This is a genomic window from Paranoxybacillus vitaminiphilus (assembly GCF_003259935.1).
GTDB lineage: Bacteria > Bacillota > Bacilli > Bacillales > Anoxybacillaceae > Paranoxybacillus > Paranoxybacillus vitaminiphilus.
Window position 1 is genome coordinate 287,281 of the sequence record NZ_QLMH01000003.1, and the last position, 48,615, is coordinate 335,895.

Genomic DNA, 48,615 nt, shown 5'->3' on the forward strand with positions numbered 1-48,615 from the left:
GTAATGGTGCTGCCAGCGAAAGAAAAAGGAACGATTAATATTACCGGGATCGTTGAGGAAGAAAGTATTGGCAGCCGTGAAAAATCGATAAGAAGAAAAAGCATGGTTCGCGGTTCGCTTGAAAATGTTATTACTGTCTTGCGTTCAATGGGAGTACCGGCTGATCTTTATGATATTCATGTAAATTTTCCGGGCGGGATTCCAATCGACGGCCCGTCAGCGGGAATTGCGATGGCAACTGGGATTTATTCAGCCATCTATAATATTCCCGTAGACCGTACGGTTACGATGACAGGAGAAATTAGCATTCATGGTAATGTAAAACCGATTGGCGGTGTCCTTCCAAAAATTAAAGCATCCAAACAAGCAGGTGCGAAAAAGGTGATTATTCCTGCAGACAATATGCAATCTATTTTAAAAGAAATGGAAGGAATTGAAATTATCCCTGTTCGTCATTTACATGAAGTATTTGCTGTTGCCTTGGCTAAAAAGGATGAGCACGCTATCCCGGCGTCAGCTCCTATTTCTGAAAAAGAATCGATTTAAAGATGATGTTCGGCTTCGATCTGGGCCATTCCGTTTGATCGAAGTCGAACTTTGTTTGTATAAGAACCATTCTTAAAAGCTCGTTCTCTCTTTTATGCCGAGACCATCATTGAACAAGTAATACGATTTTACAAACGTTACAACGTGCTATACAATAGACGAATAGAAGTGAGATATGGAGGTGTTCATAATGGCTAGAAAGAAAGAGATCATCGTTCCCCTCCTGCCGTTAAGAGGTTTGCTCGTTTTTCCGACAATGGTGTTGCACCTTGATGTAGGGCGCGAGAAATCCGTTCAAGCCCTTGAAAAGGCAATGGTGGAAGATAATATTATTTTGTTAACATCGCAAAAAGATGTGTCAGTTGATGAGCCGGAAATAGATGAAATGTATCAAATGGGAACGTTAGCTCGCGTAAAACAGCTATTAAAGCTTCCAAATGGAACGTTTCGCGTGTTAGTTGAAGGAATAGCACGGGCGAAAATCGTTGAAATAACCGCTGAAGAACCTTGTTTTATCGTTAAAGTGCAAAAATTTGTAGACAAAGTGGCAAAAGATCTTGAAACTGAAGCATTAAAGAGAACAATGCTCGAATATTTCGAACAATACATACATCTTTCTAAAAAAATTTCCAATGATTTTTATGCGTCTGTTGTCGATATTGAAGAACCTGGGCGCATGGCGGATATTATCGCTTCTCATTTGCCGCTCAAACTGGAAGAAAAGCAAACCATATTGGAAACGGTCGATGTGAAAGAGCGCGTTAATAAAATTATTCAAATTCTTCATAATGAAAAAGAAGTATTGGAACTTGAGAAAAAAATTAGTATGCGCGTTAAACAATCGATGGAACGGACGCAAAAGGAGTATTATTTGCGTGAACAAATGAAGGCGATTCAAAAAGAGCTCGGTGAAAAAGATGGAAAAACAGGAGAAGTTGAACAACTCAAAGTAAAGATTGAAGCAGCAGGCATGCCAAATCATGTAAAAGCAACAGCGTTAAAAGAGCTGGAACGATATGAAAAAATCCCTGCCACTTCAGCGGAAAGCGCTGTGATTCGAAATTATCTTGACTGGCTTATCGCCCTTCCATGGACAAAGCAAACGGAAGATATTCTCGATATTAAACGGGCAGAAACGATTTTAAATGAAGAACATTACGGATTGGAAAAGGTAAAGGAGCGGGTGCTCGAATATTTAGCAGTACAACAGTTAACGAAATCGCTAAAAGGGCCGATTCTTTGTTTAGCAGGACCGCCGGGCGTGGGGAAAACATCGTTAGCACGTTCTATTGCGAAATCGCTTAACCGCCATTTTGTAAGAATCTCGTTAGGCGGTGTTCGCGATGAATCGGAAATCCGCGGTCACCGCCGCACATATGTTGGAGCGATGCCGGGAAGAATCATTCAAGGAATGAAAAAGGCTGGTACGATTAATCCGGTGTTTTTGCTTGATGAGATTGATAAAATGTCAAGCGATTTTCGCGGTGATCCAGCAGCGGCAATGTTGGAAGTATTAGATCCGGAACAAAATCATGCATTTAGTGACCATTACATCGAAGAACCGTACGATTTATCAAAAGTCATGTTTATTGCGACAGCGAATAACTTAGCAACGATTCCAGGGCCGTTATTAGATAGAATGGAAATCATCACGATCGCCGGGTATACGGAAGTAGAAAAGCTGCATATTGCTAAGCAGCATTTGCTTCCGAAACAATTGAAAGAGCATGGCCTGAAAAAAAGTTTGCTGCAAATCCGCGATGAAGCGATATTACATATTATTCGCTATTATACGCGGGAAGCCGGTGTTCGTGGATTGGAGCGGCAGCTTGCTACGATTTGCCGCAAAGCTGCGAGACTTCTTGTTTCTGAGGAGCGCAAACGCGTTGTCATTACAGAGAAAAATCTTAAGGAATTTTTAGGAAAACGCATGTATCGTTACGGACAGGCGGAGCTGGAAGACCAAGTCGGCGTAGCAACCGGGCTTGCCTATACGCCGTTTGGCGGGGATACGCTCTCGATTGAAGTATCTTTAGCTCCTGGAAAAGGCAAGCTTGTCTTAACAGGAAAGCTGGGTGATGTGATGAAAGAATCAGCGCAAGCGGCATTTAGCTATATTCGTTCAAAGGCGGCAGACTTAAACATTGATGAGGATTTTCATGAAAAATACGATATTCACATTCATGTTCCTGAAGGAGCAGTGCCAAAAGACGGACCTTCTGCGGGAATTACGATCGCAACGGCATTAATTTCCGCCTTAACGGGCCGTCCTGTCAGCCGCTATGTTGGCATGACCGGCGAAATTACGCTGCGCGGACGCGTTCTTCCGATCGGGGGGCTAAAAGAAAAAACATTGAGCGCCCATCGCGCCGGCTTAAAGAAAGTCATTTTACCAAAAGAAAACGAAAAAGATTTGGATGATATTCCTGATATTGTGAAAAAAGATTTGCAATTTGTCCTTGTTTCATATTTGGATGAAGTATTAGAACATGCATTGGTAGGGGAAAAACGATGAAAGTAACAAGTGCAGAAATTGTCATCAGCGCAGTGAAACCGGAACAATATCCTAATAATCATCTTCCTGAGTTTGCCTTAGCGGGCCGTTCAAATGTTGGGAAGTCTTCATTTATTAATAAAATGATTAATCGGAAAAACTTGGCGAGAACCTCTTCAAAGCCGGGAAAAACGCAAACGTTAAATTTCTTTCTTATCAATGAATCCTTTTATTTTGTCGATGTGCCTGGATATGGTTTTGCGAAAGTATCCAAAAAAGAACGTGAAGCATGGGGAAAAATGATAGAAACCTATTTAACGACACGCGAGCAGTTGCGCGCCGTCGTTCTTATCGTTGATTTGCGTCACGCACCAACAAAAGATGATGTGATGATGTATGAGTTTTTGAAGCATTATGAGATTCCAACGGTGATTATCGCGACAAAAGCGGATAAAATTCCAAGAGGAAAATGGCAAAAGCATGTAAAAGTCGTCCGTGAAACGTTAAACGTTGTTGAAGGCGACCCCGTCATCATCTTTTCATCGGAAACAGGACAAGGAAAAGACGAAGCATGGGCAGCTCTGCAGCAACGGATGTAAATAATAAAAAACACCAGTCTTGTATTTTAGATGAGGCTGGTGTTTCTATTTTATCAGGTGAACGTGACAGTATATTTTACCTTTTTTTTATAAATAATAAATATGTACCAACGATGATTAATCCAACAGGCCAGAATTTCCATAAAATAGAAATTCCGCTTTCAACGAAGTTAAACCATTGATTGATGCGGTTATAAAAAAGCAGGACGCATGAAAGAAGTAAAAAAAATAAGCCGTAAACAAATCCGGATTTTGTTTTTTGGGCATGGAGTAACATACCAATTGCAATAATCAATAAAAGCATTCCAATATTGTTTGGCCACACCTTAACATATTGCAGAAAATGAAAGTGGAGACCAAAACCAAACAAAATCGTTCCAGCGAAAATTTGTTGATATTCTTTGGCGTAATACGCTTGTCCAAGCAAAGCAAGACCGACAATCATCAATAATGTCGGCCAGCTTTGCAGGCTGCGCAGAAAGGGAAAATGAAGCTGTTCGCTGAGAAAATAAAGGCCAAATCCAATGAAAATAATGCCAGAGAAAATTCCTTGTTTTTTCATGGAAATCCTCCTCGTTCAAAATGCACTTGCCTTGATGAATGCGCGCTTTTTTGTTAAGGTACATATATGGGGATTAAAAAATCGGAGCCGAGCTAGACAATCAGAAAAGCGTAGGCGAGCGCCTAACGCCGTAAGGAAAATGTTCTTCCGACGAGAAATGCTTGCATTTCGACGGAGGAAGGTTATTTTCCACTAGCTGCGCCTGCGATTACTCGGCGCATGTCAGCGAAGATGTTGATTCAAGCAGTTGACACGTTGCGAGCCGAGCTAGACATCACCCACACTGTCTTCTAAAAGTTTACCATATAGTTTCAAATTGTGTTCACATTTTTTTCGCTAAATAAAGAAATAGACATGTTATAATAGAGAGAAGACGACAATGTACTCTTAGTTTTAGGGGGGTATGGGAAAGTGCATATTGTTGTTGTCGGCGTAAACTATAAAACGGCCCCTGTAGAAATTCGCGAAAAATTGACGTTTAGCGAAGCGGAACTAGCTGAAGCGATGAATATGTTAAAAGAGCAAAAGAGCATTCTCGAAAATGTCATTGTTTCTACGTGCAACCGTACGGAAATTTACGCCGTTGTCGACCAGTTGCATATTGGGCGCTACTATATAAAGTCGTTTTTAGCGGATTGGTTTCATCTTGATAAAGAAGTGTTTACTCCATATTTGAAAATATATGAAGATGAAGCGGCTGTCGAGCATTTATTTCGCGTCGCCTGCGGACTTGACTCGATGATTTTAGGAGAAACGCAAATTTTGGGGCAAGTTCGTTCAAGTTTTCTTCTTGCTCAAGAAGAAAATACAATCGGTACGATCTTTAAACAGTTGTTCAAGCAGGCGGTTACACTTGCCAAACGGGCTCATTCGGAAACGGAAATCGGCTCGAATGCTGTTTCTGTCAGCTATGCGGCCGTTGAGTTAGCCAAAAAGATTTTTGGTGATTTAAAATCAAAGCATGTGTTGATTTTAGGCGCCGGAAAAATGGGAGAATTAGCGGTACAAAACCTTTATGGAAGCGGCGTACAAAAAGTGACTGTCATCAACCGGACATTTGCGAAAGCAAAAGGTTTGGCAGAACGCTTTTCCGGACAGGCAAGGCCGTTTTCTGAGCTGCAATGTGCGCTTGTTGAGGCGGACATTTTAATCAGCTCTACCGGTGCGAAAAGTTATGTTATTACAAAAGAGATGATGAGCTGCGTTGAAAAAATGCGCAAAGGCCGTCCGCTTTTTATGGTCGATATCGCCGTTCCGCGCGATTTAGATCCGGCGTTGGCGGAATTGGAAAGCGTCTTTTTATATGATATTGACGACCTGCAAGGAATCGTTGAAGCGAATTTAGAGGAACGGAAAAAAGCAGCAGAACAAATTGAAATAATGATTGAAGCAGAGATTGTTGAGTTTCGTCACTGGCTCAACACGCTTGGGGTTGTGCCGGTCATTGCTGCTTTGCGTGAAAAAGCGCTGGCGATTCAAGCGGAGACGATGCAAAGTATTGAACGGAAGCTGCCGCATTTGTCAGAACGCGATCGGAAAGTATTAAATAAGCATACGAAAAGCATCATCAATCAACTGTTGCGCGACCCGATTTTGCGCGCGAAAGAGCTGGCGGCAGAGCCAAACGCAGAAGAGGCGCTTCAGCTGTTTATGAAAATTTTTAACATTGAAGAGGCAGTACAGGCGCAAAAAGAAAATGCTTATCGCATGAACGGTGATACAACAAGCAAACTATCGATCGAACCATCTCTGCAGTCTTAAGAGAGGAATTTAACGAATGTTAGAGATGAATATCACTAGATTATATGAGTTGTCGATTATTTTATATGCTTTGTCTGTGTTGCTATATTTTATAGATTTTCTTGACAATAACCGGAAGGCCAATCGTGTCGCCTTCTGGTTGCTTTCTATTGTTTGGGTTTTTCAAACCTTTTTTTTCGTTTTTCGAATTATTGAAACAGGAAGATTTCCAGTTCTTTCGATTTTTGAAGGGCTGTATTTTTATGCATGGGTGTTAATTACGTTATCGCTTATCATTAACCGCTTAATGCGCATCGATTTTCTCATTTTTTTTACGAACGTATTAGGCTTTTTGGTGTTAGCTATCCATACGTTCGCACCTGTGCAGCATCAATCTCCAGCTGTTGCGGAGCAGCTCGTTTCAGAGCTTTTAATGATTCATATTACAATGACCATTTTAGCATATGGCGCCTTTTCCCTTTCGTTTGTTTTTTCGCTGTTATATATCCTGCAATATAATTTGCTCAAACAGAAAAAATGGGGAAAAAGGCTTCTCAGAATAGAAGATTTAGCAAAGCTCGATCATATGTCCTATGTTTTAAATATTATCGGAATGCCTATGTTATTATTAGGGCTTATTCTTGGAGTAATTTGGGCTTATATAAAAATCGAGCAGTTTCATTGGTACGATGCAAAAGTGTTGGGCTCTTTCGCCGTTCTTGGCATTTACAGCTTTTATTTTTACAAACGAATTGTTAAGGAAGTTCAAGGAAAAGAAATTGCTCTTTTGAATATCGGCTCATTTTTATTTTTATTAATCAACTTCTTTTTATTCGGAAGTTTGTCGAGATTTCATTTTTGGTATTCATGATGGAGGAAAAAAATAATGCGGAGAATAATTGTCGGTTCGCGGCGGAGCAAGCTTGCATTGACACAAACAAATTGGGTGATCTCTAAGCTGAAAGAATTAGGAGCTCCGTTCGAATTTGAAGTGAAAGAAATCGTTACAAAAGGAGACCAAATTTTAAACGTTACATTGTCAAAAGTAGGCGGAAAAGGATTGTTTGTCAAAGAGATTGAGCAGGCGATGATCGAACGGGAAATTGATATGGCTGTACATAGTATGAAGGATATGCCTGCCGTATTGCCGGAAGGTCTCATCATTGGCTGTGTTCCGGTGCGCGAAGATCACCGTGACGTCATTATTTCGAAAAATCATCTCCCTTTTTCTGAACTGCCAAGCGGGGCGGTTGTCGGGACAAGCAGTTTAAGACGCTCCGCGCAATTGTTAGCGAAACGTTCCGATCTTGAAATAAAATGGATTCGCGGCAATATCGATACAAGGCTGGCGAAATTGCAAAACGAAGATTATGATGCGATTATTCTTGCCGCGGCTGGTTTGGCGCGGATGGGATGGACGAATGAAGTCGTTACGGAGTATTTATCGCCGGAGTTTTGTGTGCCGGCGGTTGGACAAGGAGCGCTTGCGGTCGAATGCCGGGAAGAAGATGTTGAATTATTAGAGTGGCTAAGGAAACTGAACGATGAACAGACGGAACGGGCCGTTACTGCAGAACGAGCTTTTCTTCATCAAATGGAAGGCGGCTGTCAAGTGCCGATTGCCGGCTATGCGTATATCAATGAAAACGATGCGATTGTATTAACCGCTTTAGTCGCGTCTCCTGACGGCAAAGAAATATATAAGGAGATCGTGACAGGAACGAATCCGAAAGAACTCGGGGCAAGGGCGGCTGAGCTGCTGGCAAAGCAGGGAGCAAAAGCATTAATTGACCGGGTCAAAGAGGAGTTAGAGCAGTAATGGTTGAGCGTCCGCTTTCTGGCAAAACGGTGCTTGTAACAAGGGGGAAAGAACAAGCGAAAGAGTTTTCTGAGCGGCTTATGCAAATGGGGGCTTCCCCGCTTGAAATTCCGCTTATTTCTTTTTCCTTGCCTCCAAACATTGAACCGATTAAGCAAATGCTCAAAGAAGTCAATCATTATGATTGGCTCATTTTTACAAGCAAAAATGGCGTCGATTTTTTCTTTCAGTTAATGGATGAAGCGTTTTTAAAAGAAAGGCTTCCGAAAATTGCTGTGGTCGGCAAAAAAACAGCGCAGGCGGTGAAAAAGAAAGGGCTGCAAGTTGCTGTTGTGCCGAAAGAATTTGTTGCCGAAGGGCTGATTGAGGCGCTAAAGCCGCTTATTAAGCCAAAGGAGCGCGTATTATTAGTAAAAGGAAACTTAGCCCGCCTGACTTTAAAACGGGCATTGGAAGAGATGGGAGCCGATATAACAGAGCTTATTGTTTATGAAACGAAGCTGAATGAAAGCGGAAAAGCACAATTGATTGAACTATTAATAAAGCAAAAAATCGATGTCATTACATTTACAAGCCCTTCGACGGTGAACAGCTTTATGCAAATGCTGGAAGGAATCGACTGGCGTCCGCTGCTTCAGCATTGTGCCGTTGCCTGCATCGGTCCCATTACGAAGCAAGCGGCTGAAGAAGCAGGGATAGAAGTACATATTTGTCCGGAAAACTATACGATTGATGATATGATAAAATCGATGGTTGTTTATTTTTCTGATAAGGAGGAATAAAAATGAAAGAGCTGCAATTTCGCCGTCACCGCCGTTTGCGGCAAACAGCCAATTTACGCGCCATGGTGCGCGAGACACATCTTCATGTAGAAGATCTTATTTATCCGATTTTCGTTGTTGAAGGCGAACAGGTAAAACAAGAAGTCGCTTCCATGCCGGGAGTTTATCAGCTTTCCCTTGACTATTTAAACGATGAAATCGCAGAGGCAGTAGAATTAGGCATTAAATCTGTTATCGTCTTCGGCGTGCCGAAAGAAAAAGATGAAGTCGGCTCGCAAGCCTATTGCGAGCATGGCATCGTGCAGCAAGCGATTCGCCAAATGAAAGCAAACTATCCAGAGCTTGTCGTTATTGCCGATACATGTTTATGTGAATATACAAGCCATGGTCATTGCGGTGTCGTTGAAAATGAGCAAGTGTTAAACGATCCGTCGCTTGAATTGCTTGTAAAAACAGCTGTCAGCCAAGCGAAAGCGGGCGCCGACATTATTGCCCCTTCTAATATGATGGACGGCTTTGTCGCGGCCATTCGCCAAGGATTGGACGAAGCCGGATTCGCGCATGTCCCAATCATGTCTTATGCAATCAAATATGCTTCCGCTTTTTACGGACCGTTCCGCGATGCAGCGAACAGTGCTCCGCAGTTTGGCGATCGCAAAACATATCAAATGGACCCGGCGAACCGTCTTGAAGCTTTTCGCGAAGCGGAATCTGATGTGCGCGAAGGCGCCGATTTCTTAATGGTTAAACCGGCGCTTGCTTATTTGGACATTATCCGCGACATGAAAAACCATTTCCACCTTCCGCTTGTCGCTTACAATGTGAGCGGAGAATATTCAATGATTAAGGCGGCGGCGCAAAACGGCTGGATTGACGAAAAAGCCATTGTGTTGGAAATGTTAACAGGAATGAAGCGGGCGGGCGCCGATCTTATTTTAACGTACTTTGCTAAAGACGTGGCTCGTTGGTTGAAGGAAAAATAAAGAGAGCGAAGGACGTTACGGTGTCTGAGCTGGACAATAAGAAACGTGCAAAAAGGGGTAGAAAAGATGCGTAGCTATGAAAAATCGAAGCAGGCGTATGCCGAAGCGGTAAAGCTATTACCAGGCGGCGTTAATAGCCCTGTCCGCGCATTTAAATCGGTGAAAATGGCGCCGATTTTTATGGCGCGCGGCAAAGGTTCAAAAATTTACGATATCGATGGCAATGAATATATTGATTATGTGCTCTCATGGGGACCGCTCATTCTTGGTCACGCCAATGACCGCGTTATTGAAGCGTTAAAAAAAGTGGCAGAAAACGGGACAAGCTTTGGCGCTCCAACGCTTATTGAAAACAAATTGGCAAAGCTTGTGATTGAGCGCGTTCCTTCCATTGAAATTATCCGGATGGTGAACTCGGGAACAGAAGCGACAATGAGCGCACTACGTTTGGCGCGCGGCTATACAGGGCGCAATAAAATTTTAAAATTTGAAGGGTGTTACCACGGACACGGAGACTCGCTGTTAATTAAAGCCGGTTCCGGTGTGGCAACGCTCGGTTTGCCTGATAGTCCCGGAGTGCCTGAATCAGTAGCACAGAACACCATTACCGTTCCTTATAACGACCTTGAAAGTGTAAAATATGCTTTTGAACAGTTCGGAGAAGATATTGCCGGAGTCATTGTCGAACCAGTAGCGGGCAATATGGGAGTGGTGCCGCCGCAACCAGGATTCTTAGAAGGATTGCGGGAAATTACGAAGCAATATGGTGCGCTCCTTATTTTCGATGAGGTCATGACGGGCTTCCGTGTTGACTATCACTGCGCACAAGGATATTTTGGCATTGAACCGGATTTAACATGTCTTGGCAAAGTCATTGGCGGCGGTCTTCCAGTCGGTGCTTACGGCGGAAAGGCGGAAATTATGGAACGAATCGCACCAAGCGGCCCGATTTATCAAGCGGGTACTCTTTCAGGAAATCCGTTGGCAATGACAGCTGGATATGAAACATTGATTCAACTGACACCGGAAACATATGAGCAATTTAAGAAAAAAGCGGACCGCCTTGAGGACGGTTTAAAAGCGGCGGCAACAAAATATGACATTCCGCATACAGTGACTCGTGCCGGCTCCATGATTGGTTTCTTCTTTACAAACGAAGAAGTGGTTAACTATGAAAAAGCGAAAACATCTGATTTAGACATGTTTGCTGCTTACTATCGCGAAATGGCTGAACAAGGCATCTTCTTGCCTCCGTCCCAATTTGAAGGCATGTTCTTATCGACAGAGCACACAGATGAAGATATCGAAAAAACGATTGAAGCAGCGGAAAAAGCGTTTGCGAAAATGAGAGGATAGTGAAAAGAATGCTGCGGCTGACTCATAAGTGGTTGAATTCCTTCGGGAACACCACCTTGAGTCGGCCTTCTTTTTTGCAGTTTTGTTCATATTCTTCTTTGATCGTTCATAAGTTTGTAATGTCATAGAAAAGTTTAGGTGATGGAACGGAAGGAGGAAAAGCTGTTGGAGCAATCATACTTGCGTTTTTCGATTGAGGAATCGGTTTGGTTTAAAAGGGGACAGGAAGTCTCTGAATTTATCTCGATTTCTTTAGATCCGATTATTTCTGTCGAAGAATATGAACAGTATATTACGATTCGTGGAGTTTTAGAGTTAAGCGGAGAGTATCAAATGGCTGAGGATGAGGAAGAGCGGGAATATTCGGATGGTTTAAGCGCGCATCGTCTCATCCAAGAAGTCATTATTCGCGAAGATGGTGTTAGTGAATTAATCCACCACTTTCCGGTTGATATTACCATTCCGAAAAATCGAATCGAAAGTTTAGAGGACGTATATGTAACGATTGAATCGTTTGATTACGATCTCGAAGAGCACGGACGGCTGTTGCTGACTGCAGATATTTCCATCAGCGGTATTTACTCCTCTTCTCAGCCAAGCGAGGCTAATATGGAAGAAAGCAGCGATGAGCTTGAAGTAGTACAACGAAGTGAAGAGTACGAAGAAACAATAAAAGAAGACGAAGAAAAACAGGAAGAGACAGAAGACCTGTTTGATCCTTTTGAAGTAATAGCACGCAAGGAAGCCTATCAGGAAAATATCGAAGAGATGGATGAAGAACTTGACGAAGATCGAGAGGCTGTACCAATGCATGTTGAATTAAAAAGCAGGAAGGAAGAAGTTTTGGAAACGGAAACGAATGAGGCAGTAAATCATGAACAACAAATAGAGATATCCCAAGCAGAAAAGAAAGTATCAAAGCGAAATGAAAATGCCCTTTATTTAACAAAAATTTTTGCCAAAGAAGAGCACCAAGATTTTTCAAGATTAAAAATTTGCATCGTTCAACAAGGTGATTCGCTCGATAAGATTGCCGACCGATATGATGTGTCTGTACAACAGTTGCTGAGAGTCAATAAACTCGAACATGAGTCAGACATATATGAAGGGCAGCTTTTATATATACCGGTGTCAGTGGTAAGCAAGACATGAGGGAAACAATGATTGAGGCTGTCCCAAAAGCAAAGTGTCAGATCCCGCAATACAATATCAATGAACGGCATATTGTGAAATGTATGTGAGGTCATATAATTGGGTCAGCCCCTTCTTTTTTATGATGAGGGGAGTGTCCTGATTGAATCATCAGCTCCTTGAGCAATATCGCCCTATTTTGCAGCAATATCGTTTACAAGCCGATTATATTGAAGACTATGGAAAAACGAAAAAAATTTATACACGGGCAGGTGTTTTTGCATTAAAAGAACTGTCGATGCCTCAACAGCTGCAGACGATTCACAATGCTTATCGTTTTTTTGCAAAAAAGGCAATTCCGCTTTTCCTAGCGCATAACGGCCATCCATTTGTTGCTTACAGAGGGCGGTATTATTATTTAATGCCTTGGATTTCCGATGAAGCGAAAGAAGAAAGACATGAGCGGCATTTGCCATTGTTTCGCGACCTTGCGCAAATTCATCAAACATCATTAAAAGAGGTAGAAATAAACGAAGAAGCATTAACGAATTATTATAACTCCATTAAAGAGCGGCAGGAAAAGCAAAGGGAGTTTTTACAATCATATATTGAAACGTGTGAAAATGAATGGTACATGTCGCCGTTTCAGCTGCAGTTTTGCACCTATTTCCATGAAACGATGCAAGCATATTGGTTTGCGCAAACCCAGCTTGAGAACTGGTATGAAAAAATGAAGGAAACAAAGAAATGGCGCGTTGCTGTTGTTCATGGAAACGTTTCTTTATCTCATTATGTATATGCCGAAAAAGGAAATGGTTATTTTTTGAGTTTGGAGCGCTCTCACATTGCGCCGCCGCTGTCGGATCTTCTTCATTTTTTTCAGAAATATTTACGGACGTATCCGATCATGTGTGATGAATGCGTCAATTGGTTTATTGAATATGAGCAAGCTTTTCCTGTTCAAGAAGAGGAAACCGCTCTGTTTTTAAGCTATTTAGCCGAGCCGGAAATGATTTACCGAATGGTTCATCAGTATGTAAACCAATCAAAAAAAATGGATGAACGCCGGCAAGTTTCGCAGCTGCAAAAGGCATATTGGTTCATGAAAAACAGCGAATATTTCATTATGCGCCTGACTGAAATCGAAGAGAAAAAGAAAGCACAAGAAGAATCCCATGCATCGTCATAGCCGCATGGGATTTTTTTATATCCATTCCAAATGGAGGGCAAAGGCAAGTAAAACGAAAACGGCCAGCAAAAAGACATCAAACGTCGTCGGAAAAAAAATCGTGCGTATTGCTTGAAAAATCGTAAGCGGAATAATGATTTGGGCACAAACGGCGCGGACCTGCCGAAGCCAAGGCGGCCATGAATATGGATTGTATCTTCTTTTCATTTTTTCCCTCCTAAACGTAGTAGGGTGCTGCTATTACTTTATGAAAAAAATAAAGATAATGTGATGTGTTTGTAACAAAAATGATGTGATTAGAATAAATAAATAAAAACTTGGCAAAGATTATTGACGATGTAAATATTTTTTCGGTAGTATATTGACAGATACACGGAAAAAGCGAAGACAGGGAAGAGTACGGCGAATAACGCCTTCAGAGAGAGAAATCATTAGCTGCGAGATTTCTCAGGATCGTTATCGCTGGAAGGTCGCCCTTGAGCTGCTTCTTTGAACAGTAATCGACTTAGTAGAAGAAGCCGGCTGCAGCCGTTATTGGATGAAGTGCTTAAGCAATAGGGAGGAGTATACCCTTTTGCTTAGGAAAAAAGGTGGTACCGCGAAAGTTCACTCCTTTCGTCCTTTTGGATGAAGGGAGTTTTTATTTTTACGATAGGAGGGAAAAAAGTGGAAACAAAAGAAATAACAATGTCGACAAAATATGACCATAAAGCAGTCGAAACGAACCGCTATCAATGGTGGCTTGAAGGAAAATTTTTCGAAGCGACAGGAGACAACAGCAAACAGCCGTTTACAATCGTCATTCCACCGCCAAACGTAACAGGAAAGCTGCACTTAGGCCACGCGTGGGATACAACGCTGCAGGATATTATTACGCGCATGAAGCGCATGCAGGGCTATGATGTATTATGGCTCCCGGGCATGGACCATGCCGGCATTGCGACGCAGGCAAAAGTAGAAGAAAAGCTGCGCAATCAAGGGCTTTCCCGTTATGATTTAGGCCGGGAAAAATTCATTGAAGAAACATGGAAATGGAAAGAAGAATATGCCGGCCACATTCGCGAGCAATGGGCAAAGCTGGGTCTCGGGTTGGATTATACGCGTGAACGTTTCACGTTGGATGAAGGCTTGTCAAAAGCGGTTCGCGAAGTATTCGTATCGCTTTACAAAAAAGGGCTTATTTACCGCGGCGAATACATTATTAACTGGGACCCGGTAACGAAAACAGCGCTGTCTGATATTGAGGTTGTTTATAAAGATGTTCAAGGGGCGCTTTATCATATGCGCTATCCGCTCGCTGATGGTTCCGGCTACATTGAAGTAGCGACGACTCGTCCGGAAACGATGCTGGGCGATACAGCGGTAGCGGTTCACCCGGAAGATGAGCGCTATAAACATTTAATCGGCAAAACGGTGATTTTACCGATTACAGGACGCGAGATTCCAATTATCGCTGACGAGTACGTTGATATGGAATTCGGTTCGGGGGCGGTGAAAATTACGCCGGCTCATGACCCGAACGACTTTGAAATCGGCAACCGTCATAACTTGCCGCGCATTCTTGTCATGAACGAAGACGGCACGATGAACGAGCAGGCGATGCAATATCAAGGATTAGACCGTTTTGAGTGCCGCAAGCAAATCGTCAAAGACTTGCAGGAACAAGGCGTTCTTTTCAAAATTGAAGAACATGTACACTCTGTTGGGCATAGTGAGCGCAGCGGGGCGATTGTTGAACCATATCTTTCAACGCAATGGTTCGTAAAAATGAAACCGTTAGCGGAAGCGGCAATCCAGCTGCAAAAAACAGACGGAAAAGTAAACTTTGTGCCGGAACGGTTTGAGAAAACGTATTTACATTGGCTTGAAAATATCCGCGACTGGTGCATCTCACGTCAATTATGGTGGGGTCACCGCATTCCAGCTTGGTATCATAAAGAAACAGGCGAAGTATATGTGGACCATGAGCCGCCTGCGGATATCGAAAACTGGGAGCAAGACCCGGATGTATTAGATACATGGTTCAGTTCGGCATTATGGCCGTTCTCGACAATGGGCTGGCCTGACAAAGAGTCTGACGACTACAAACGTTACTATCCGACAGATGTATTAGTAACAGGATATGATATCATCTTCTTCTGGGTATCGCGCATGATTTTCCAAGGTCTTGAATTTACAGGAACACGACCATTTAAAGACGTATTAATCCACGGACTAGTCCGCGATGCGCAGGGGCGGAAAATGAGTAAATCGCTTGGCAACGGCGTCGATCCGATGGATGTCATCGATCAATACGGAGCCGACTCACTCCGCTACTTTCTGGCAACAGGAAGCTCACCTGGTCAAGATTTGCGCTTCAGCACAGAAAAAGTCGAAGCGACATGGAACTTTGCGAACAAAATTTGGAACGCTTCCCGCTTTGCATTAATGAACATGGGCGGCCTAACATATGAAGAAATTGATTTAACAGGCGAAAAATCGGTTGCCGATAAATGGATTTTAACGCGTCTCAACGAAACGATTGAAACGGTAACAAAGCTGGCTGAAAAGTATGAGTTTGGTGAAGTCGGCCGCGTGCTTTATAACTTCATTTGGGACGATTTATGCGACTGGTATATTGAAATGGCGAAATTGCCGCTATACGGTGATGACGAAGCGGCGAAGAAAACGACCCGCTCCGTTCTTGCGTATGTGCTTGACAATACAATGCGTTTGTTACATCCATTCATGCCGTTTATTACCGAGGAAATTTGGCAGCACTTGCCGCATGAAGGTAAGTCTATTACAGTAGCGAAATGGCCGGAAGTCCGTCCTGAATTGACAGATAATGAAGCAGCAGAAGAAATGCGTCTGCTCGTTGATATCATTCGTGCGGTACGCAATATTCGCGCGGAAGTAAATACGCCGTTAAGCAAGCCGATTAAGCTGCACATTAAAGCAAAAGATACCGTCATTCAGGCGACGCTTGAAAAGAACCGCGCTTATATTGAGCGCTTCTGCAACCCAAGCGAGCTTATCATCGGCACAGATATTGCAGCAACAGAAAAAGCGATGACGGCTGTTGTTACCGGAGCAGAGCTCAGCCTGCCGCTTGAAGGGCTGATCAATATTGAAGAGGAAATTAAGCGCCTTGAAAAAGAACTGGAAAAACTTAATAAAGAAGTCGAGCGCGTTCAGAAGAAATTAAGCAATGAAGGCTTCCTCGCGAAAGCCCCTGCGCATGTCGTTGAAGAAGAACGCAAAAAAGAAAAAGATTACATCGAAAAACGCGAAACGGTACGTGCCCGCATTGCCGAATTAAAAGGATAGACAACCGCTTCATAAGTCATTTATGATGAAGACGAATCCATTTGTTTTGGGTTCGTCTTCATTTCTTTTATAAGCAAGGAAGCAATTTTTATATAGATAATAAAGAGGAGGAGATTTTTATGATTCGTACATACGCTGAAGCAGTCGAATGGATTCACGGCCGTTTATCTTTCGGCATTAAGCCGGGATTGAAACGAATGGAATGGATGATGGAGCGTCTCGGGTATCCACAGCGCCGCATCAAAGCGATTCACGTTGCCGGAACAAATGGAAAAGGCTCAACCGTTTGTTATTTGCGCCATATTTTGCAGGAAGCAGGCTATTCCGTTGGTACATTTACCTCACCGTATGTCGAGCAGTTTAATGAGCGAATCAGCGTAAACGGGACACCGATTCGTGATGAAGAAATTGTTGAACTGGTCAACGTCATTAAGCCGCTCGTTGAAGAAGTGGAACAAACAGAGCTAGGGGCGCCGACCGAATTTGAAGTGATTACGGCGATGGCGATGTACTATTTCGGAAAAATGAACATTCAAGATGTGGTTATTTTCGAAGCGGGGCTTGGCGGCCGTTTTGATTCAACAAACGTGATTTATCCGATTATCTCCGTGATTACCAATGTCGGTTTTGATCATACAAATATACTGGGAGATACTTTAGAAAAGATTGCTTTTGAAAAAGCGGGAATCATAAAAGCGGGAGTGCCTGTCATTACTGGAGCCGAGCAGGAAGAAGCGCTGCAAGTCATTTTTGAAAAAGCAAAATCGGTTAAAGCGAAAGCCTATGTTTTAGGCAAAGATTTTGAGATTAAAGATTATGAAGCAATGGAAAACGGTGAACGGTTTTCCGTAGATACGTTATTTTCCAAATATAGAGATTTAACGATTTCCATGCTTGGTTTCCATCAAGTGAAAAATGCCGCACTCGCTGTGATGACCGCGGATTATTTAAAAACGTATTATTCATTTATCATCGAAGAAGAGGCGTTAAGAAGCGGACTGGAAAAAGCAACATGGATCGGCCGGTTTGAAAAAATTTGCGACAAGCCAACGGTGATTATTGACGGGGCGCATAATGTGGAAGGAATTAACAGCCTCGTTGAGACGGTAAAAACGCACTACCCAGACAAAAAAATTCATGTAATGTTCAGCGCCTTAAGCGACAAACCGCTCGAAAACATGATTCAGCCGCTTGCCGATATCGCTGAAACGATTACGTTTACGTCGTTTGATTTTCCAAGAGCGGCAAAGGCGGAGGAGATGTATGAGAAGTGTAAACATGAGAATAAAGCATTTAACGAAGACTGGAAACAAGTTGTCAGCGGGAAAAAGAAAGAAATAGCGAACGAAGATGTTTTACTCATTACCGGATCACTTTATTTTATCTCAGAAGTAAGATCTTTTATGTTATAACGAGCAGTTAAGAATATATAAATTTTTAATAAACTGTACAAATTATAAAACAATTGTAGGGGAAATTTTTGATATAATAGTAATAAAGTAGTATTCCTGAAATCTTAGATGAATGATTAAATATAGATTTCAATAGAAAAGGGGGGAGAGGGGGATGCAAATAAGATTAAGCAAACTTTTTAGTCTGTTTTTGATTTTTGTCATTGTGCTTAGTTCGTTGCTGTTTAATGGAGATACAATCGTACAGGCGCAAGAGAACAAAACCGGGGGCATTGAGGAAGTTAATGAACATGTGATTAGAGGATGGGCAACGTCTCCAGGAGAAGGGAATGGAGGCGGAAACACAATTGAATTTTTTATCGTTAAAGTGAAAATTAAAGGTAACAGTGCCTCTGAAGAAAGTTATCGCGTGGAGGCAACTGAAGCTCCTTCCGACAAAGGAGAGAAAAAGTATACGTTTTCCCTCGATATGACAGGCAAATGGCCTAAAAGCAGCAACCCTAATGTCACTTATGAAATTGAAGTAGATGCGTATAGAATTGTAGGGAATAGAAAAGAAGAAAAATATTTCACCTTTCCTACTCCAGCGTATGAATATCAAAAAGGAACATCAAATGTGAATAACCCTTCACTGGATTTTACAGTATCTGCTTCACAAAGCGAATATGCGAAACCGTTAAATGAAGATGCCCAAGGAAGGCTCGACGTTACATTAACCCCCCAAGGAAGAATCGACAGCATTGTCCGCCCGCCGATTGATGTTGTCTTTGTGTTTGACATATCAGGCTCAATGGATGAATTAGGAAGCAATCCGATGAAGTTTCAAAGTGCTAAACAAGCGCTCAACTCGGCAGTAGACTATTTCAAAGCAAATGCAAATCCTAACGATCGATTTGCCCTCGTTCCTTTTTCTAGTAATGTTCAATACAATAATGTCGTACCATTTCCTAGTGGAACATACGACGTCAAACAGCATTTAGATCGTATTGCGGCCACAGCGAAGGCTCTTCGTGCTAATGGTGGAACGAACTATACGCAAGCACTGCAAAATGCTCAATCGTTTTTTAACGATCCAACCCGTAAAAAATATATTATTTTTTTAACGGATGGAATGCCGACGGTTTCTAAAGCGAAGGAACGAGTTACGTATGAAGTTTGTGAAGGAATATGGTGGTGGAAGCAATGTCATGAAGTAACAGAGGATTTAGATGTTGAATATGTACTGTACGCTGACGGAAGAACAGCAGATCGAACCGTTTATTATCCAGATGGAAAGCAAACAACCACATATCGTAGTTCTACAACTTATAAAAATTTTCAAGAAAAAATCCGTACTCATGGAATTAATGTTGCCAAAGATATTGGAATAAACAATATTGCGCTTTATTCGATCGGCTTTGGTAACAATGAAGAAGTCGATATGAATTATTTAGAGAAATTATCGTCGATGACAGGCGGTCAGGCGAAACAAGGAACACCTCAAAATTTAACGGAGATTTTCCAGCAGTTTTCGAAACTGGCAACCGACCCAGTGTTAAGCGGAACAGTGAAAATTCCGTTAAAAGCGTTTAACGGAAAAGTACAGATTGTTGAAAACGAAAACGTTTGGCTTGATGACGCAAAAGAAAATGCGTATGTCACCTTTAACATCAGTTATAAAGTCGGGCAGCCGGCACCGCCACCTGTGAACATTCCCATTCCTGTCTTATTTAAAGAAAAAGGAACGTATACGTTCAATATAGAAATGACATATCGTGATGTGTACGGAGCGTTGCAGCCGACAAAGACAAAATCGGTTACCGTTGTTGTAAAAGATGAAGTTCCTCCTTCGTTTACAGGCAATGTTCGTTTACAAGGAATCACAAGGGATGTAAGCGACTTAATCAAATACGGAAGCGGCAATGGAGATTCCAATCGTTTTACTGCTCAATATTCATTAACGGCTGTTGGATATGTGGGAAGTGGTGTTACTGGTAACTTAAGCAATATTAAAATCATTCAACCCCTTCCTGAAGGAATTACCGTGATTCCTTCATCCAATGTGACCGTTTATAGCAATAATGGTATAACGTATGCCGAAATCGCTTTTCTGAACACGAATATCGATTATACGAAACTAAATAGCGCCAATCTTACAGCTAGCTTAACGTTGCAAGCGGATTGGGCAATGGAAAACATGCAATTGCCACAGGCAAAAGTTTCATTTACGGATAGTAAGTATGGCACTCGCACTTCTACATTGCCGGTAGCCCCGCAATTCATCGGCATGAAAGTACGTCTATTAGAATTTCCTGACATTTATTACGAAGGAGACATCCGCGGACTTGTTTCAAAATGGCAAGCCTCGTCAGCAAGTACGAATTTACTTGCGACAACAAAGCATCCGAACGACTACGGTCTGCTGATGCTGCCAATCAAATCGTTGGAATTCAAACCAAATAGTAAGGATTTGGTGATTATCGTTACGTATAAAAATGATCAAATCGTTGAATTGAATTTAACTCCTCGGCTGAAAATTTTTACAAACGATGGACGGGAAATAGCGAGCGGCTCTGTTGTCACGGAAGCGACAAAAGTGCGTGTAGTCGGCTTAGTGGCGGGTGAAGGTGTATCGTATGAGTATCGAGTGGAAAATGCTAAACAAGATGCGAGCTGGAAGCCGTTAAGTGCACCTTATGAAATACCAATTACCTTCGATGGGGATTCTGTTATTTTCGTCAAATCAAAAGGCGGTTTTACAAAAGGAGACGGTATTGCAACTGTTGAAATAACCTATCATAAACTCGTCAACCAAATCGTATTAGGACCGTATAAAAATGAAATGAATGTAAACGAAGTGCAGACGCTTCAAGCAACGGTCTTACCTTCTGATGCAACGAATAAAAATGTCCGATGGTCATCAAGCAATCCATCTGTTGCATCAGTGGAAAATGGCGTTGTAACTGCGCTGTCACCAGGAAATGTGACAATTTATGTTGAAGCGTTAGATGGCAGCGGTGTGACGGCAACAGCGAATATCACTGTCGTTGACCCGACGGTGCCGTTAGAGAGCATCCAATTTAAACAACCGTCGTTAAATTTAAATATTGGTGAACGGATACGTGTTGCTTCATTGCTACAGTTTAATCCGTTCGACGCAACGAACAAACAGCTGGCGTCCGTATTGTCTTCTGATTCGCAATATGTCGAAATAAAGAAAGAAAATGGCGAATGGTACATTTATGCGAAAGATTACGGATATGCAACAGTAACGGCTGTTGCTGAGGAGAAACAGCCATCTGGTCAAGAAATAAAAGATTCGATTGTCATTATTGTTACGAAATCCGGAAACAGTTCCGACGGAGGCAACAATGGAGGAAATAACGGAGATATGCCAAGGGGAAGATGGTGACAAAAATAAAGAGGCTTGATCCAATAAGTGTCTGCCCCCTACGTGATTGGGACTGTCTCATAAGGGTCTGACCTCACGCGTGTTTCACAATATATAGTTCATTGATCCAACATGATGTCCTATATATTGTGCTGCGGGGTCTGACCCTGGAGCTTTTGAGACAGCCTTTTTATTCCATTACAATTTCATCAGGAATGACTTGCAAATAATCCACAACAGGCAAGGCATCAATGCGTTTTAGCAGCACTTTTTTATCATACTTTACGTTGAATCGGGAATATTTTCCCGTTTGGAGGTTCGGCTGATTTCCGTCGCCGGCCATCCGTTTTAAATCTTCTTCATTTCCCGCTTGTCCGCCGCGAATGGCGTTAATCTCTAAATGGTTGCGGGCAAACAATCCTCCTTCAATATAAAACAAGGAGCCTACACCGTACAGTTTCGCGTTTTCATGCGTATAGAAAAATGCTTTCAGCGGTTTAATTGTATTTGTATTGTCAGTTACTTCTCCTTTAAAGTCATCCGGCTCATTCATATTCGGAAAATTTTTAAATTCGTTAATGCGCGTAATCGTCAAATCCTCCCCCGATAACAGCACGAGCTGCTTATCATTGTTGTCGGCGCCGAAAATATTCACATTGGAAATAAACGATTGTCCATTTACATAAATGACGGAATCAAAAATAAAATCATCGTCTTCATTTTTATTTAAATCATCATTTCCGAGTATGAACAAATCTCCGTTTGTGATGATATTTCCGCGCACAGTGAAAGGCCGATTATTTGTAACGAATTTCGTGTTTCCGTACACAAAGACATTTCCGGTGCTTTGGCTCGCTGTAAAGCTATCGTTTGAAGAGTTTTCTTCACCGATTTGAAAATCTGTATAATTAATAATTTCAAGATTTCCGCCAATGATCATGCTGTTTTTTACGAATCCCTTTTTTACAGAAGAGGAATGATTTCCTCTAAAATTGGCAATCGTCACATCGCCTGTTGCATATAAATTGCCAATCTCCAAATCGCCGTAATTCGTAATGGTAATATCTCCGTTTACAATTAAACTAGGGATTGTTAACGAACGGGTATTGCTTAAAATCGCATCTCCATCTATTTTTAAAGGCTTTGATAATTCGAGATTGGAAGTGTTAGACAGTTTCATCGACTGACCGGGATTTTTCCACTTTAAAACCGTCATTGGCGTAACTGGAAGGTCTTTTAAGTCAACCGTATCTGCATCATCATCATCATCAGAAAGCGGCAAAAGCGTCGGCTGTGATGTCGAAAAGAAATCGGTTATATAGCTGTTAAAATACGTTGTAAAGTTCTCGTCACTGTATTGGAGCGTTCCATCTATTTTTTGCAGCAATTCATCAGCTTGTGTATGAAATGTTTTTGGGAAGTTTACATCAATAAAATCGCTATGATTTTTTAATGTAGGAACTTTTTGGTTGTAAAAGTGATCAGCGGTTAATACAGGCTGCAAATCTCTTCCTTGCGAATAAACATCGCCGAAAATTGAAGGATACGGTGTTGGAATTTCTAGCCATTCATCATTAGGTGTACAAAACTTATTAGTTGGGCAAAACTTTGCATTTTGCGAGATTTTTAAATCGTTAGCGAATACATTCCCGAGAATGTTCGGCGATCCGTTAATCTCCAATCCTGCATTGCTTCCTTCCCCTGCCGAACCGATGGCATACTGTAAAAAGCTCGGTGTAGGCGAGAGAATAACGTTTCTTTTAAATGTCCGCTCAATCTTTTTGTCCGGGTCTTGAACAGTTAAGCGAATTTCTAATACTCTTGTAAATTGCGTTTCCTTATCAATGTTGTATTCAGGATAATGAATGTCGCTGCTAATAACTTCAATGCGTAACGATTTTACAATAGGATTCGTTTTGTAAGCTTGTTCAAGCTTATCGATCACGTTGTGAAGATTCACATCAAAAGACGCATTCACTCTTCCGTTTACTTTTGTTAGATCAATTTTATACATCGGATCGGGATCTTTTAACGCTATCTTTAAATCAGCAATCATTTCTTCCATCAGCTTCCGGGCTTGATAGATGACATCTACGTCGGTTTTTCTTATTTCTGTCCGCAGTGAACCTCCAATGGTCGCTGAAAGAATAGCCAGTCCAAGCGTCATAAAAATGAGCGCCACAAGCAATACGGTAATTAAACTTGAGCCTTTTTCAGTCTTTATCATTTTTATCACCTTTAAAACCCAAAATGACTTTCCAGATTTAACACTTTCTTTGTTCTTTCATGTGATGCACGTAAATGAATATTAATCAGTGCCTGTTTACATTTTCCGTTGTCTTCTGTTTGTGAGCAATCGAAAGTAATAGAAGAATTTTTAAAATCTGCCTTTGTGTCGATAATGGTTTCATCAATTTGAATTTTGTAGGCTCCATCTTCTGTTTCGACAATTTTAATTTCTTTCATTTCGCTGCTGTTTTTCGTTGCTTCTTTATTTACATCTATCATATCGTTGTATTTCTCAATTCCGACATATTTGCTGTCTTCGACTCTGATACAAGTTCCTTGTGGTGCATTAGGGCAATATTCAATATAATCAAAAGGGATCGAATACAGTTCATTCATAATCATCGTGACAACGTAGTCGGCGTCATCGCGCAGCTGCCCTTCAACAGCGATTTGCTCGTACAATTTAAGCCCTGTAATGAATACTCCGTAAATCGTTGAAAGAGTGATTGCGGAAATAACGAGTGCCGCCAAAACTTCTATTAAAGTTAAACCTTTTTCGTCAAATAACAGAAATTTAGCGAATGTCTTCACTTGTCAAAACCCCCTTTAACTGTGTGGATTGTTCGATGTTGCCATGCTTCCACGTTACTTTGACAACGAGAGGAATAAAATAATTGGCGTAATCACTGTTATTGTTTTTAGGGGGCTCTGTTTCAATTGTAACATTGTATTTTCTGTCATTAATTTGTATGTCGCTGCAGCCAGAAAGTGGGGAAGTATTCGAATCGATTAAAGTGTACCGAGCGCTTCCGTTATGTTCACAGACTAAAAGTTGAAGCTGACCGTTATTGCCTAAACTTGCAAATTTTTCTTTGATTTCGATGAAATTTTGTTTTTCCATATACATTAATGCATTCCGCGCGACATTAATTCCAATCGTTTTATCTTCGTTCAAAACCGTGTATAAATACGCTTGTTTAAACAAAGTCATGACGCCAAGCATCACAATTCCCAAAATCGTAATGGATAACATCGTTTCAATTAACGTTAAACCTTTATCATTTTTTAGAAATTTTGTCATAGGCATTTGCATACCCTTCTTTCAAAATATGTAACTTTATTATACAATATGTTAGAGTCGAAAATGGTTTGATTTATGTTGAATTTTTGTGGAATTTTACATATAACCGGTGAGGTTTCCCGAAGAGGGGTGATAGATTGAAGCCGTTTTTATTTGCGTTTGCTGCGCTTATTGTTCTCATCCCTATTTTATTTGTCTTACCGCTCGGTTTCAATCGGCGCGGAAAGCTGATCATTGTTGTTGTTTCGTTCTGTTTAGCCTCTTTTGGTTTATTGGCAAAATCGATATTGCCGCTTTGGCAAGTCGCCTTGCTATTACTGCTGTTGGCGCTGCCCGTTGCGTATTTGCTTGATAAGCGGCTCGGCCATCTCTTATATGCTGCACAAGAACAAGAGGCAGAAGATGATTTAGCACAAATTTTCGCTCCATCATTATCATCTGTAGAAAGCGGAGAAGCTGAAGAAAAAACAATTGTAGAAGAACAGATGAATGATGACGGGCAGCCTATTAAAGATGCAACCGCAGAACCGGTACCGGCTTTACCTGCCATTGATATGACAGAATCACAGTTAGAAAGTGAACAACAAAATGATTCGGCAGAAGAAAAATGGCCTGTTTTTGAAGATGATGACCGAGATGATCATATAGAAGTTGATGAAGAAATTCAGTTTCTCGAGAATCGTTTGCAATGGCTGGAACCATCATCCGAACCGCTTGCGAATTATGATAAAGAAGGAGATGATATCGCTAGTCATCTGAGTGAAATAGAAACATGGCTTTTGGAGGAAGAGAAAAGAGAATCAGTTCATGAGGAAGCCGTTACGAATGGGGCCATTGAAAGTGCAAACTCAAATGACATGAACGTGTCTGAATCCGAGACATTTATCGGAGAATCTGCTATTTTAGCCGATAATGATTTCATTCCGGAATTGAATTTTGAAGATGATCGAACACATATGGACGTTGAGCAGCAAGATGAAGAGCACTTGGATAAAGGAGATGTTTTAACTGTGAAAGAGCATGGTGGAATCTCAAGTGCGGTTGTTGATAAGCGGCTTCATAAGTAAAGGAGGCGTTTTTCTGTGAGAAATAAAGCTGTCGTGAAGTTATTTCTTGTCATCGTTTTAAGTACAACGTATTTAATCAGTTTCTCACAAATCGGCGCCTTTGCTTATGAGTCTATTTTTCTTAAACATAATCGGTTTGCTGAAGGCACAATGATCGGTTCAGTGGATGTTTCCGGTTTATCAAAAAAAGAGGCAATCAATAAGATTGTTCAACATGTGAATGAGTGGAAAGCTGTCCAACGCATGACGATTGCCTACCAAGAAAGAAAGGAAGCCATTCCCGCGGACCTTTTTGCATTTCAAATTGAACAAAGCATTGAGCAGGCTGTAGATGGACAGAAGTCACAGCTTTTTGTTGGACTGGATGAAAAGCAATTACATTTTCTTATTTCGAGAGTGGTCGGGGAAAACTTCATTTCATTGTTTGATATCGAACGGCTAAAACATGACATAATTGAAACGGCGGCTGCATTGAAAGCCAATCTTGGACCGCTTGAAATGGCTGATTATGTCATCAAAGAGCAAGGCATCGGACAAAAAATCATAAGTGAAGCGGTAATTACGAATTTACAAGGCAATCATTCGGAAGTTTTAGCGTGGATTTCTAAACATCCGACGATTGAAATTAAAGAGAAAAGCCAGTTTTCCCTAGCAAACTATTTTAAGGAGCAAAGCGATTCGCTTTCTTCTGAAGGGATGAGCCTAATCGCTTCCGCTATTTATCAAACCGTTTTGCCGACAAATTTTACAATTATGGAACGGCATACAAGCAGAGAATTACCAAACAGCATTCCGATTGGCTATGAAGCGAAAGTCGATCAACAAAACAGAGATTTTATTTTCTATAATCCAAACTCAAGCTCATATACTCTAGAGCTGCAAGCGCTGAATAAAGGTTTTAAAGTTGCTTTAAAAGGATTGCCGTTTGTCAATAAATATGTGATTAAGCTGGACGAAGTTGAATATTTCGAGCCGAAAACGATTATTCAATACAGCCCGGCATTACAGCCGAATGAAACAAGATTGAAGCAAGAAGGAAAACAAGGAATGTTAGTGAAAGTAAAGAAACAAGTTTATGACGAACAGAATCACTTGCTGAAAACAGAGCTTATTGCCGAAGATTTTTATCCTCCGGTGCATAAAATTGAAATTCATGGATTAGATATTGGCATCAGCACGGAAAGCGGAGTGACGAATTCAGAAAATGATTCGATGCTAAATAATAACAACGGGCAAAATGAACAACAAAAAACGGCTCCAACTGACGATGGAAATGAAAGTATCCATCAAGACAGTACACAGGACAGTTCGACAGATAATCAAGGTGAAATTTATGAAAAGTAGGGATGATCGTGAAGCAGCGACAAGAGCGAAAACGGTTAGGTGATTTGTTAGTTGAAGCTGGATTGATTACGCCGGAGCAATTGCAGGAGGCGCTAAAAGAGAAAGCGCCGGGTCAAAAGCTCGGAGATGCGCTCTTGCAGCGCGGATATATTACGGAACAACAGTTAATTGAAGTGCTCGAATTTCAATTGGGCATTCCTCATGTCAGTTTATATCGTTATCCGATTGACCCGAAGCTGACAAATCTTGTCCCAAAGGAATTTGCGAAGCGCCATATGGTCATGCCGTTAAAAGCGGAAGGAGACCGATTGCTTGTGGCAATGGCCGATCCGATGGATTTTTTCGTCATCGATGATTTACGCCTTTCGACTGGGTTTCATATTGAGACCGCGATTGCTTCAAAGGACGATATTTTGCGCGCGATTAACAAATATTACGACATCGACGAGTCGGTGGAAGATTTTTTACGAATGACTCCGGTGCCTGAAACGGTTGAGGAAGAACGGGTGATCGAAGAAGACTCGCCGATTGTCCGCCTTGTCAATCAAATTTTACAATTAGCAGTCGAGCAACGGGCAAGCGATATTCATATCGACCCGCAAGAAACAAAAATATTGATTCGCTATCGCGTTGACGGAGTGTTGCGTACCGATCGCGCGCTGCCAAAACATATGCAAAGCGTATTAACGGCTAGAATCAAAATTTTGGCAAACATGGATATAACCGAGCACCGCATCCCGCAAGACGGCCGGATTAAAATCAACTTAGACTTCCATCCGATTGATTTGCGCGTTTCTACGTTACCGACGATTTATGGAGAAAAAATTGTGATGCGCGTCCTTGATTTAGGGGCGGCGCTTAATGATATTCATAAACTGGGATTTAATAAATTAAATTTGCAGCGGTTTACCGAACTGATTGAAAAACCAAACGGAATTGTCTTAATTACCGGGCCGACCGGTTCTGGGAAATCGTCTACTCTTTATGCGGCATTAAATCATTTAAACAGTGAAGAAGTCAACATTATTACAATTGAAGATCCCGTTGAATATCAGTTGGAAGGAATTAACCAAATTCAAGTAAATCCGAACGTTGGGCTGACGTTTGCCCAAGGATTGCGCTCCATTTTGCGGCAGGACCCAAATATTATTATGGTCGGGGAAATTCGTGACAGGGAAACGGCGGAAGTCGCGGTTCGCGCTGCCCTCACTGGACATTTAGTGTTAAGCACGCTTCATACAAATGATGCATTAAGCACTGTCACGCGGCTCATTGATATGGGGATTGAACCGTTTCTTGTTGCTACTTCTCTTAACGGGGTTGTTTCACAACGGCTCGTCCGCCGCATATGCCGCGATTGCCAGCAGGAGCAGGAACCGACAAAACGAGAAATTGAAATTTTTGCCAAACGTGGTCTGAAAATTGAAAAGTTGATTCGCGGCCGCGGCTGCCCGATGTGCAATATGACCGGGTATAAAGGCCGTATCGCGCTTCATGAGCTGCTCGTCATGACAGATGAAATGCGCCGTGTTATTTTAAATAAGGAACCGTTTTTGAAACTGCACGAGCTCGCCATAAAAAATAAAACGATTTTTTTGATTGATGATGGTTTACTGAAGGTAAAACAAGGTTTGACGACGCTCGAAGAAGTATTGAAAGTGGCCATTTTAAGCTAAAGGTGAGAATGATGAAACAAAGACTAGAGCATTTGTTGCGTGCGGCTTTTGAACTTAAAGCATCAGACTTGCATTTGACGGTCGGTGTTCCGCCGATTATGCGGATTAACGGTGAGCTAAAAAAATACGGCCAAGACGTGTTGCGGCCGGAAGATACAGAAGCGATGGCAAAAGCGATTATTCCGGAAGGATTATGGCAGCAGTTTCAAGAAAAAGGAGAGCTTGACTTTTCTTATGGGATTCCGGGAATTTCCCGTTTTCGTGTCAACACGTATAAACAGCGTTCGTGCGTGTCGCTTGCTGTGCGTGTGATCCCGACGAAAATTCCGACAATTGATGAGCTGCAATTGCCGGAGGTGCTGAAGCGGATTGCGCATAAACCTCAAGGGCTTGTGCTCGTGACAGGACCGACCGGGAGCGGAAAATCGACAACGCTGGCAGCGATGATTGATTATATGAATCGCACAATGCGGAAGCATATTATCACACTTGAAGATCCGATTGAATATTTGCATAAGCATGGAAACTGCATCATTGACCAGCGTGAAGTCGGCTTTGACACGAACAATTTTGCCAACGGTTTGCGTGCAGCGCTGCGGCAGGACCCGGATATCATTTTAGTTGGGGAGATGCGCGACTTAGAGACGATTCACACGGCGATTACAGCGGCAGAAACGGGTCACCTTGTCCTTGGAACGTTGCATACCTCAAGCGCACCGGCAACAATCGACCGGATTATTGACGTCTTTCCGCCGGCACAGCAGTCACAAATTCGCATTCAGCTCGCTTCCGTACTAGTGGCGATTATTTCGCAACGTCTATTTCCTAACGTGCAAAAAACGGGACGGGTCGCGGCAACAGAAATTTTAATTAATAACTCGGCAGTGGCCAACTTAATCCGTAACGAAAAAATTCATCAAATTATGAATGTCATGCAAACAAGCCGTGCTTTAGGGATGCATACGCTAGAAATGAGCATTAAGGAACTGCTGCAGGCAGGCCTGATTTCCAAAGAGGCAGCCGAGCCTTATTTAATGCAGGAGCGTGGCGAATAAAATGGCACAGTTTAAATATGAAGGCCGCGACGTGCACGGAAGAAAACAAAGAGGAGTCATTACGGGTATATCGAAACGGGAAGCGATACTGAAACTGCGCGAAAAAGGAATTAAAGTGATTGAAATCAATGAAGTTCCGGAAACGATATTAAATAAAGAAATTACGTTCGGCAAACCTGTCAAATTAAAAGATTTTGTCATTTATTTGAGGCAATTTTCCACCCTGCTCAAAGCAGGTGTTTCTGTTGTTGATTCGACAAGGATATTGGCAAGCCAAACAGAAAGCAAAGCGCTGAAAAAAGCGCTTGCCGATGTTGAAGAGGAGCTCCGCGCTGGCAATCCGCTATCAGCGGCAGCCGCGAAGCATAAACGAATTTTTCCGACGATGTTCGTTAATATGATTAAAGCAGGCGAGGCGGGCGGAAACATGGACGAGACGCTTGATCGGTTGGCCGATCATTTCGAAAAAGTGCATCGGACAAGACAAAAAGTCATTTCCGTTCTCGCATATCCATTTATTGTTTGCATAATTGCCATCACCGTAGTCATCTTTTTGTTAGTTGCCGTTGTACCAACGTTTGTACAAATGTTTGTAGATTTTGGCGCCGAGCTTCCGGCAATTACAAAATTTGTCTTAAAGTCTAGTGAATTTATGCAATCATATTGGTGGTTTGTGATTTTGGCAATGATTTCGGTTTATGTGCTGTTCGTGCTGTTAAAAAAACGGAAGGAAACGAAATATTATATTGACTATATGATGCTGAGGATGCCGATTTTTGGAAAAATGCTACAAAAAGCGGTGCTAGCAAGAATGGCGCGGACATTAAGCTCGCTCTTTTCCAGTTCGGTGCCGATTTTGCAGGCGCTCACGATTGTCGCCGATGTTGTTGACAACGAAGTGATAGCGAAGGTGATTGAACAATCACGAGATTCACTTGAACGCGGTCAATCGTTGACGGAACCGATGAAAAAGCATTGGGTCTTTCCGCCGCTTGTAACGCAAATGATTGCGATTGGCGAGGAAACAGGGGCGTTGGATGCAATGCTCGCTAAAGTGGCTGACTTTTATGAAGCGGAAGTGGAAACGGCAACAGACCGGTTGAAATCGCTTATTGAACCGATCATGATCGTCTTTTTAGCCGGTATTGTCGGAACAATTGTTACATCGATTTTAGTGCCGATGTTTGACATTTTTAATCAAATTCAACAATAATCTGCATAATAAATATTTTCAACGCATGAATAAATATTGTAAAATGGTAATAGTAAAAAAGTCTTATAATAAAGAGAGGAGAGGGGAATATGTTTAAGCGTTTTTTAAAGAACCAAAAAGGTTTGACGCTGATTGAACTGTTGGCTGTTGTTGTGATTTTAGGGATTATTTCGGCGATTGCCATTCCGAGTATCGGAGGGTTAATTGACAACTCGAAAAAAGATGCGCATGTGGCGAACGCGCAGCAAATGATTAATGCGGCGAAAATTGCGGTGACAAGTGATAAAGGGATAGTGCCAGGTAAAGGTAAAAGTATTTATTTGAATCTAGCATACCTAGAAGAAAGATATTTAGAAACTGTGAAAGATCCAGATGGTGGTACTTACACAAAAGCAACTGCCAATACTCCTAGTGCTGTGGACACATCTAGTTTTACGGAACCTTCAAATGACTCTTACGTAGTTATTTCTGCCGATAATAATAATAAATTAAGTTATAAAGTAAAATTAGTGAATTCATCACGCGGAGTTCAAACCGGTGGACAAGGTAATGCTGCAGGGAAAGCTGTTGCAGAGACTGATTTAAGTCGTGAAAATGTAAGATAACTTTTGTAATTTAGGTAGATAAAGATGCAAGAGTATTTTTATTATATCTCTATCATCTCTCTCCTCCTCGGTTCCTTCTTTAACGTCGTTGGTTTGCGCGTTCCGAGGGGGGAGTCGATTGTCAAGCCGCGTTCGCATTGCCCGGGCTGTAAGCGCACGCTTACGGCTTGGGAGCTTATTCCTGTTTTATCATATGTTGTTCAAGGCGGAAAGTGCCGCGGTTGCGGCAGCCGCATTTCGCGGGTTTACCCGTTCATAGAGCTGGCTACGGCGATTCTTTTTACGATTTCACCGCTTTTGGTGGGATGGTCAAAGGAATTAGTGATTAGCTGGACGCTCATTTCTTTGTTGATGATTATTGTTGTTTCTGATATTCACTATATGGTTATTCCTGATAAAGTGCTGCTGTTTTTTGCAGTCATTTTTATTATGGAGCGTATTTTTATTCCATTGGACCCATGGTGGGATTCGCTTGTCGGAGCGATGATTGGATTTTCGCTTCTTCTGTTGATCGCTTTTTTCAGCAAGGGCGGCATGGGAGGAGGCGATATTAAACTATTTGCCCTGCTCGGTTTTGTGTTAGGGGGGAAAATGGTGCTGCTCGCCTTTTTCTTTTCTACGCTTTACGGCACCATCTTTGGACTGATTGGGATGGCATTTGGCAAAGTGCGCCGCGGCGAGCCGATGCCGTTCGGTCCTTATATCTCAATCGGAACGCTTACTGTTTACTATTTTGGACAAATGATCATCGATTGGTACAGACAGTTCATTTTGTTTTAATGTGAGGCGAACATATGAAAATGTTCAAATGGTTTCAACGGCATCAAAGAATCGCAAACATTGTTATGAAAGACCATGTTATTCGTTATTTAGAATTAAAGCAAACGAATCCGCTTATATTATCCCGCTGTGAAGAGCGCTATCTTCCAAGCGGCATTATTCAGGAAGGAAAAATTGTCGACGAGGAAATATTGGCAACGATATTAGAAGAATGCGTTTCCGATTGGAAAATAAAAAACCGCCGCGTCCGCTTTATCGTTCCAGATCCGGTCGTTGTAATTCGCTCTATTTCTCTTCCAAAAGAATTGGAAGATGATGAAATTCGCAGCTATTTATTTATGGAATTGGGAACAACGATTCATCTGCCGTTTGAAGAACCGGTATTTGACTATACGATTGTTGAACGGACGAAAGAAAAGCTCGTTATTTTATTATTTGCTGCACCGGAGCATATAGTCAAAAGCTATTCGGAGCTGCTCGAAGAAGTGAAGCTCCGCCCGATTGCTGCTGATATTTCACCTTTATGTATATACCGTTTATTTCACGCTGCCGATCAAGCGAAAAAAGAAGATCATTTATTGCTTGTGCAAGTTGATTTATCGGCGGTTAATGTGAGCGCTTTTCATCAACATCGTCCCATTTTTATGCGCCAGCTGTTATTTGAACCGGAATTTGACCAATGGGAAAAGAAAACGGATGCATTCGGCAGCATTGCTTTAGAATGGCAAGGGGAGGAAGAGGAGCCGCTTCGCCAACTGGAAGATGTATATAAAGAAATTGAGCGGGTGATGAGCTTTTACCGCTTTTCCATTCAGCAGGGAAATGCACAAATTTCCCGGATTTTACTAACAGGTGACCATCCGTATTTATCGCAAATTTATGCAGCGATGCGTGAGCGCTTTGACATTTCTGTTGACATTTTATCTGAGAATGTCATTGCTTCTGCCAACCGTAAAACAATTTCGCCATCCTATCATCTTGCATTAGGATTAGCGTTAAAAGAGGGAACTTCGTAATGTTGGTCGAAATTAACCTGCTACCGAAAAAAGAACGAAAAAATGCCGCTTTATTGTTTATTTTATTCATTACCCTGTTTTTTGCCGCAATCGGCAGCGCTGTTTTTTATTTCTATATGCAAAGGGCCGAACAGAAAATCGAATCGTTGACAAAGCAGATTGAGCAAATTAAAACATTAAGAATAACAGAGGAACAAAAATTGGCTAATACCGAGTCGCTTACAGCTGTTCAAGATTTAGAAAATGCCGTGAATTGGGCGAAAGACTATCCGATTAAAACGGTTCTCCTTCTTAAAGAATTATCGAAATTGCTGCCGGAACGCGGCTTTATGATGAACTTTTCTTATGAAGAAGCCGGATCGATTCAGTTAACGGTTCAATTTGATACGAGCCGGGAGGCGGCGTATTATTTGAAAGCTTTATCTGATGCCGAGTTTGTCGCGGAGGCATATCTTGCAAGTCTTACTGTGGAAGAGAAAAAAGATTATATCAGCTCAACTAACGAAAATAAAACAAACGAAATGAAAAATGTTCTTCCGCGCTATATTGGCCAATATCAAATAAAGGTGAACAAAGAGGTATTGAAAAAACTGGAAAAGGAGGAGCGGCAATGAGTCTTCTATTGTCTAAACGGCAACTGTTGCTGCTTCTCGGCATATTCATCACCATGGGCCTTGCTTTTTTTGTGCTTTATTCATATATTTTGAAACCGATGCATGAGCGGATTGAGCAGCTGCAGCAAACGCTTTCGACTGAACAACAATTGCTTGATGCAACAAGGGAGCAGACTGCCCAACAAGAAACAGAAATAACGGAAAGTGTCGTTGAATTGCAAAAAAGAGTGCCTGTAAAGCCGATGGTCGAACAGCTATTGCTTGATTTAGAACGGGCGGAAGTTGTTTCAGATAGTTTTATATCAAGCATTTCCTTTACTGAAGATTCAGAGGTGACAACGCAGCCTTCTGCTTCTGAAAGCGATACGGACGCTGCAGCGGAACAGCCGCAAAGTTCATCTGTGGCGGAACAGTTGAATACAGGAATCCAATCTGTACAAAAGCAGGGAAATGAACAGCAGCCCAATCAGCCTGCGATTCCGCTTCCGAACGGGTTAAAAAGCATTTCTGCGACGCTTACGGTACAATCGCCGACTTATTATCATTTAGAGCGCTTTTTAGAAACGCTTGAAGGATTAAAGCGGATCGTTTCGGTCCAATCATTATCATTTGCCGGAAATCAAGAAGTAACTTCTGCTGCGGCAGAAATCAAACCGTTAACTTATTCATTGACAGTGGCTGCGTTTTATTATCCAAGCCTTGCTGATTTACAGGATAAAGTTCCGCCTCTTGATGTTCCGCCGCCAAGCGAAAAGCGGAACCCGCTGACAGAAATGCTGCCTCATTCAGATAAGGAAGATAAGAGAGCGCCATAGAGGTTGTCCGTTGAGTACATTACTGATTGCGTGTCATCAGCAAAATTTGCCGAAAACCTTCGAGAACAAGACGACAAATGTCTTGTTCTTTTTTTCTTTTTTTATGATAAGATCGCCAAGAAATAATGAGACGAGGATGGTGAAAAGATGGACAAGCAAGAGAATAAAATATCGATTAAAATAAATGGAAGCGAACGGCCTTTTACGACAGAAGAAGCGGCTATTTCAAAGCATCTAACAAACGAAATAAGGGAAAAAAAGGAACGGCTGTTTGAAAATGATCATAAACAGGAAAATGAGCACAGTGTTATGGATTGGACGGAATTACGTAAAGCGAAAGCGAGCCCGATAAAGAAAAAATCGTTGAACAGCACTGTCAGAAAACATAAGTCAGCGCTTGTTTCGATTTTCACTGCGGTAGTGATTGGAACAAGTCTCGGTTTTGTTGTGTTAAACTTTCTTTCCGAGGAAAAAGTAAATGGAACACCAGAAGAATTCGTTTCTTCGTCTAATTCCGCTTTGCCGCCGCCGCATACGGAAACAAAAGAGCAAGCGGCCGGCAGCGCCCAACAGTCAGCTTTTTCTGTTTATGTGATTCAAGCAGGGGTTTTTTCGACAGCAGAAGCGGCCGGAGAATATAGGAGCAAATTAAATAATGCCGGCATTCCTGCGGTTGCCTTCGGAGAAAAACCAACGTATTTATTTATTGGCATTGGTTTAGAAAAGGAAGCATTGCGTCCTGTAAGTGAACTTTATCAACAAAAAGGGCAGGAAACGTACATGAAGCCGATGACGTTAGCACCGGAAGCCGATGCAGAAGCAAATAAAATTCTGGCAGCCAGTCAATCGTTTTACGAAAAATTAATTTCTGCATCCGTACAACTGTCGGGAGGACAGTCATTAAGCGATGAAATAAAAAAAGATTTACAAAACGAATATAAGCAGTTCCAAACCGTCAAAGCGCCGGGCGCCAAAAACGCAGTTGAATATAAAAAACGTTTGGAAAACGCTTATGCATTATTCACTTCCTTTGAGCAAACAAAAGATGCACAATTGCTGCCAAAAATTCAACAACAGCTTTTAGAAGCATTAACGCTTTATATGGCGTTTACAAGCAAATAACCGAAAAAGCTGTCTCATACATATTCGCTGAGACAGTCTTTTTTTTGCGGAAATTTGCATGAAAATGTCATTTTTAAAAATTGTGTCTAAATGCAAGATTTGATACGATACTATTGTATCTTCCAATTTGAAACAAATGCTCATACAGGGGGAATGCAGATGAAACGATTGATTTTAGCCTCCAGCTCTCCTCGAAGAAAAGAGCTTCTAGAAATGGCCAACCTTCCATTTGAAATCCTCGCCAGCCATATTGAAGAAGAGGTTCCCGAAAACAGTACGCCGGAAGAGGTTGTGCAGTCGCTTGCCTATCAAAAAGCCAAGGCGGTTGCTGAATTAGAGAAAGATGCCTATGTTCTCGGAGCGGATACGGTTGTTGTTTATAACGGAACGATCTTAGGAAAGCCGAAAACGGAACAGGAAGCGTTTCAAACGCTGAAGCTGTTATCAGGTAAAACTCACGAAGTATTAACAGGTGTTGCGATTTTGTCGCGGGCAGAAGAAACCGTCTTTTATGAACGAACAAAAGTAACATTTTGGGATTTGACAGACGAAGAAATTTTCGACTATATTGCCAGCGGAGAGCCGATGGATAAAGCCGGTTCTTACGGCATTCAACAGCGCGGTTCTCTCTTTGTGAAGAGAATAGACGGAGACTATTTTTCCGTTGTCGGCCTGCCGATTGCCCGTACGGTCCGCGAGTTGAAAAAGCTTGGATTTTAGCTGGAACATAAGGAGGTATTTTTTTGAAAACGATGTCCTTAATGATTCGGGATTTTCCAGAGGATGAGCGGCCGCGTGAACGTTTAATTTCTGACGGCCCGGAAAGCCTGGCGAATCATGAACTGCTGGCCATTTTGCTGCGGACGGGGACAAAGGATGAATCAGTATTACAGCTGGCAAACCGCTTATTAAATCATTTTGAAGGGCTGCGTCTGCTAAAAGATGCGACAATTGAAGAAATGACAAGCATTAAAGGAATCGGGACGGCCAAAGCTGTGCAAATTCTTGCTGCTATTGAGCTTGGGAGACGGATCAGCCGATTGCAATATAATGAACGTTATGTGATTCGTTCTCCGGAAGATGGGGCAAAATACGTGATGGACGACATGCGTTTTTTGTCCCAGGAACATTTTGTCGCTCTTTATTTAAATACGAAAAATCAAGTCATTCACCGGAAAACGGTATTTATCGGAAGCTTAAACGCCTCTATTGTTCATCCCCGTGAAGTATTTAAAGAAGCGATTAAGCGCTCTGCTGCCTCCATTATTTGTGCGCATAACCATCCTTCCGGAGACCCGACTCCAAGCCGTGAAGATATCGAAGTAACAAAGCGGCTCGTTGAATGTGGGAGAATGATTGGCATCGAGCTGTTAGATCATCTTATTATTGGCGATCGAAAATTTGTCAGCCTGAAAGAAAAAGGCTACGTGTAATGGTTCTCTTTTTTTGTCGAATCAGTTATAATAAAAGTTATGAGTTTTTCCTAATTGTTTGCAAGAAGGACGAAGCAAGCTTGAACGGAGTCAAACAAAGGGATTTGTTTGTTTTGTGAGAAATTCGGCAAAAAAAACTCGAACTTTGCCGAAATATGTATGTATATGAGGTTTGCGTTTCATATAAAAAATTAGCATTTCGTTTCAGAAAGGAAGATACGTAATGTTTGGATTTGGTACGAGAGATCTTGGCATAGACCTAGGCACTGCGAATACGCTTGTGTATGTAAAAGGAAAAGGAATTGTGTTAAGAGAACCTTCCGTTGTTGCATTGCAAAAAGATACGAAGCAAATTGTCGCCGTTGGAAACGAGGCGAAAAACATGATTGGACGTACGCCGGGAAATGTTGTGGCATTGCGCCCGATGAAAGACGGTGTCATCGCTGATTATGAAACAACGGCAACGATGATGAAATATTACATTAAGCAGGCAACGAAAAATAAAGGATTGTTCGCCGGAAAACCGTATGTAATGGTTTGCGTTCCATACGGAATTACAGCGGTTGAGGAGCGCGCGGTCATCGATGCGACACGGCAGGCGGGAGCGCGTGATGCGTACACGATCGAAGAACCGTTTGCTGCGGCAATCGGCGCTAATCTCCCGGTATGGGAGCCGACAGGAAGCATGGTCGTTGATATCGGCGGCGGTACGACCGAAGTGGCGGTTATTTCCTTGGGAGGCATCGTCACAAGCCAGTCGATTCGCGTTGCTGGCGATGAGATGGACGAGGCGATTATTCATTACATTCGCAAAACGTATAATTTAATGATTGGTGAACGCACGGCGGAAGCGATTAAAATGGAAATTGGTTCAGCCGGCAATCCTGAGGGAATCGGCAATATGGAAATCCGCGGCCGCGACTTGCTGACAGGTCTGCCGAAAACGATTGAAATTAGCGCGGAGGAAATTGCTGAAGCATTGCGGGATACGGTATATGCAATTGTTGATTCCGTAAAAAATACGTTGGAAAAAACGCCGCCGGAATTAGCGGCTGACATTATGGACCGCGGCATTGTGTTAACTGGAGGCGGCGCATTGCTGCGCAATCTTGATAAAGTTATCAGCGAGGAAACAAAAATGCCTGTGATTGTGGCGGAAAATCCGCTTGATTGTGTCGCCATCGGTACGGGCAAAGCGTTAGACCATATTCATTTATTTAAAAATAAAACAAAAGATCATCGCTAAACGTAAGAGGGTGTAAAAATCATGCCACAGTTTTTTTTGAATAAACGTTTAATTGTTTTGTTAGTCAGCATTATTTTTCTCGTGGCATTGATTGGTTTTTCCTTAAAAGAACGACAAAATTTAACTTGGCCGGAGCAATTTATTAAAGATACAGCTGGTTTTGTGCAGTTTATTTTTCATAAGCCCGCACAATTCGTTGCGGGCTTCTTTGAAAATGTCAACGACATAAAACATACATACAAGGAAAATAAAATTTTAAAAGCGCGGCTGGAAGAGTATGCTGTGTTAGAAGCACAAGTACAGGAATTGGAAAAAGAAAACGCGAGGCTGCGTGAATTTCTTGATAAAAAGGAAAGTCTTAGGGATTTTGAGCCAATTCAGGCAACGGTGGTAGGACGCAATCCCGACCGATGGCAGGAACTGGTTATTGTCAATAAGGGCAAACGGCACGGTGTGACAAAAGATATGGCGGTCATTACCCCTTCAAGAGCTCTCGTTGGGAAAGTTCAGCATGTTTCACCGTTCACAGCAACGATTCAGCTGTTAAGCGCTTCCGATCAAAAAAATCGTATTTCTGCATTTGTTCAAGGAGAAGAAAATGCATTTGGCTTGATTGAAGGTTATGACGAAAAGCGAAAAGCACTGCTTTTAAGACGAATCCCATTTGATGCGAAAATTAAAGAGAAGCAAAAAGTGTTAACATCTGGCCTTGGAGGCGTATTTCCAAAGGGATTGGTGATTGGCGAAGTGCTTGAAGTGGAACCGGATGAATATGGATTAACGCAAATGGCTTATGTAAAGCCTTATGCAAACTTTTATGATATTGATGATGTCATTATTGCCAAACGGAAAATTGATGATCCAAAAGAGGAAGGGGAGTGAGAAGAGTGAAAAAGCTCGTACTTCCTTTTCTCGTTATTCTTTTTTTTGTCAGTGAAAGCATCGTTGTTGACCTTTGGCCGAAAAATGGGTTTTATGAAAAATATATTTTCGTCCCGCGTTTTCTTCTCATTGCCATTGTTTTTGTTACGGTTTATGTGACACGATTTTACGGCATTGTGTATGGTTTTGTTTTTGGGCTGCTATATGATGTTTTTTATACGGAAATTTTAGGTGTTTATATGTTTATATTTGTATTAATTGCTTATTTAACCTCAAAAGCGATGCGGGTGTTTCATAATAACGTTTTAGTGACATCATTTCTAAGTATCGTAGCCGTTAGTGTTGTCGAATTTTATGTATATGGAATTTATTTGCTGATTGGAAAAACCGATATGCCGTTTGAAATATTTCTTTACGATCGCTTGTTTCCAACGATCTTCCTAAATACGATTTTTGTCATTTTCGTTTCTTACCCGCTTAAACAGCAGCTCATAAAATTGCCAATTCGTGAGCGCGAAGATGAAGATTATCTCCTTTGAAAAAAGGAAAATGAAATGATGTTGTAGAATTATTCGTTGAGGTGAACGTTGTGAATAGGCAAAAACAGCAATACGTGACAATTAAAGGAACGAAAGACGGGCTGACGTTACATCTCGATGATACTTGTTCCTATCGTGATCTGGTAATGGAATTAGAGGAAAAATTATCTGTTAACCAAACAAATGAGCCGGATGGTCCACTCGTTGCCGTTCATCTTAAAGTAGGGAACCGCTACTTAACTCCTGAACAGGAAGAAGAGATTCGCACATTGATTCGCACGAAAAAAAATTTAGTCGTTGAATCGATTGAAAGCAACGTAATTACAAAAGAAGAAGCGCTGATTTGGAAGCGGGAGACGGAAATTGTTTCTGTTTCAAAAATTGTTCGCTCAGGTCAAATTTTGCATGTGCAAGGCGATCTTTTATTAATTGGTGATGTCAATCCGGGAGGAACCGTCATTGCTGGTGGAAATATTTTTATCCTTGGAGCGTTGAGGGGGATTGCTCATGCTGGGTATTATGGGAATAAAGAAGCGGTTATTGTCGCTTCAGTGATGAAACCGATGCAGCTGAGAATCAGCGATATTATGAACCGCGCTCCAGATTATAAAGCGGAAGAGCGGAATGAAATGGAATGCGCTTATGTTGATGACAATAATCAAATTGTTGTTGACCGTTTGCAGCTGTTAACACATCTAAGACCTCATTTAACAAGGTTAGAAAGGAGACTGTAACAGTGGGGGAAGCTATTGTCATTACATCAGGAAAAGGCGGCGTTGGTAAAACAACGACGACAGCAAACTTAGGCACAGCCTTAGCCTTGGCAGGAAAGCGCGTATGCCTTGTCGATACAGATATCGGTTTGCGCAATCTCGATGTCGTCATGGGACTTGAAAACCGTATTATTTATGATTTAGTCGATGTGGCACAAGGCCGCTGTACTGTGCAAAAAGCGCTTGTCAAAGATAAGCGCTTTGATGACAAATTATATTTATTGCCGGCGGCACAAACAAGCGATAAAACCGCTGTTACTCCGGAACAGATGAAGAAGCTGATTCAGGAATTAAAACAAGACTATGATTATATTTTAATAGATTGTCCAGCCGGCATTGAGCAAGGGTATCGGAACGCAGTTGCCGGGGCTGATGAGGCGATTGTTGTTACTACACCGGAAGTTGCTGCCGTGCGTGATGCCGATCGCATTATTGGTTTGCTGGAAAAAGAGGAAAACATTCGTCCGCCGCGTCTCATTATTAACCGCATCCGCAGCCATATGGTCAAAAGCGGTGATATGTTGGATATCGATGAAATTGTGATGCATTTGTCCATTGATTTGCTGGGAATTATTGCTGATGATGAGAATGTGATTAAAGCTTCCAATAACGGTGAACCAATTGTTCTTGACCCAAACAGCAAAGCTTCGATTGCCTATCGCAATATTGCAAGAAGAATCCTCGGCGAATCCGTACCGTTACAGTCACTTGAAGAAGAACAAAAAGGTGTCTTTGCAAAAATTAAAAAGTTTTTTGGCGTGCGATGAAAAAGCTGACCGAAATCAAAGTGTCAGACCCCGCAACAGCCGTATATAGTGTTATAGCATTCGAGCAACACACTGTATATGTTTTGTTGTGCATGAGGTCAGACACTTATTGGTCAGCTTTTTTTGTCTTTGTCATATCCTAAAAGAAGATTTCATAAAATGGTACAAACTATGAGTGGAGGATGGTAGGAAATGGGCAATCGGGCTGATGAGATTCGCAAACGCATCGCCAAGCGAAAACGGCAGCGGCAACAAATTCATTATCAGCAGCAAAGACACGCATTTTTCGAGCTGGCTGACGAGGAGAAATACGGGGGACATTCACTCATTACGTATGACGATTATTCCAACAAAGACAGTCATCCGCTTTTCCACAAAGAGCTCTTCCTCTTAAAAACTTTTCTCTCCGTCTGTCTCGTATTAATCACAGCCATTTTATTTAAAAATTCATCTTCTCATTTAGAACCAATCAGAAGCTTTGTCAAAAGTACGATGGAGCAGGAATTTCAATTTGCTGCTGTTGCCGATTGGTATGAACAGCAATTTGGAAAGCCGCTTGCATTGCTGCCAAAAGAGGGGCAACAAGAGAGGAATAAAGGAGTACAGTACGCGGTCCCTGCTTTCGGCCGCGTGTTAGAAAGCTTTGATGTAAATGGACAAGGAGTGATGGTGGAAACCGGGATGGAAGCATCTGTGGAAGCAATGAATGAAGGGATTGTTGTTTTTGCCGGTATAAAGGACAAGCTCGGCAAAACGGTGATTATTCAACATGCGGATGGAACGGAGTCATGGTATGGCAGCTTAGGAAAGATTTCCGTGAAGTTGTACGATTTTGTGGAAATGAAAAAAGAAGTGGGGAAAGCAATGAATAATGAAGACAATACAAAAGGAGTTTTTTATTTTGCGATTAAACAAGGGGAGCAATTTATTGACCCGATTCAGGTGATTTCTTTTGAATAAGTATATTTCGCTTCTCAACAAAATTCATATCCATCCGCTTTTATGGCTCGTATGCGGCATCGCAATTGTAACCGCTCAGTTTAAACACCTACTTATTCTATTTTTTATCGTGTTCATTCATGAAGTTGGACATGCGCTTGCGGCTCTTTTTTTTTCATGGCGCATTAAGCGAATTTTGCTGCTGCCGTTTGGCGGCGTTGCCGAAGTGGAAGAGCACGGAAATCGGCCGTTCAAAGAAGAATTCATTGTCACGCTTGCCGGACCGATGCAACATATTTGGCTTGTCGCCGCTGCATTTTTATTAATGAAATTAGAGATGATGACAAGTGAGCTATTCGGCATATTTTTTGAATATAATCTGGCTATTTTTCTTATCAATTTATTGCCCATTTGGCCGCTTGATGGGGGAAAATTATTATTTTTACTGTTTACTCATTATTGGCCTTTCAGTCAGGCACATGAAAAGCTGCTCCTTTTTTCATTTTGCGGTGTGTTCATTTTAACAGCGATGATTGTATGGCTCAACCCGGTTCAAATCAGTCTTTGGATGATTGTATTGTTCCTTTTTTACTCGTTATTTCATGAATGGAGACATAGGCAGTATATGATCATGCGTTTTTTACTTGAGCGGTATTACGGAAAAAAAGTCGTCTACCGCAAATTAAAACCAATTGTTGTCGAACATACCGATTTTATTTTTGATATATTGTTACAGTTTTATCGTGGCCCAAAACATTCCATTGTCGTGATGAAAGACGAAAAACAGCAGGCGGTGTTGGATGAAAACGAGCTGTTACATGTGTTTTTTTCAGAAAAAAGAGTAGATGAACGCGTCGGCAATCTTCTTCATTATTATTGATCGAGAGCGCATCATTCATAGAGCTGTAAAATGTAAAATAGGTTGACATCTCTATTTTTTTCATGGTATCATTTTTCATGTTGTAATGTTTTGTACCGTTGGGCGGACGGGAGGTCAAGCCTTGTGGAGTGAAAGCACTTGATTCACGATGAAGCAGGAATCCTTAAGGGGAACGCCATATTTGTAGCACCCGTGCTACAACCGCTCAGCTCGGGTTGCAAGTTTTCGCAAACAGCGAAACGCCTCGAAGCTGGCGAGTCTGAGTCTAATTTAGGAGGTGCAAATATGTACGCGATTATCGAAACTGGCGGTAAACAAATTAAAGTTCAAGAAGGTCAAGAGATTTACATTGAAAAAATCGACGTTGCTGAAGGCGAAACAGTTACATTTGACAAAGTGTTATTCGTAGGCGGCGAAACTGTAAAAGTTGGCAATCCTACGGTAGCCGGTGCAACTGTAACTGCAAAAGTAGCAAAGCATGGTCGCCAAAAGAAAATTATCGTTTTCAAATATAAAGCGAAGAAAAACCAACGTCGTAAACAAGGCCACCGTCAACCTTACACAAAAGTAGTAATCGAAAAAATTAACGCGTAAGGCGTAGACGATGATAAAAGTAGACATTCAACGTACAGAACAAGGAAAGGTTAAAGCCTTTACGTTAAGCGGACACGCCAATTTTGCCAAGCGTGGCCAAGATATTGTTTGTGCTGGAGTATCAGCGGTTTCGTTCGGTGCGATTAACTCCATTATCGCTTTAACGAAAGTAACGCCGCGAATCAAGCAAGGAGAAAACGGGGGCTACCTTCACTGTGAGATTCCGATGATTGAAGATCAAACAGTCGAGGAAAAAGTCCAGCTGCTCCTTGAAGGAATGATCGTCTCCTTACAAACAATTGAAAAAGAATACGGCAAGTATATTCAAATTACGGAAAAGTAACAGGAGGTGAAACTCATGTTAAGATTAGATCTTCAATTTTTCGCATCTAAAAAAGGTGTAGGTTCTACAAAAAACGGCCGTGATTCTATCGCGAAACGTCTTGGTGCAAAACGTGCTGACGGCCAATTCGTAACCGGCGGTTCCATTCTTTACCGTCAACGCGGTACGAAAATCTACCCAGGCTTAAACGTAGGCCGCGGCGGCGATGATACTCTTTACGCAAAAGTAGACGGCATCGTACGTTTTGAGCGTTTCGGCCGTGACCGCAAAAAAGTGAGCGTTTATCCAGTAGCTCAAGAAGCGTAAGCTGTTTGAAAACTCTAACCGTTTTGGTTAGGGTTTTCTTTTTGCTCATTTTAATAGAAAACGATGTTTTGCATATTTGTCCCTTTTGGTATAATTTAGCTAAATAAAAATTTTTAATAGGGGATTTTGGATGAAGAAACAGTGGCATATTGTTGAAGTGTTGCGCCAGTCCCGGCACGATTGGCTGAACAAAATTCAACTCATTAAAGGGAATTTAGCATTAAATAAATTAGAACGTGTCAAAGAAATCATTGAGGAAATCGTCATTGAAACGCAGCATGAAGCAAAATTAACGAATTTGAATGCGCTTGAGCTGGCTGAGCTTTTAATGACATATAATTGGCAGGCACAGCATTTCCGTCTTGAATATGAAGTGCTTGGGGATGTATGTGATTTATCCATCTATGATAAGGAACTTTCCAACTGGTGCAGACAGTTTTTTTATATTCTCGAAGAACACGCTGACGGGAACGGAGAAAATCATTTAAGCATTTCCATCGAGATAGGGGAAAACGTGCGGTTCTTTTTTGATTATAGTGGAACAATAACAGATGCGAATTCATTAAAGGAATGGCTCAGCAGTCATATGGCTGGAACGGCTGTTTTTGTAGAGACGTTTCAAGTACATAGTAAAGAGATGACCGTTGTTTTAAAAATTGGCATGTGAGCATCATGAGAAGAACGGAGGAAAGAAAAATATGTTTGTCGATCAAGTGAAAATTTATGTCAAAGGTGGAGACGGCGGTAATGGCATGGTTGCATTCCGCCGTGAAAAATATGTGCCAAAAGGCGGACCTGCCGGCGGAGATGGCGGAAAAGGCGGTGATGTTGTTTTTGTGGTTGATGAAGGATTGCGCACATTGATGGATTTCCGTTATCAGCGTCATTTTAAGGCGCCAAGAGGCGAGCACGGCATGTCAAAAGGACAACATGGAAAAAATGCCGAAGATTTAATTGTAAAGGTACCGCCGGGAACCGTTGTTATTGATGATGACACGAAACAAGTCATTGCCGATTTGACCGAACACGGACAGCGGTTTGTCGTTGCCAAGGGAGGACGTGGCGGACGCGGAAATATGAGATTTGCCACCGCGACCAACCCGGCGCCGGAAATTGCCGAAAATGGTGAGCCGGGCGAGGAGCGCTACGTTACACTTGAATTGAAGTTGTTGGCTGATGTTGGTTTAGTCGGCTTTCCGAGCGTCGGAAAATCTACTTTGCTTTCTGTCGTTTCGGCAGCGAAGCCGAAAATAGCTGATTATCATTTTACAACACTTGTTCCGAATTTAGGCGTTGTCGAGACGGATGATGGCCGCAGCTTCGTTATGGCTGATTTGCCGGGCTTGATCGAAGGAGCGCATCAAGGAGTAGGGCTCGGTCATCAATTTTTGCGCCATATCGAAAGAACACGCGTCATTGTGCATGTCATCGACATGGCTGCTATGGAAGGCCGCGATCCGTATGAAGATTATTTAGTGATTAATGAAGAGCTAAAGCAATATAATTTGCGCTTAACCGAACGTCCGCAAATTATCGTCGCCAATAAAATGGACATGCCAAACGCCGCAGAAAATTTAAAGCTGTTCAAAGAAAAGCTGCAAGACGATGTGCCGATTTTTCCGATTTCTGCAATAACAAGACAAGGGTTGCGTGATTTGTTGTTTGCGATTGCTGACTTGTTAGAAACCACACCGGAGTTTCCGCTTCATGAGACAGAAGAGCCTGCTGTGCAGCGTGTTGTGTATCGTCTTGAAAAAGAAGCGCCTGCTTTTGAAATAAGCCGGGATAGTTCGGGAGCGTTTATTTTATCAGGAGAAAAAATTGAAAAGCTATTTAAAATGACCGATTTTTCAAGAGAGGAGTCAGTGAGACGGTTTGCCCGTCAGCTGCGCTCAATGGGAGTTGACGATGCATTGCGCAAGCGCGGTGCGAAAGACGGCGATATTGTCAAGCTGTTAGATTATGAATTTGAATTTATTGATTAAACGGGCGAGGAAGGTGCGGGCACTTGGATAAAAAATTTTATTTAGTGCGGGAAGACGTATTGCCCGAAGCGATGAAAAAGGTGCTTGAAGCGAAGGAACTGCTCGAAAGAAAAAAAGCAAATTCCATCGCTGATGCGGTGCAAATGGTCGGTGTAAGCCGCAGCGTTTTTTACAAATACCGTGATGCGGTCTTCCCTTTTCATGCCATTGTGAAAGAAAATATTATTACATTATTTTTTCATCTTGAAGATCGTTCCGGGACGTTGTCTAAGCTTCTTAGTGTTGTGGCTGCAGCTGGGTGCAACGTGCTGACGATTCACCAAACGATTCCGCTTCAAGGCCGTGCCAATGTAACACTGACCATCAGCACGAACGACATGAACGAAGATATTGAAGATTTACTAACAAAATTACGCCATTTAGAATTTGTTGAAAAAGTAGAAGTCGTTGGTTCAGGAGCGTAAGTAAGGGAGAGACAAATGATGAAAATTGGCTACTTAGGACCGAAAGCAACATTTACAGACTTAGCGGTGACAACCGTTTTTCCGAATCACGAAAAAGTGCCGTACAATACCATACCGGAATGTATTGATGCTGTAAGCAGCGGGGAAGTGGAGCTGGGTGTTGTGCCGCTTGAAAATGCGATCGAAGGCTCTGTGAATTTAACGATTGATTATTTAGTGCATGAGCAAACATTGCCGATTGTTGGGGAGATTGTCGCCCCGATCCAGCAGCATTTAATGGTGCACCCTAATCATTCGGACGATTGGGACGCGATACGTTGCGTATATTCTCACTCTCATGCCATTGCCCAGTGCCATAAATTTTTACATAAACATTTCAAGCAGGCGATGTATGAGTATACGACATCGACTAGCGCTGCGGCGAAATTTGTAAGCGAGAATCCAGAGTTAAAAATCGCGGCGATTGCCAACCGATTAGCCGCTCAAACGTACGGTTTGACGATTGTTCAGGAAAATATTCACGATTATGACTACAACCATACACGGTTTATCATTGTTCAGAAAGAAAACAGGGAGCTTTCCATCGATTCGCCGCTCTATGCCGGTGATAAAACGACATTGATGATTACGCTCCCAAAAGACCAGGCCGGTGCGCTTCATCAAGTATTGTCCGCTTTTGCGTGGCGCAAATTAAACTTAACGAAAATCGAATCTCGTCCGGCGAAAACCGGATTAGGCAATTACTTCTTTATTATTGACATTGATCAAAAAATGGACGACGTGCTTATCCCCGGAGCCATTGCCGAACTCGAAGCGCTCGGATGCTCTGTGCAAGTGTTAGGAAGTTATCCGTATTACATCATTTGAAGAAAATCCCCCAGCCGTTGAGATTGATCAAGGCTGGGGGATTTTTATTCAAGAGCTTTCCAAGTTTGACTGACGATTTTCTGTTGATAAATGTTGAACGATTATAAATAAAGATGAATTTGCAAGAGTCGTTACAAAAAGAGAATAACGTTGATAGCTTGATAAAATAAACAAATAAACAATGGTAGAGAGGTAAAATCTTGTAATTCGAAAAAACGGATTGACGATGAAGGAAATCATTTATATATATGATAATATAAGCCATCTATGTTATTAGAAGGTTCATCACCAAAAGTCGGGGGTGACAAATTTCCCTCCCGTTTCTAGGCGGATGCGCAAGAAAAGATGTGCGTTGTTTCGGTATCCATACCCTCTCCTTTTAATGAGTTTTATTTTATTATTTGTGCCCTCCATCTTTCCGTTTGATAAAGTGGATAAAATGGTATTGAGTATGGCTTTCTCACGAGAAACAAAGGCTTTCACAATACTTGAAACCGCACCGCAAGTATGAAATTGAAACCGTTTTATCCAATCCGAAAATCGTCTTTTCGCTTGAATAAACGTTTTCGCTTTGAATACGTAACGAATGTGTTGTAAGGATTGATATATATGACATACATGCTTGTCTTCTTTTAGCCATTGCGAAACCAACCCACGCTCTTCTTCCGTGAGTGTAGCTGGATCACAC

General features: G+C 41.9%; 47 protein-coding genes and 2 other annotated features (1 of these 49 only partly in view). Of the genes, 41 read left to right on the forward strand and 6 right to left on the reverse strand.

Going from position 1 to position 48,615, the window contains the following annotated elements; translation table 11 throughout:
• From lonB to yihA, 3 genes are all read left to right on the forward strand, one after another.
• Window positions 1–546, forward strand: the end of a protein-coding gene (gene lonB, locus B0I26_RS06280; RefSeq protein WP_111644606.1) for an ATP-dependent protease LonB. The gene continues 1,116 nt to the left of window position 1, outside the view; the window shows 546 of its 1,662 coding nt (coding positions 1,117–1,662); its start codon lies off the left edge, out of view; its stop codon occupies window positions 544–546.
• Window positions 547–736: 190 nt separating this feature from the next.
• A complete protein-coding gene (gene lon, locus B0I26_RS06285) occupies window positions 737–3,061 on the forward strand; it encodes an endopeptidase La (protein ID WP_111644607.1) in 2,325 nt (774 codons plus the stop codon).
• Complete coding sequence (gene yihA, locus B0I26_RS06290) at window positions 3,058–3,639, forward strand: ribosome biogenesis GTP-binding protein YihA/YsxC (protein WP_111644608.1); 582 nt, start codon at window positions 3,058–3,060, stop codon at window positions 3,637–3,639. The genes lon and yihA overlap by 4 nt, the downstream gene beginning before the upstream one ends.
• A 76-nt stretch (window positions 3,640–3,715) precedes the next feature.
• Here the strand turns inward: yihA and B0I26_RS06295 are convergent, their stop codons facing one another.
• The gene (locus tag B0I26_RS06295) at window positions 3,716–4,201 is read right to left on the reverse strand and encodes a LiaI-LiaF-like domain-containing protein (RefSeq protein ID WP_111644609.1); all 486 of its coding nucleotides are present in this window, start codon (window positions 4,199–4,201) and stop codon (window positions 3,716–3,718) included.
• Window positions 4,202–4,612: 411 nt separating this feature from the next.
• On the opposite strand from B0I26_RS06295, the gene hemA reads away from it, so the two are divergent.
• From hemA to ysxE, 8 genes are all read left to right on the forward strand, one after another.
• Window positions 4,613–5,962, forward strand: coding sequence for a glutamyl-tRNA reductase (gene hemA / locus B0I26_RS06300; protein WP_111644610.1), 1,350 nt, complete (start codon window positions 4,613–4,615; stop codon window positions 5,960–5,962).
• 16 nt (window positions 5,963–5,978) lie between these two features.
• Entirely contained in the window at window positions 5,979–6,812 is an 834-nt protein-coding gene (locus B0I26_RS06305; protein ID WP_111644611.1) for a cytochrome C assembly family protein, read from the forward strand.
• Between the two features lie 15 nt (window positions 6,813–6,827).
• A complete protein-coding gene (gene hemC, locus B0I26_RS06310) occupies window positions 6,828–7,760 on the forward strand; it encodes a hydroxymethylbilane synthase (RefSeq protein ID WP_111644612.1) in 933 nt (310 codons plus the stop codon).
• Window positions 7,760–8,542 carry a uroporphyrinogen-III synthase gene (locus tag B0I26_RS06315; protein WP_111644613.1) on the forward strand — a complete coding sequence of 261 codons (783 nt, stop codon included), beginning with the start codon at window positions 7,760–7,762 and terminating at the stop codon, window positions 8,540–8,542. Before hemC ends, B0I26_RS06315 begins: the two co-directional genes overlap by 1 nt.
• Before the next feature lie 2 nt (window positions 8,543–8,544).
• Window positions 8,545–9,525 (forward strand): porphobilinogen synthase, encoded by a 981-nt coding sequence (gene hemB, locus B0I26_RS06320; protein WP_111644614.1) that lies wholly within the window; start codon window positions 8,545–8,547, stop codon window positions 9,523–9,525.
• A 66-nt stretch (window positions 9,526–9,591) separates the two neighbouring features.
• Window positions 9,592–10,881 carry a glutamate-1-semialdehyde 2,1-aminomutase gene (gene hemL, locus B0I26_RS06325; protein ID WP_111644615.1) on the forward strand — a complete coding sequence of 430 codons (1,290 nt, stop codon included), beginning with the start codon at window positions 9,592–9,594 and terminating at the stop codon, window positions 10,879–10,881.
• A 165-nt stretch (window positions 10,882–11,046) separates the two neighbouring features.
• Window positions 11,047–12,033 carry a stage VI sporulation protein D gene (spoVID, locus tag B0I26_RS06330; RefSeq protein WP_111644616.1) on the forward strand — a complete coding sequence of 329 codons (987 nt, stop codon included), beginning with the start codon at window positions 11,047–11,049 and terminating at the stop codon, window positions 12,031–12,033.
• Between the two features lie 142 nt (window positions 12,034–12,175).
• Window positions 12,176–13,201, forward strand: a complete 1,026-nt coding sequence (gene ysxE, locus B0I26_RS06335; RefSeq protein WP_111644617.1) for a spore coat protein YsxE — start codon at window positions 12,176–12,178, stop codon at window positions 13,199–13,201.
• A 15-nt stretch (window positions 13,202–13,216) separates the two neighbouring features.
• On the opposite strand, the gene B0I26_RS06340 is transcribed toward ysxE, so the two are convergent.
• Window positions 13,217–13,408, reverse strand: coding sequence for a hypothetical protein (locus tag B0I26_RS06340; RefSeq protein WP_111644618.1), 192 nt, complete (start codon window positions 13,406–13,408; stop codon window positions 13,217–13,219).
• Between the two features lie 168 nt (window positions 13,409–13,576).
• Window positions 13,577–13,827: a binding site (T-box leader), on the forward strand.
• A 61-nt stretch (window positions 13,828–13,888) separates the two neighbouring features.
• Here B0I26_RS06340 and B0I26_RS06345 point away from each other — a divergent pair.
• From B0I26_RS06345 to B0I26_RS06355, 3 genes are all read left to right on the forward strand, one after another.
• Complete coding sequence (locus B0I26_RS06345) at window positions 13,889–16,510, forward strand: valine--tRNA ligase (protein WP_181502754.1); 2,622 nt, start codon at window positions 13,889–13,891, stop codon at window positions 16,508–16,510.
• Between the two features lie 119 nt (window positions 16,511–16,629).
• Window positions 16,630–17,922, forward strand: coding sequence for a bifunctional folylpolyglutamate synthase/dihydrofolate synthase (locus tag B0I26_RS06350; RefSeq protein ID WP_111644620.1), 1,293 nt, complete (start codon window positions 16,630–16,632; stop codon window positions 17,920–17,922).
• A 154-nt stretch (window positions 17,923–18,076) separates the two neighbouring features.
• Window positions 18,077–21,313, forward strand: a complete 3,237-nt coding sequence (locus B0I26_RS06355) for a VWA domain-containing protein (RefSeq protein ID WP_111644621.1) — start codon at window positions 18,077–18,079, stop codon at window positions 21,311–21,313.
• Between the two features lie 169 nt (window positions 21,314–21,482).
• Here the strand turns inward: B0I26_RS06355 and B0I26_RS06360 are convergent, their stop codons facing one another.
• From B0I26_RS06360 to B0I26_RS06370, 3 genes are read right to left on the reverse strand one after another with little or no spacing between them, the layout of a single operon-like run.
• Entirely contained in the window at window positions 21,483–23,519 is a 2,037-nt protein-coding gene (locus B0I26_RS06360; RefSeq protein WP_111644622.1) for a hypothetical protein, read from the reverse strand.
• A gap of 11 nt (window positions 23,520–23,530) precedes the next feature.
• Window positions 23,531–24,112 (reverse strand): PilW family protein, encoded by a 582-nt coding sequence (locus B0I26_RS06365; RefSeq protein WP_111644623.1) that lies wholly within the window; start codon window positions 24,110–24,112, stop codon window positions 23,531–23,533.
• Window positions 24,096–24,608 (reverse strand): type IV pilus modification PilV family protein, encoded by a 513-nt coding sequence (locus tag B0I26_RS06370; protein ID WP_181502742.1) that lies wholly within the window; start codon window positions 24,606–24,608, stop codon window positions 24,096–24,098. The genes B0I26_RS06365 and B0I26_RS06370 overlap by 17 nt, the downstream gene beginning before the upstream one ends.
• A gap of 131 nt (window positions 24,609–24,739) precedes the next feature.
• On the opposite strand from B0I26_RS06370, the gene B0I26_RS06375 reads away from it, so the two are divergent.
• From B0I26_RS06375 to pheA, 27 genes are all read left to right on the forward strand, one after another.
• Entirely contained in the window at window positions 24,740–25,669 is a 930-nt protein-coding gene (locus B0I26_RS06375) for a hypothetical protein (protein WP_111644625.1), read from the forward strand.
• A 15-nt stretch (window positions 25,670–25,684) separates the two neighbouring features.
• Window positions 25,685–27,013, forward strand: a complete 1,329-nt coding sequence (locus B0I26_RS06380; RefSeq protein WP_111644626.1) for a VanW family protein — start codon at window positions 25,685–25,687, stop codon at window positions 27,011–27,013.
• An 8-nt stretch (window positions 27,014–27,021) separates the two neighbouring features.
• Window positions 27,022–28,689 (forward strand): GspE/PulE family protein, encoded by a 1,668-nt coding sequence (locus B0I26_RS06385; protein ID WP_111644658.1) that lies wholly within the window; start codon window positions 27,022–27,024, stop codon window positions 28,687–28,689.
• 11 nt (window positions 28,690–28,700) lie between these two features.
• The gene (locus tag B0I26_RS06390; protein WP_111644627.1) at window positions 28,701–29,744 is read left to right on the forward strand and encodes a type IV pilus twitching motility protein PilT; all 1,044 of its coding nucleotides are present in this window, start codon (window positions 28,701–28,703) and stop codon (window positions 29,742–29,744) included.
• Window position 29,745: 1 nt separating this feature from the next.
• Window positions 29,746–30,957, forward strand: a complete 1,212-nt coding sequence (locus B0I26_RS06395; RefSeq protein ID WP_111644628.1) for a type II secretion system F family protein — start codon at window positions 29,746–29,748, stop codon at window positions 30,955–30,957.
• An 89-nt stretch (window positions 30,958–31,046) separates the two neighbouring features.
• The gene (locus B0I26_RS06400) at window positions 31,047–31,562 is read left to right on the forward strand and encodes a type II secretion system protein (RefSeq protein ID WP_111644629.1); all 516 of its coding nucleotides are present in this window, start codon (window positions 31,047–31,049) and stop codon (window positions 31,560–31,562) included.
• A 24-nt stretch (window positions 31,563–31,586) separates the two neighbouring features.
• A complete protein-coding gene (locus tag B0I26_RS06405; RefSeq protein WP_111644630.1) occupies window positions 31,587–32,342 on the forward strand; it encodes a prepilin peptidase in 756 nt (251 codons plus the stop codon).
• 14 nt (window positions 32,343–32,356) lie between these two features.
• The gene (pilM, locus tag B0I26_RS06410; RefSeq protein ID WP_181502744.1) at window positions 32,357–33,358 is read left to right on the forward strand and encodes a type IV pilus biogenesis protein PilM; all 1,002 of its coding nucleotides are present in this window, start codon (window positions 32,357–32,359) and stop codon (window positions 33,356–33,358) included.
• Window positions 33,358–33,972: a fimbrial protein gene (locus B0I26_RS06415; RefSeq protein ID WP_111644631.1), complete on the forward strand. Its 615-nt coding sequence runs from the start codon at window positions 33,358–33,360 to the stop codon at window positions 33,970–33,972. Before pilM ends, B0I26_RS06415 begins: the two co-directional genes overlap by 1 nt.
• Entirely contained in the window at window positions 33,969–34,787 is an 819-nt protein-coding gene (locus tag B0I26_RS06420; RefSeq protein WP_111644632.1) for a pilus assembly protein PilO, read from the forward strand. Before B0I26_RS06415 ends, B0I26_RS06420 begins: the two co-directional genes overlap by 4 nt.
• A gap of 147 nt (window positions 34,788–34,934) precedes the next feature.
• Window positions 34,935–35,909, forward strand: coding sequence for a hypothetical protein (locus B0I26_RS06425; RefSeq protein ID WP_111644633.1), 975 nt, complete (start codon window positions 34,935–34,937; stop codon window positions 35,907–35,909).
• Between the two features lie 159 nt (window positions 35,910–36,068).
• Window positions 36,069–36,629 carry a Maf family protein gene (locus B0I26_RS06430; RefSeq protein WP_111644634.1) on the forward strand — a complete coding sequence of 187 codons (561 nt, stop codon included), beginning with the start codon at window positions 36,069–36,071 and terminating at the stop codon, window positions 36,627–36,629.
• 32 nt (window positions 36,630–36,661) lie between these two features.
• Window positions 36,662–37,342 carry a RadC family protein gene (radC, locus tag B0I26_RS06435; RefSeq protein WP_111644660.1) on the forward strand — a complete coding sequence of 227 codons (681 nt, stop codon included), beginning with the start codon at window positions 36,662–36,664 and terminating at the stop codon, window positions 37,340–37,342.
• A 223-nt stretch (window positions 37,343–37,565) separates the two neighbouring features.
• Window positions 37,566–38,588 (forward strand): rod shape-determining protein, encoded by a 1,023-nt coding sequence (locus tag B0I26_RS06440; RefSeq protein ID WP_111644635.1) that lies wholly within the window; start codon window positions 37,566–37,568, stop codon window positions 38,586–38,588.
• A 21-nt stretch (window positions 38,589–38,609) separates the two neighbouring features.
• Window positions 38,610–39,470 carry a rod shape-determining protein MreC gene (gene mreC / locus B0I26_RS06445; protein WP_111644636.1) on the forward strand — a complete coding sequence of 287 codons (861 nt, stop codon included), beginning with the start codon at window positions 38,610–38,612 and terminating at the stop codon, window positions 39,468–39,470.
• A gap of 5 nt (window positions 39,471–39,475) precedes the next feature.
• Window positions 39,476–40,009, forward strand: a complete 534-nt coding sequence (gene mreD, locus B0I26_RS06450) for a rod shape-determining protein MreD (RefSeq protein ID WP_111644637.1) — start codon at window positions 39,476–39,478, stop codon at window positions 40,007–40,009.
• 50 nt (window positions 40,010–40,059) lie between these two features.
• Window positions 40,060–40,743, forward strand: coding sequence for a septum site-determining protein MinC (gene minC, locus B0I26_RS06455; protein ID WP_146612796.1), 684 nt, complete (start codon window positions 40,060–40,062; stop codon window positions 40,741–40,743).
• Between the two features lie 2 nt (window positions 40,744–40,745).
• Window positions 40,746–41,549: a septum site-determining protein MinD gene (gene minD, locus B0I26_RS06460; protein WP_111644639.1), complete on the forward strand. Its 804-nt coding sequence runs from the start codon at window positions 40,746–40,748 to the stop codon at window positions 41,547–41,549.
• Between the two features lie 192 nt (window positions 41,550–41,741).
• Window positions 41,742–42,509 carry a M23 family metallopeptidase gene (locus tag B0I26_RS06465; protein ID WP_111644640.1) on the forward strand — a complete coding sequence of 256 codons (768 nt, stop codon included), beginning with the start codon at window positions 41,742–41,744 and terminating at the stop codon, window positions 42,507–42,509.
• Window positions 42,502–43,368, forward strand: coding sequence for a M50 family metallopeptidase (locus tag B0I26_RS06470; protein WP_111644641.1), 867 nt, complete (start codon window positions 42,502–42,504; stop codon window positions 43,366–43,368). Before B0I26_RS06465 ends, B0I26_RS06470 begins: the two co-directional genes overlap by 8 nt.
• A gap of 189 nt (window positions 43,369–43,557) precedes the next feature.
• Window positions 43,558–43,639, forward strand: a sequence feature (ribosomal protein L21 leader region).
• Window positions 43,640–43,653: 14 nt separating this feature from the next.
• A complete protein-coding gene (gene rplU / locus B0I26_RS06475) occupies window positions 43,654–43,962 on the forward strand; it encodes a 50S ribosomal protein L21 (protein WP_044894643.1) in 309 nt (102 codons plus the stop codon).
• Between the two features lie 10 nt (window positions 43,963–43,972).
• Window positions 43,973–44,305, forward strand: coding sequence for a ribosomal-processing cysteine protease Prp (locus B0I26_RS06480; RefSeq protein ID WP_111644642.1), 333 nt, complete (start codon window positions 43,973–43,975; stop codon window positions 44,303–44,305).
• A 15-nt stretch (window positions 44,306–44,320) separates the two neighbouring features.
• Window positions 44,321–44,611: a 50S ribosomal protein L27 gene (gene rpmA, locus B0I26_RS06485; RefSeq protein ID WP_111644643.1), complete on the forward strand. Its 291-nt coding sequence runs from the start codon at window positions 44,321–44,323 to the stop codon at window positions 44,609–44,611.
• A gap of 130 nt (window positions 44,612–44,741) precedes the next feature.
• A complete protein-coding gene (locus B0I26_RS06490) occupies window positions 44,742–45,278 on the forward strand; it encodes a Spo0B C-terminal domain-containing protein (RefSeq protein WP_111644644.1) in 537 nt (178 codons plus the stop codon).
• Between the two features lie 31 nt (window positions 45,279–45,309).
• On the forward strand, window positions 45,310–46,596 hold the full coding sequence (obgE, locus tag B0I26_RS06495; protein WP_111644645.1) for a GTPase ObgE: 1,287 nt from the start codon (window positions 45,310–45,312) through the stop codon (window positions 46,594–46,596).
• A gap of 23 nt (window positions 46,597–46,619) precedes the next feature.
• Window positions 46,620–47,060, forward strand: a complete 441-nt coding sequence (locus B0I26_RS06500; RefSeq protein ID WP_111644646.1) for an ACT domain-containing protein — start codon at window positions 46,620–46,622, stop codon at window positions 47,058–47,060.
• Between the two features lie 18 nt (window positions 47,061–47,078).
• Complete coding sequence (gene pheA / locus B0I26_RS06505) at window positions 47,079–47,927, forward strand: prephenate dehydratase (RefSeq protein WP_111644647.1); 849 nt, start codon at window positions 47,079–47,081, stop codon at window positions 47,925–47,927.
• 285 nt (window positions 47,928–48,212) lie between these two features.
• Here pheA and B0I26_RS06510 read toward each other — a convergent pair.
• Window positions 48,213–48,615 (reverse strand): transposase (locus tag B0I26_RS06510; RefSeq protein ID WP_146612797.1); only part of this gene is annotated, 403 nt, incomplete at its 5' end.

Excerpts from the sequence above, each read along its gene's own strand:
- lon (WP_111644607.1), top strand. The coding sequence starts at position 737 with ATGGCTAGAAAGAAAGAGATCATCGTTCCCCTCCTGCCGTTAAGAGGT.
- yihA (WP_111644608.1), top strand. The coding sequence starts at position 3,058 with ATGAAAGTAACAAGTGCAGAAATTGTCATCAGCGCAGTGAAACCGGAA.
- B0I26_RS06295 (WP_111644609.1), bottom strand. The coding sequence starts at position 4,201 with ATGAAAAAACAAGGAATTTTCTCTGGCATTATTTTCATTGGATTTGGC.
- B0I26_RS06305 (WP_111644611.1), top strand. The coding sequence starts at position 5,979 with ATGTTAGAGATGAATATCACTAGATTATATGAGTTGTCGATTATTTTA.
- hemC (WP_111644612.1), top strand. The coding sequence starts at position 6,828 with ATGCGGAGAATAATTGTCGGTTCGCGGCGGAGCAAGCTTGCATTGACA.
- B0I26_RS06315 (WP_111644613.1), top strand. The coding sequence starts at position 7,760 with ATGGTTGAGCGTCCGCTTTCTGGCAAAACGGTGCTTGTAACAAGGGGG.
- hemB (WP_111644614.1), top strand. The coding sequence starts at position 8,545 with ATGAAAGAGCTGCAATTTCGCCGTCACCGCCGTTTGCGGCAAACAGCC.
- hemL (WP_111644615.1), top strand. The coding sequence starts at position 9,592 with ATGCGTAGCTATGAAAAATCGAAGCAGGCGTATGCCGAAGCGGTAAAG.
- B0I26_RS06340 (WP_111644618.1), bottom strand. The coding sequence starts at position 13,408 with ATGAAAAGAAGATACAATCCATATTCATGGCCGCCTTGGCTTCGGCAG.
- B0I26_RS06345 (WP_181502754.1), top strand. The coding sequence starts at position 13,889 with ATGTCGACAAAATATGACCATAAAGCAGTCGAAACGAACCGCTATCAA.
- B0I26_RS06350 (WP_111644620.1), top strand. The coding sequence starts at position 16,630 with ATGATTCGTACATACGCTGAAGCAGTCGAATGGATTCACGGCCGTTTA.
- B0I26_RS06355 (WP_111644621.1), top strand. The coding sequence starts at position 18,077 with ATGCAAATAAGATTAAGCAAACTTTTTAGTCTGTTTTTGATTTTTGTC.
- B0I26_RS06360 (WP_111644622.1), bottom strand. The coding sequence starts at position 23,519 with ATGATAAAGACTGAAAAAGGCTCAAGTTTAATTACCGTATTGCTTGTG.
- B0I26_RS06370 (WP_181502742.1), bottom strand. The coding sequence starts at position 24,608 with ATGCCTATGACAAAATTTCTAAAAAATGATAAAGGTTTAACGTTAATT.
- B0I26_RS06390 (WP_111644627.1), top strand. The coding sequence starts at position 28,701 with ATGAAACAAAGACTAGAGCATTTGTTGCGTGCGGCTTTTGAACTTAAA.
- B0I26_RS06395 (WP_111644628.1), top strand. The coding sequence starts at position 29,746 with ATGGCACAGTTTAAATATGAAGGCCGCGACGTGCACGGAAGAAAACAA.
- B0I26_RS06400 (WP_111644629.1), top strand. The coding sequence starts at position 31,047 with ATGTTTAAGCGTTTTTTAAAGAACCAAAAAGGTTTGACGCTGATTGAA.
- B0I26_RS06405 (WP_111644630.1), top strand. The coding sequence starts at position 31,587 with ATGCAAGAGTATTTTTATTATATCTCTATCATCTCTCTCCTCCTCGGT.
- pilM (WP_181502744.1), top strand. The coding sequence starts at position 32,357 with ATGAAAATGTTCAAATGGTTTCAACGGCATCAAAGAATCGCAAACATT.
- B0I26_RS06415 (WP_111644631.1), top strand. The coding sequence starts at position 33,358 with ATGTTGGTCGAAATTAACCTGCTACCGAAAAAAGAACGAAAAAATGCC.
- B0I26_RS06420 (WP_111644632.1), top strand. The coding sequence starts at position 33,969 with ATGAGTCTTCTATTGTCTAAACGGCAACTGTTGCTGCTTCTCGGCATA.
- B0I26_RS06425 (WP_111644633.1), top strand. The coding sequence starts at position 34,935 with ATGGACAAGCAAGAGAATAAAATATCGATTAAAATAAATGGAAGCGAA.
- B0I26_RS06430 (WP_111644634.1), top strand. The coding sequence starts at position 36,069 with ATGAAACGATTGATTTTAGCCTCCAGCTCTCCTCGAAGAAAAGAGCTT.
- radC (WP_111644660.1), top strand. The coding sequence starts at position 36,662 with ATGTCCTTAATGATTCGGGATTTTCCAGAGGATGAGCGGCCGCGTGAA.
- B0I26_RS06440 (WP_111644635.1), top strand. The coding sequence starts at position 37,566 with ATGTTTGGATTTGGTACGAGAGATCTTGGCATAGACCTAGGCACTGCG.
- mreC (WP_111644636.1), top strand. The coding sequence starts at position 38,610 with ATGCCACAGTTTTTTTTGAATAAACGTTTAATTGTTTTGTTAGTCAGC.
- B0I26_RS06465 (WP_111644640.1), top strand. The coding sequence starts at position 41,742 with ATGGGCAATCGGGCTGATGAGATTCGCAAACGCATCGCCAAGCGAAAA.
- rplU (WP_044894643.1), top strand. The coding sequence starts at position 43,654 with ATGTACGCGATTATCGAAACTGGCGGTAAACAAATTAAAGTTCAAGAA.
- B0I26_RS06480 (WP_111644642.1), top strand. The coding sequence starts at position 43,973 with ATGATAAAAGTAGACATTCAACGTACAGAACAAGGAAAGGTTAAAGCC.
- rpmA (WP_111644643.1), top strand. The coding sequence starts at position 44,321 with ATGTTAAGATTAGATCTTCAATTTTTCGCATCTAAAAAAGGTGTAGGT.
- B0I26_RS06490 (WP_111644644.1), top strand. The coding sequence starts at position 44,742 with ATGAAGAAACAGTGGCATATTGTTGAAGTGTTGCGCCAGTCCCGGCAC.
- obgE (WP_111644645.1), top strand. The coding sequence starts at position 45,310 with ATGTTTGTCGATCAAGTGAAAATTTATGTCAAAGGTGGAGACGGCGGT.
- pheA (WP_111644647.1), top strand. The coding sequence starts at position 47,079 with ATGAAAATTGGCTACTTAGGACCGAAAGCAACATTTACAGACTTAGCG.